This is a genomic window from Sphingomonas sediminicola, assembly GCF_014489515.1.
Lineage (GTDB): Bacteria > Pseudomonadota > Alphaproteobacteria > Sphingomonadales > Sphingomonadaceae > Sphingomicrobium > Sphingomicrobium sediminicola.
Genome location: NZ_CP060782.1, coordinates 1,733,376 through 1,786,821, shown reverse-complemented (window position 1 = coordinate 1,786,821; position 53,446 = coordinate 1,733,376). Strand labels below are relative to the sequence as shown.

Genomic DNA, 53,446 nt, shown 5'->3' with positions numbered 1-53,446 from the left:
GGGCGACAATCAGAAGACCTGGACGATCAAGAACGACAGCACGCTGCGCATGGATAAGCACACGCTGAAGTTCGGTGGTCAGGTGGTCAAACTGGATCTCAGCCGAACGGTCATCAACGGCTTCCTTGGGCGCTACTATTTTGCAAATCCGTGCACTGGGAATCCGGTTGGCACGCCGTGCACGGCGAGCTTCGATTTCAATACCGCACAGCCGATCCAGGCAAAGATCAACACTCAGCCAGACGCGACGCTTGACGCGAAGGACACGCAGGTCGGTCTGTACGTCCAGGACGAGTGGAAGCCTGACAACCATTGGACCATCAACGCCGGTCTCCGCTGGGACTATGAGTCCAACGCGAACAACAACAAGTATGTCACCCCGACAGCAGTCGCGAATGCGCTGCGCAACTATCCAGGTTGGGCGGCGCGCGGAATCGATCCTGAAGACTTCATCTCGGACGGCAGCAATCGCAAACCGTTCTACGGTGCTTTCCAGCCGAGACTCGGGGTTTCCTACGATCTTCACGGCGATCGCGACCTCGTCTTCTTCGGAGGCGCTGGCCGTTATTACGATCGCCAGCTCTTCATCCAGGGCGCGATCGAAGCACTGACGAATCAGTTCCAGGAAGTTCCGCTGTTCTTCTGCCCTGGAGGCGGCGCGGCCCTCGGAACTGGAACAGGCGAGAACTCAGCAAACTGTGCGCAATGGACGGAGGCCCTGCGTGACCCCGACAACTTGCGGGCGTTCGCGGTGCAGTCGGCGGCCGCACGCGGGCTGTCCGGTGGCTCGGTTTGGGTTCTGAACAACAAGTCGAAGATGCCTTTTTCGGACCAGTTCACGCTGGGTCTCCGCAAGCGCTTCGGTGGCATACAGACCTCGCTCGCCTTCTCGCATATCCGGTCGCACAATATTCAGATGTTCGCCCGCGCGAACTTCTATTCGAATGGCTGGTTCACGGTAGCGCTGCAGCGTGACGGGACCGGTGCCGTGATTGGGTGCTCCAACGGCGGCGATCAGTGGATCATCGACAATACGCCAAATGGCCCATTCCCGAACTGCCCGGCAACGAACGGACAGCTCACGGGCTTCGCCGGAAAACTCAACCGCGGCCTCAGCAACGGTAAGGCGAATTACAACGCGGTCTACTTCACCGCCGAAAAGCCGTTCACCGATCAGTCGGTTTGGGGTTTCACCACGGCACTGACCATCCAGAGTGCAAGGTCCAACGTTGCTCAGGAACTCAACAGTGACGAGTTCTTCAACGGTCCGGCCCTCAACACTTACGGCTGGAACAAGGTGAATGGCGTCCACAAGTGGATGTGGGTCTCGTCGGTCAACTATCGTGCGCCCTTCGGCATTATCCTCTCGGGTCAGCTCGACCTGAAGTCCGGTCCGGCGTTCGGCAATATCATCGCCCCGTGGAACGGCCTGACTGGGACGGTGCCGGAAGGTGCCTGCTGCTTCGCCAACATGGGTGGCCGGTTCTTCCCGAAGAAGGATATCGGCTACAAGCGGCTCGACGTTCGCGTTGCCAAGACGTTCAAGATGCCGTGGGGCGGCGGCCATGAGCTGACGGCGGACTTCCAGGTCTTCAACGTCTTTAACTGGCTTAACCGCAGCTACTCGACGTGGGGCGCAGGTGGCGGCGATCCGGCACCGCGGATCGAGAACAGCCAGATTGCCGGCGATCAGCGCTCGTTCCAGGCTGGTCTTCGCTACAAGTTCTAAGGGAAGAGGGGCGGTGGGCCTTCGGGCCCGCCGGTTTCGTTTAACGCGGGGGTGGAGAGGTTTCGGTGAAACCCCAACTGCGCCGCGTGGGCTCGATGCAGAGCCCGGTTGTGGTGATCGACAACTTCTGCGGCTCTTGCGATCAGGCTTTTGCCGCCGCGGAGGCGTTCGCGCCCTTTCCGCCCATCAATCGCGACAGCTACTATCCCGGCCTGCGCCGAGTGATCGATCGGGCTGACGAGCCGGCGAACGCCTATGTCGAAGATCTCTGCCAACGCTCCGCGCAGTTCATTGCAGGGGCGTTCGACGTTGAGGGATTCGATTTGCTCGAGGCGAGCTTTTCGATGGTCACCGCGAAACCGTCGGAGCTTCGTGAAGCCCAACGCGCGCCGCACTTCGATTCAACTGATCAGAAGTATTTTGCGCTGCTCCATTATCTTCGAATTCCTGATGGCACGGGCACGGCATTCTACCGCCAGCGCTCGACCGGAATTGAGCGTGTCACTGAAGCCAATATCGCGCGCTTCGTCACGACCGCCGAGAAAGAAGCTGCAATGCTTCCGAAGGACTCCGGATACATTCACGGGTCGAACCAGTTTTATGAGCAGATCGGCGCGGTTGAAGGCGTCGTGGACCGGCTCGTCATCTACCAGGGCAGCCTGCTCCATTCGGGCATCATCCCCCCGGCATGAGCTTCAGCGGAGACCCTCGCGAGGGGCGGCTGACGGCGAACATCTTTGTGCGTGGACATTGAGGAATTTCTGAAATGCGTGGGTTTGGGTTGTGGATTGGCTGTTGCGTTGCAGTGCTTGGAACTTCCGCCGCGGCGGAGAAGAGGACCTACATCAACCCCGTCGACGTCGACTACCGCTATAATTGGGAGCAGACGAACAACGGCGTCAGCTACCGCACCGGGGCCGACCCCTCGATCGTTCGCCATAAGGGTGCCTACTACCTCTTCCAGACTTTGGCCGACGGTTACTGGCGTTCGACCAACCTCATCGACTGGACCTTCATCACGCCTTCACGCTGGCCATTCGGCGGCATTGTGGCGCCCTCGGTGGCCTCGGATGGGGATCGGCTCATCATCTGGCCGTCGATGTCTTTTACGCGGCCCGGATCGATCCTCGTTACGACTGCCCGGAAACCGGAAAGCTGGACTTTCTTGTCCGATCCATGCCCGATTTGCCGGGCGCGGTGGACGACAAATATCCCGAGAAGATGAAGCCGGGCGAGATTCCGCCGGGGCCTTGGGATCCGGGCCTGTTGAAGGACGATGACGGCCGCTGGTACCTCTATTGGAACAGCAGCAACGTCTTTCCGATCTACGGCATCGAAATCGAGTTCAAGGATGGGAAGCTCATCTACAAGGGCAAGGCGACCACCCTCTTCAATCTCCATCCCGAAGAGCATGGCTGGGAGCGGTTCGGGCAGGATCACAACGAGTTGCTCGCCAACGGACAGAAGACGAGGCCCTATGTCGAAGGCGCCTGGGTCACCAAGCACGGCGGCAAATATTATTTGCAGTACGGAGCGCCCGGCACCGAGTTCAACGCCTACGCCAACGGCACCTACGTGTCGGACAAGCCCCTCGGGCCGTTCACCTACGCTGAGTACAACCCGATCGCGTACAAGCCGGGCGGCTTCGTGCAGGGCGCGGGCCACGGATCGACGTTTCAGGATAACTACGGGAACTGGTGGAACACCGGCACGCCGTGGATCGGCTACAACTGGACGTTCGAGCGACGGATCAACATGTTTCCGACCAAGTTCGAGGCCAACGGCCAGATGTGGGCCTCGTCGCGCTTTCAGGACTTCCCGCAATACGTACCTACGAGGAAGGTCAGCGACCCCAACAGCCTGTTCACGGGCTGGATGTTGCTGTCCTACCGCAAGCCGGTCACGGCCTCCTCGACGAAGGGCGGGTTTGCCGCGGACCGCGTGACGGACGAGAACCCGCGAACCTTTTGGGTCGCATCGCAGAACAAGCCCGGAGAGAGTCTGACGGTTGACCTCGGGGCGGTGAATACCGTGCGCGCGGTGCAGGTGAACTATGCCGACTACAAGTCGGGCCGCTTCGCCGACGCTCCAGACATCTACACGGATTTCGAACTCCAGCAGTCGGTCGACGGGAGGAATTGGCAACCAGTGGCGAAACCCGACGGCCCGCGTCGTGACAGGCCCAACGCCTATATCGAGCTGCCGCAGCCGGTGCGCACCCGCTTCATCCGCTGGGTGAACGGCCATGTCGGCGCGGCGAACCTCGCCGTCAGCGACATCCGCGTGTTCGGCAATGCCGATGGCCGCGCACCGTCGACGCCGGAAGCGGTCGTCGGCCAGCGCCATCGAGACCAGCGCGATGCGACAATCCGCTGGGCGAAGGTTCCGGGGGTGGTTGGCTACAATATCCGGTTCGGCACTCGCGCGGATCGGCTGACGCAGACCTACCAGCTTTGGGCGGACGAACTCGGCAATGCCGCGACGTTGCAGAAGGATCTGCGATCGCTGAATAAGGGCGTGCCCTATTGGGTCGCCATCGAAGCGTTCAACGAGAGCGGCGTGTCAAAGCTCAGCCGGATCGTGAAGATGCGTTGATCAGCCGAGCCAGCCGCCGGTGAATCCCGCCCGCTTCAGTCCCAGCCGGATCGCGGGCACCCGCCGAGTGTACCGCCAGACGAAGTCGTTCCGGTGATTGGCAGCCTGTAGCAGGATCGGTCCCTGGTCGATGCCAATATAGTCAGTCGCGACCCAGCCACTCTGCGGATCGACCGAGCCGGTCTCGAGCTTATGCACGTCATATTTGAAGCTAGGGTTGAATGCGTCGCGGAAGCCGTAGCGATCGTAGAGCCCTGGCCACTTCCTCATTTCCTCCGCCACCGGGATGACGATCTCCGGAGCGAAAGGCAGCGACCCGAGCGCTGCCGACGGTGTGAGAGTCCCGTCATCGCGTCCATCCGGCTCGCCGACCGGTCCGCGGGCGCTATAGCCGTAGAACTGACGCGTCTCGCTACCGTAGGGAAGGCGGAAGTTCCCCGGTCCGTCGCACGCGGCCAGTCCCCACAAGCGCCCTGAATAAGCCTGCCATCCCATCGGATTGGCAACGCAATAAGCCCGGTTGGCGTAGGTCTCGCGGCGGCTGTTTTCGAAATAGTCGAATCCGGCCTCGCGCATCACGGCGTCCCGGATGCCGCGAAAGTCGATGAAGATCTGGCTGTACTGACCGGGCATCAGCGGCGCGAATGCGACCCTCCGCGTCGGCCCTCTCCACGCCAGAAGTTCGGATATGGCGCGGTCCACTGCTCCCAGAGGTTGTCGGGCCTGGAAGAGTTGGAGAACCGAGCGCCAGGATGTTGACGAACATCCCTTCGTTGAACCCGGTCCAGTTGGCCGGAATTAGGCCCCGCCCGGATGCCAGCCCATCGAGATCGCGGCACGCCCGTCGCTGCGGAAGAAATTCCAGTCGGCTCGCGCGTAGATCTTCTGCGCGAGGTCGCGGATTTCGCGCTCGGCCGCATCGGCGCGGTCATAATATTGGCTCGCAAAAAGGACCCCCATCATGAGGATGGTCGTGTCCACGCTAGACAGCTCGACATCCCGATGCCGGAGGCCGGTCTCCATGTTGAGGAAGTGGTAGAAGAAGCCCTTGTAGCCAGCAGTGCCCGAGCTTTCCGGCCCCTGCGGCGCGTTCCAGAAGAAGCGCAGCGTCGTCAGCGTCAGGTCGCGCGCTTCTGCACGGGTGCACCATCCACGCTCGATACCGATCGCGTACGCCGGAAGTGCAAATCCAACCGCCGCGATGCTGGAGAAAGAGGGTGTTGGCCAGCGATCGGGACCAGCCCGTTCTTCCGGTTCACCGTATCCCAGTAGAATCGGAACGTCCGCTGCTCGATGTCCTCGTAGAAAGCGGGAAGAGTGCGTTCGGGCGAAGAGTAGGTGATGGACGTGCACGCCGGAAGCGCAGTTCCAGCGATCAGCAGCGATGAACCTTGTAGAAGCTTGCGACGGTCGAGGGATATCAACGTGATCTGGCTTTCGGGTCGGTAGTTGAACGAATGACGAGCTCAGGCTTGTGGAGTTCCTGCCCGCCGGAATCTTCCTCGCCCGCGAGAATCGCGAGAAGCCGGTCCAGTGCCCGCTCGCCGAGTTCGGCGATGTGAACTTGCACCGTGGTGAGACCGATGTGACGGGCCAGCGGAATGTCGTCGAATCCGACAACCGCAACCTCATCGGGCACGCGAACGCCGGCGCGGTTGAGCGCTTGCAGTGCACCACTCGCCATCATGTCGTTGCCGGCGAACACGGCGTCGAATTTGCGGCCGGATTTCAGCAGTGCGTCGATCGCCGCTTCGCCGGATTCCTCGGTAAAATCGCCTTGCACGATCTCAACCGCAACGCCGCGCTTTTCCAGCGCAGCCTTGAACGCATCGGCGCGCTCGATCGCATCAATATTTCCGGCGGCGCCGGCAATGTGGATGATCCGCTTGCGCCCGAGCGAGACGAGGTGGTCGGCAACGGCCTCTACACCCGCGGCATTGTCGAGCCGCACTCCCGGGTGTCCGCCGGCAACGCCGCGCGTGTTGATCAGCACGGCCGGAGTTCGTGCAGGAACCGCGTCGGCGAGTTCTTCCTCCGTCAGGTGAGGGGCGAGGATCACCAGGCCGTCGACGCGGCCGCGCATCGCGCGCATCGCGTTCGCCGATTGCTCGCTTCCGGCGTGAACGTTGGACAGCAGCAGCATGTAGCCGTGGCGGCTCGCCTCGCGGTCCATTCCGCGCACGATCTCCGAAAAGAACTCGCCGTGGAAATCCGGGAGAACGACGCCGATCGCATTCGTCTTTGCAAGGCTCAGGCTGCGGGCGCCGGCATGCGGAACGTAACCCAGCTCGCGCACGGCGTCGGTAACCCGGTTGCGGGTTTCCTCGCTGACATTCTCCAGCCGGTTGAGGACGCGCGAGACCGACGCGACCGAAACCTGGGCGCGGCGTGCCACATCGCGGATCGTCGCGTCTGCCATGCCTTCCTTATGAGCGGCGGTTGGGGCAAATGTCACCGGCTGACCGATTGCATTTACCTGTTCGCTGGGTCATGTAACCGGTTACAAACCAGGTCAAGGACTCTGATCCGGCGATTGCTCGGAGCGCCAAGCAGAGCGCAAGAGAAGGGGAGAGAGAATGCTCGATACGCGCATTTCGCGCAGGGCCACGCTTATGGGCGCGGGCGCCGTTGCCGCTTGGTTGGCGAGTCCGGCAAGGGCGCTTCTGCAGACAGCGGGCCGGCTGGAAGTTCCGGCGTTCGTGGACAGCCTGATCGCGCGGATGACGCTCGAGGAAAAAGCGGGCCAGTTAAGCCTGATGGCGTCTGCCTGGGGCGGCGGCATCGCGGCGGCGCTCAATCCTCCGAGCAACAGCAATTTCCCGCAGCAGGTGGACGAGGCTCGCAAGGGTCAGCTCACCGGCGTGTTCAACGGTAATGGCGCGCGCATGGCGCGGATCATGCAGAACGCAGCGATGAAGGAATCGCGGATGAAGATCCCGTTGATCTTCGCCGCCGACATCATTCACGGCCACCGCACCATCTTCCCTGTGCCGCTGGCCGAAGTCGCGAGCTTCGAGCCCGAGCTCGCGCGCCGTACCGCAGAGGTCGCAGCGTTCGAAGCGTCGGGTGCGGGCATCGACTGGAACTTCTCACCGATGGTCGACGTGGCCCGCGATCAGCGCTGGGGCCGCGGCGTCGAAGGCGGCGGCGAGGACCCGTTGCTTGGCAGCCTTTTCGCCGCTGCGCGCGTGCAGGGCTTCCAGGGCGCGAACTTCAAGTCGAACGAGCACTTCCTCGCCTGCGTGAAGCACTTCGCTGCCTATGGCGCGGCGGAATCCGGCATGGACTACAATACGGTCGACCTGTCGGAGCGTACGCTGCGCGAGGTCTACCTCAAGCCCTACAAGGCGGGCTTTGACGCAGGCGCCTTGTCGGCGATGGCGTCGTTCAACGAGCTCTCGGGCATTCCCGCGACCGGCAACCACTGGCTGATGACCGAGGTTCTGCGCGGCGAGTGGGGTTTCCAGGGCTTCGTCGTGTCGGACTACACGGGCGACGAAGAGATGATCAAACATGGCTATGCCAAGGACGGGCGCGACGCTGCGAAGCTCGCCTTCCTCGCAGGCGTCGACATGAGCATGCAGAGCGGCCTCTATCGCCAGCATCTGCCCGACCTGGTGAGAAGCGGCGAAGTGCCGCAGCAATTGCTCGATACCTCTGTCCGTCGAGTGCTGGCGATGAAGGCGATGCTCGGACTGTTCGAAGATCCGTTCCGCCGCATTGACGAAAAGCGTGAGGCGTCGCGCTCCATGCTTCCGCGCAGCCGGGCCATCGCCCGCGAGTCCGGCCGCAAGTCGATCGTCATGCTGAAAAATGACGGCGACCTCCTGCCGCTGCCGCGCTCTGGCAAGAAGATCGCGCTGATCGGCCCGTTCGCGAGCGGACAGCATGACCTCGTCGGCCCGTGGGTCGTCTATGGAACGGACGAGAAGGCGGTCGATCTCGCCACCGGAGTCCGCGGCGCGATCGCCGACAAGAATTCGCTGATCATCGCCGAAGGCTCGAAGGTCGATCAGCCCATTCCGGGGGCATCGATCAGGCCGTCGCGGCGGCGCAGCAGGCGGACATCGTCGTGCTCGCCATTGGTGAGTCGCAGGGCATGTCGGGCGAGGCCCAGTCGCGCGCCGACATCGTCGTTCCAAAGCCGCAGCAGGAGTTGGCGGAGGCGGTCGCCAAGGTCGGCAAGCCCGTCGTCGTCGTTCTCAAGAACGGCCGCGCTCTGGCACTCGAAGGTGCGGTCGCGAATGCGCCGGCGATCCTCGTCACCTGGTTCCTCGGTACCGAGACCGGCAACTCGATCGCCGACGTCTTGTTCGGCGCATACGGCCCGTCGGGACGCCTCCCGTCGAGCTTCCCGCGCCTCGCCGGCCAGCAGCCTTATTATTACGCGCACAAGCCGACGGGCCGTCCAAACCCGGACCCGAAGCTGGAGGATTACAAGGCGCGCTTTCGCGGCATCACCAACACCTCGCTCTATCCGTTCGGGCACGGCCTGACCTACGGCAAGATCGAGTACAGCGGTTTCACGATCAGCTCGCCGAGCATCGGCATGAACGGCGAGATCGAGGTGACTGCCACGATCGCGAACCGTGGCCAGCGCGCGGCGGAGGAGGTCGTCCAGCTCTACATCCATGATCGGGTGGCGAGCATTACGCGCCCGGTCCGCGAGATGAAGGGCTTCAAGAAGATCAAGCTCGAGCCCGGCCAGTCTGAGGTCGTGCGCTTCACGCTGCGACCGGCCGACCTGCAATTCTACGGCGTCGCCAACAAGCCGGTCGTCGAGCCCGGCACGTTCGATGTCTGGATCGCTCCGTCTGCCGAGGCGGAGGGCGTGCACGGCACGTTCGACCTGACCGCTTAGGCGGGCTCGGCTTCGAGTTTGGGTGCACTTTCCCGGCCCAGCGGGTTGAGCAGCATTGCGACGCAGGACAGCGCAAGGAAGACCAAAGGCACGACCACGACCGTGGTGCGCATGCCGCTCAATGTCGCGCTGCTCTGCTCGACATTAGGCACGAAGCCGACCGACCAGAAGCTCCAGCCGAGAATCGCGGTCGCAAGGCCTATGGCAATGCGCTGCAGAAGGGCAGCGACGCCGAATACGGTCCCTTCGACGTGGAAGCCGGTCGCCTGCTCGCCATATTCGATGGTGTTCGGAAGCATTGCCCAGAACACGAAGTTCAGGCCGACAATCATAACCTGCATGCCGATCAGGAAGATCTGCATCAGGCCGGTCCGGTGAACGTCGACCGCGCCGAACAGCAGCAGCCCGATCATCCCGAGGCCCGCCGCGATCAGCCACAAGGCTCGCATCCCGATCACTCGGCCGAGCAGCATCCAGAGCGGGATCGCGATACCGCTGACGATGCCCATCGACGCCAGCGCAAGCTGCCCCGCCTCTGGGTCGTTGAGCAGATATTTGAAGTAGTAGAGAACCGATTTGTTGAGCACCGTTATCGCCACGATCATCGCCATCATGGCGGCGCTGAGCGTGACGTAGGCGCGATTGCCTGCGAGGCTGACGAGTGCTGCCTTGACGCTTCGCGGTATCGGCCGCTCGATGAGCGTGCACTCGCGATAAGTGAGGCCGACGATCATGAGGATGATGGCCCCAACGGTTGCGAACAGGATCGCCGCGCCGAAGTAGGCCTGGGATGCGGTCGAGCCCGTCAACCAACGGCCAACCGGGACCGTGCATAGGGCGACAAGCACCGCGGCGGCTGTCCCGAACAGCATGCGCATACCGGCAACAAAGGCACGGTCGCCCGGGTCGGCGCTGATCCGTGCGGTCATCGCGAGATAGGGGACGTTCACGGCGGCGTAGGCAGTGCGGAACAGCAAATGCGCTCCAAGGACGCTTGCCACGAGAAGGGCGCCGCTTCCGATCGGGGCATGTAGATGAGGCCGAAGCAAAGGCCGAACGGCACGGCGCCGGCAACGAGGATCGCGCCAAATCTCAGCGAGCTATGGCGGCGGTCGACGAGAACGCCTGCTGCAAAGTTTGCGATTCCGTCCCACACCGATGCGACCAGGTAGGTCGTGGCCGCGACGCCGATCGGGATGTCCAAGGCGTCGGTGTAGTAGAAGAGCAGGAAGAGCATCACGCTCTGCCAGAAAAGGTTGAACGCGAAGTCCCCGAACGCGAAAAGCAATAATCGCGCTTTGGAGGGGCGGTTCGCGTCCATCAAAAGCGCGACAGCACGAAGTCGGATGCGCGCTTTTGGTCGGGGATGACGAAGCGGACCGTGCGCCGCTCAGCGTCCGTTTCGACGCCGGCGACGCCGCGCACCTTAGCCGGTCCGGTCCACCCGTGGACGGTGACCGCGATCTGCTTCCACCACGGCCTGAAGCTCCCTTCGCGCTTGTCGAAGTGGAGCATGATTCCGTCCTTGCCGAGCGTGCAGCGGACCGTCTGGCGAAGGCTATCGCCGCGGATGCTGACGCCGTCATCCCAATAAAGCTGGCCGCTGCAATCCTGTCCCGGATAGACGTGCAATTCGAGCGGCCCGTTGGGCATCACCGATGTGGTCTGCGTCAAAGGCTGGCGCGGGACGATCGCGCCGCCACGGACAAACACCGGCAGGCGGTCGAGCGTGGGTGTTTCCCTCACCACCTCAAACGGCGCGTCCGGCTTGCGCTCGCCTAATACAGGCAGGCCGCTCCAATAATCGAACCAGCCCGGTCCGGGCATGCAGACATTGTAGGCATAGGTCGATTCCGGCTTCGGGGACGGAGCGACCAGAAGGTCACGTCCGAGCGTGAAGGCCATCGATTGGTCGCACGGCGCCTTCGCCAGCTCGGGATAGTCGTAGAAGGTCGGGCGCATGAAAGGGTCGCCCGTACGCGCATTCTGCTCCGCGACCGCGTAGAGGTACGGCATCAGCCGGTACCGCTCCCCGATGTAGCGGCGGCGGATTGCGAGGTGCTCCGGACCGTCGATCCACGGCTCGGCCCTAGGCGCGTCATTGGCCGCGTGACCGCGATAGATCGGAGTGAATGCCGCAATCTCATACCAGCGTGTCGCCAGCTCCGGGCTCGCCCCGCCAATGAAACCTGGAATGTCCGCACCCGACCAGGCAACGCCTGAAAGGCCGAGGTTCAGCATCTGCTGGACGGCCAGCTTCAAATGATCCCAAGTTGAGTTGTTGTCGCCGGTCCATGTGACTGCAAACTTTTGCCCGCCAGCAAACATTGCTCGTGTCATAACAAAGGGGCGAACGTTGGGCCGGAGCTTCAAAAGCCCTTCGTAGGTCGCCCGGCCGTTCTCCATGCCGTAAACGTTATGCACTTCGGAATGGTTCGCGGTGCGCGGGGCGAAGCCGTCGTCATCGATGCGGTGGACTGTCTCCAACGGCATGGTCTTGGTCGGTGTTTCGAAGATCGCCGGTTCGTTCATGTCGTTCCAGAAGCCGGCGATGCCATCATCGACGAATGGCTTGTACAGCCCACCCACCAGTCGCGGCTGGCCTTGCGAGTGAAGTCGGGGAAGACCGATGGCCCTGGCCAGACCGGCGCGACGTACAGGCTGCCGTCCGGGTTCTTCAGGAAGTGATCGCCGGCGATGCCGCTGTCGTACGGCGCGTATCCTTCGTTCGGCGCGTGCGCGATGTGGAGATCGGTGATTGCCACCAGCTTGAAGCCATCCTTTCCGACATCGCGGGCAAGTTCCTTGAGGTCCGGAAAAGTCTTGGTGTTCGTCGAGAACGGCCGGTTCCGGTCCTGGAAGTCGATGTCGAGCCAGATGACGTCCGTGGGAATTCGGTCGGCGCGCAATCGGTTCGCGATCTCGCGGACTTCGGTCGCGTTCATGTAGCTGTAGCGTGACTGCTGGTAACCGAGACCCCAGCGCGGCGGCAGCGGCGCCTTGCCGGTCAGGTCGGTGTAGCGGCGGACAACGTCGGCGACCGTCGGTCCCGCAACGACGTAATAATCGATCGGGCCGCCATCAGCCGAAATCTCGAGCACATTCTGGTCGCGATGGCCGAAGTCGAACGCACTTCGCCACGTATTGTCCAGGAACAGGCCGTAGGCGCCGCCGGGACCGCCGGTCGCGATGTAGAATGGAATTGATTTGTAGATGGGGTCGGTGGCGCGATCGAAGCCCCAGGCATCCGTAGTCCAGTTCACGTAGCTTGCGCCGCGGCGGTTGAACGGCCCGGTCTTATCGCCGAGCCCGTAATATTGCTCGCCGGTCGGCATTGCCTTGCGCAAAGTGAAGCGGCTGCCCTCGAAGCTCATGGATCCGGACACGTCGTCGACGATGGTACGACCCTCGAGGTCGGCCACGGTGAGCCGTAAGGTCGCCGGATCGATCCGCACAGAAAGTGATCCGGTTTGGAAGCCGCCGGGCACGCGCCGGACTTTCACGCTTTTGCCGCGAACCGCGGATGAAACGGCCCAGCTCGCATCCTCGGGAGCCTCGGAACCGGTCTTCACCACCCGAACTCGCAAAATCGAATCCGTCAGCGCGGAGACGCTTACCGATGCCGTGTCGTTGCTTGTGATGGTTCCGTTGGGTGGACTGTTTTGCGCCGGTGCAGGGGAGGCGAGCGCCGCTAGGCAGGCGGCCATGATCAATGCTGTGCGGGTCATAGGGTGCTTGCGACCCTAGCTCAGCAATCAGCGTCTGCAACGCTTTACGCAGATCAGTTGCCGACAGTAACTCTGGGGACTAAGGGGACGCCGTCCGTTCAGGTTCGTAGGGGCCGATGAAGGGGGTCTTCGTGAACTCAGCCGGGTGGTGCGAAGGGTGACGCGAGGGCAGGATACGCCCTGCGATTCGTCGCGTGTTTCGCGCTCATCGTGCTGCTCGCCGCCTGTAACCGGGGCATCCTCGACCCGGTCGGTCCGGTCGGTCAGGCCGAGAAGACGATCCTCATCAATTCGACCGCGATCATGCTGGCGATCATCATCCCGACGATGATTGCCACGGTCGCCTTCGCCTGGTGGTTCCGGCGTGGGAATACGAAGGCCACCTACCGTCCCGACTGGGAATATTCCGGCGCGATCGAGCTGGTCGTGTGGTCGATCCCCGCCATGACTATCATGCTGCTTGGCGGCATCGCCTGGATCGGAAGCCACGAGCTCGAACCGAGCAAGCCGCTTGCGTCGACGACCCCGCCGCTGAAGGTTGAAGTGGTGTCGCTCGATTGGAAGTGGCTGTTCATTTACCCGGACCAGGGCATCGCGACCGTCAACCAATTGGTCGTCCCGGCGGGAACACCCGTCAGCTACCGGCTGACCTCCGCAACGGTCTGGAACGTCTTCTTCGTCCCGCAATTCGGAACGATGATCTACACAATGCCGCGGATGACGACCCGCCTGAACCTACAGGCGGACCGGCCGGGGCCTATGACGGGCTCTCCGCGCATTTCAGCGGCGACGGCTTCCCCGGAATGGGCTTCAAGGCGCAGGTTCTCCCGCCGGACCAGTTTGCCCTTTGGGCCCAAGGCGCGCGCGGCACCGGGCAGGCTCTCGACGGACGCGCTTTTGCCGAGCTTTCGAAGCCGACCAGCTATGTGAAACCGATGACCTATGGCGCGGTCGCGCCGGGCCTGTTCGATGCGATCGTCGCCAATCGCGCTCCGCCGCCACAGATAATGCCGCACAATCCGCCGACTAGCGAACAAGGGGCCGGGCAGCATGCTAGGTAAGCTCAGCTGGGACGCGATCCCTTTCCATGAGCCGATCCCCTTCTGACGTCCGTGGTCGTCATCCTGGCGGTGCTCGGAACCGCTTTCTGGGTCTGGCGCAACGGCTGGTGGCCGTATCTGCGGGACGAGTACATCACGTCCACCGACCACAAGCGCATCGGCATCATGTACATCGTGCTTGCGCTGCTGATGCTGGTTCGCGGGTTCGCCGACGCAATCATGATGCGCCTCCAGCAGTCGCTCGCGATCGGCGCCTCGCAAGGATATTTGCCGCCGGAGCATTACAACCAGATCTTCTCCGCACACGGAACGATCATGATCTTCTTCGTGGCGATGCCGTTCGTTATCGGCTTCATGAACTTCGTTGTTCCGCTGCAGCTCGGCGTGCGCGACGTCGCCTTTCCGACGATGAACAATGTCAGCTTCTGGCTGACTGCTTCGGGCGCGCTCCTCGTCAACCTAAGCCTATTCATCGGTGAGTTCTCGCGAACCGGCTGGCTGGGCTTTCCGCCGCTCAGCGAAAAGGCATTTTCGCCCGGAGTCGGGGTCGATTACTATCTTGTCGCGTTGCAGATATCCGGTGTTGGGACAGTCTTAACGGCCGTCAATTTCGTCACGACCATCCTCAAGATTCGGGCTCCGGGCATGAGCTACCTACGCATGCCCGTCTTCTGCTGGACGTCGCTTGCGTCCAACCTGTTGATCCTTGCCGCTTTTCCGGTGCTGACGGTCAGCTTGGCCCTGCTGATGCTCGACCGCTACCTCGACTTCCACTTCTTCACGAATGACGGCGGCGGCAACTCGATGCTCTACATGAACCTCATCTGGGTTTGGGGGCATCCGGAGGTCTACATCCTCATCCTGCCGGCGTTCGGCATCTATTCCGAAGTCGCCGCGACTTTCTCAGGCAAGCCTTTGTTCGGTTACCGCTCGATGGTCTTCGCAACGCTCGCGATCTGCATTATCTCGTTCATGGTCTGGCTCCACCACTTCTTCACCATGGGAGCGGGCGCGGACATCAACGCCGTTTTCGGCATCGCCAGCATGATCATCGGCATCCCGACTGGGGTGAAGATCTATAACTGGCTGTTCACGATGTACGGCGGCCGGGTGCGCTTCACCGTGCCGATGTACTATTTGATCGGCTTCATGCTCACCTTCGTGATCGGAGGACTTACGGGCGTCCTTCTGGCCATCCCGCCGGTCGATTTCATCGTGCACAACAGCTTGTTCCTGGTCGCGCACTTCCACCAGGTAATCATCGGCGGCGTCGTGTTCGCGATCATGGCGGGCTACACCTACTGGTTCCCGAAAGCGTTCGGCTTCACCCTCGACGAACGGCTCGGGAAAGCGATCTTCTGGTGCTGGTTCATCGGCTTCCATCTCGCCTTCATGCCGCTCTACGTGCTCGGCTTCTGGGGTGCGACGCGGCGCATGCAGCACATCCCCGATCCTACCTGGGCACCATGGCTGAACGTGGCGCTGGTCGGAGCGGTGATCATCGGCGTCGGGATCGTGCTGACGGTCGTCCAGCTGCTCTATTCGATCAAGACGCGCGACCAGCGGATGGATGTTACCGGCGATCCATGGGACGGGCGCACGCTCGAATGGCTGACGCTATCGCCCCCGCCGCACTATAATTTCGCGGTTCTTCCCGACGTCCACGGCGAAGAAGCCTATTGGACGCGCAAGCAGACGGCGATCAAGCAGGACGCGTTGATCAAGGAGCCGGACTACAAACCGATCGAAATGCCGCTGGGCACACCGGTCGGCGTGATCTGCGCCTTCTTCGCCTCGGTCTGCGGCTTTGCGATCATCTGGCACATCTGGTGGTTGGCCATCCTCGGCCTCATCGGCTCTTTCGCGGTCTTCGTCTGGTACGCGTGGCAAGACGAGCATGAGCACATCATCCCGGTCGAGGAGGTCAGGGCAAACGCTCGCGAGCGCCGCCGCATCCGCATGGAGCACCTCCACACGTTGAGCCAATCCACATGACGGCGAGCGAAGCACCAACGGTCGGTCTTACCCACGGCGCCTCGGAAGATACTGGCCTCGGTCATCGAGGGCCGGAATCGAAGAGCATCGTCGTACCTTACGGCTTCTGGCTGTTCGTCCTGTCGGACATGGTCCTCTTCTCGGCCTTGTTCGCGACCTATGCATCGCTTGTAACTGCGACGGACGGGGGCCGACCACCAAACAGCTGTTCGACCGAAACCTGGTGGCGGTCGAGACCGTGGCGCTGCTGCTGTCGAGCTTCACCTGCGGCCTCGCAATGATCGCCGCCAAGCGCAAGAGCATGACATGGACCCAGGGCTGGTTGCTCGTGACCGGCCTGCTCGGGGCTGTCTTCCTGTCCATCGAGCTCTACGAGTTCGCCCACATGGTCGCTGAAGGCGCTCCGCCACAGCGCAGCGCTTTCCTCTCTTCATTCTTCACGCTTGTCGGCTGCCACGGCGCGCACGTCACTGCCGGCCTGCTGTGGATCGGAACGATGATGGCTCAAATCTGGGCCAAGGGGTTCAAGGAGCACATCGTCCGGCGGCTGCTCTGCCTCAGCATTTTCTGGCACGCCCTCGACATCATCTGGGTGGCCATCTTCACCATCGTCTATCTGATCGGGACGCTGCCATGAGCGAGAACGAAAACAACCTGCTCGACGTCGCTCCGGGAGCACCGCACAGCAACATCCTCAGCGAGACGATCGCCTATGTGATCGGCCTGGCTCTGGCGCTCATCCTGACCGGCGTATCGTTCTGGGTCGCGTCGACCGGCGTTTTGTGGGGCCCCGGAGTGGCCGCCGGGCTGGTCGTCCTGGCAATCGCGCAGATGGGCGTTCACCTGGTTTTCTTCCTTCACATCACCAGCGGACCGGACAACACGAACAACGTCCTGGCGCTCGCGTTTGGAGTACTGATCGTCTTCCTGGTGATGATCGGGACCATCTGGATCATGTCCCACATGAACGCGAACATGATGCCCGGCCCGGAGATGACGAACCTGCAGATGCAGCACTGAAACCAATAAAGACCTTGTCTGCGGTGTGCGTTGAGTCCAAGCGTGCGGGCTCATGAAGTCCAACGACATCACGGCAATCCTCGACGAGCTCTGTTCCATCTATGACCAGTCGGTCGCCAACCTTCGCGAGGCGCTTGCCGATTATTGCGAGGCGGGGAAGCATCCGGACCCAAAACTGAGGGAGGAAGGCTGCTTCGCCTACCCTGAGCTTCGTGTCTCCTACAGCGGGGATCGCACATCCGGGCGACTGACCCGCGCCTTCGCCCGCCTGACCTCGCCCGGCACCTACGCCTGCAGCGTCGCGCGACCGGCGCTGTTCCGCGATTATCTGCGGACGCAGCTAGAGCATCTGGTCAAGGATTATGGGGTCGAGGTCTCGGTCGGCAAAAGCCGCAGCGAAATCCCCTATGCTTATGTTCTCGACGGAAGCGGCATCAATCTCGACGAGGTGACGGCCGCCGATCTGTCGCGCTGGTTCCCGTCCAACGAGCTGTCGCACATCGGTGACGAGATTGCCGACGGCGTTTGGGACTATTCGGTTCGCGACGCGCGGCCGCTGGCCCTGTTCGACGGCCCGCGCACCGACTTCAGCCTTGCGCGGCTGAAGCATTACACGGGCACCGACACCGACCATTTCCAGCACTTCATCCTGTTCACGAACTACGTCCGCTACGTCGACGAGTTCGTACGCTTCGCCATCGACGAGCTGCGCCGGGCAGACAGCCCGTACACGGCGCTGTCCGTTCCAGGCGGCTATTACGACCGCGAGCATTTGACGGACGCCGAGGCGCAAATCGCAGCAGGCACGTGGCGGCGTCACCAGATGCCGGCCTATCACCTGATTGCCGACGGGCACGTAGGAATCACCTTGGTGAACATCGGCGTTGGCCCGTCGAACGCGAAGACGATCTGCGATCACATCGCGGTGCTCAGGCCCGAGGTATGGCTGATGATCGGGCATTGCGGCGGCCTCCGCCCGACCCAGCGCATCGGCGATTACGTGCTCGCCCACGCCTACCTTCGCGACGACCATGTCCTTGACGATGTCCTGCCGGTCGAAATTCCGCTGCCGGCCATTGCCGAAGTTCAGAGGGCCTGTTCGAAGCCGCGGTGCTGGTTACCGGCGGCGACGAGGACAGCGTGAAGACGCGCCTGCGCACCGGAACGGTGGTGACTACTGACGACCGCAACTGGGAGCTTCGCTTCACCCAGTCGGCCAAGCGCTTCAACCAGAGCCGGGCGGTTGCCATCGACATGGAATCGGCGACTGTCGCCGCGCAGGGTTTCCGCTTCCGCGTCCCGTACGGAACCTTGCTCTGCGTGTCGGACAAGCCAATGCACGGTGAGCTCAAGCTGCCCGGGCAGGCCAACGACTTCTACGAGCGCGCAATCGGCCAGCATCTCCGGATCGGCATCGAGACGCTCGCCCTGCTTCGCAGCGAAGGCGAGGGCCTGCACTCGCGCAAGTTGCGGAGCTTCGACGAGCCGCCGTTGCGCTAGCGGGCGAAGCGGACCCGGCCCGGCTTCGGGGTATCCGGCCGGGCGCGATCCAGGCAACCAGCGCGTCAAGATCGATGATACCCTTGTCGGTGATGTCCGTGCCTTGCGTGAAGGCGCTGAGGCCGTCACCGCCCGACGCGAGATAATTGTTGAGTGCGACGCGGTAGCGGCCTTCCGCCGACACCGGCTTGCCGTTCAGCCGCACGTCGGAAACTCGGCTGCCTTCAGGCTTCGTCATGTCGACGGCGTAGGTGAACCCGTCCGAAGGGGCGAGTGCCGCCGGTCTGCTCCTGCCCGGCTTGATCGGGATTGCATATTGCTGCTCGATCGCGGCCTTCAGCTGCTTCCCGGTCAGCGTCATCACCAACAGGTTGTTCCCGAACGGCATCATCGCGAAAGCGTCCTTGTAAAGAACGTCGCCCGAAGGAAGCGCGACGCGAACGCCTGTGGCGTTGACGAGCGCGATCTGGGCGCCGCCATTCTCCGCCGCACGCGTTGCGGCCAGCATCGAGTCCGCGATCAGGTCGGCTGCGGCGCTTTCGCCGTCGTCCGTGTCCGTGGTCGCTTTCTCGGTCAGACGGCCGACGACGCGGTTCGCGATCGGCGCGACTGCCGCGGCGTAGCGCGAGACCAGTGCCTGTTCCGGAGCGTCCACTCCGCGCTCGCCGTTGCCGACGACGACATTGGTCGCGCTCTGCTCGAGCAGACGCTTCGTCGAAGGATCGAAACGAAGGCGCAGGTCGCTGACGAAGTAACCGTATTTGCCCGCGCTGGTCATCAACCGACCCGCGCCGGTCTCGACGGTTCCGTTGCAGACATAGGCCCAGTGCGTGTGGCCTGACACGACGGTCGTGATGGCTGGATCGAGCTTCGGCAGGATCGGCAAGATGTCGCCGTAGAGCCCGTCGCACGCGTTGCCGGTGGTGAACTGCGGCAGCTTTCCGCCCTGGTGGATCAGCAGGACGATGGCGTCGGCGCCTTCTGCCTTGAGCTTGGGCACGAGCGCGTTGGCGGTCGTGGCTTCGTCGGCGAAGCTCAGTCCCTTCACGCCCGACGGTGTCACCAGGCTCGCGGTGCCCTTGAGCGTCATTCCGATGAAGCCGACCGTGATCGGCCCGAACCTCTTGATGCCGGTAGCGGGAAAGACGGTCGTCCCATCTGTCTGAACGACATTGGCGGCGAGGTAGCGAAAGCGGGCTCCTCCGAACTGCTCGACCGCGCAGGGGTGCGGCGCGTGAACTTGACGCAGCCGCCGGACTGCATCCGCTTGAGCTCGTCCGACCCGCGATCGAATTCGTGATTGCCGACCGAATTGAACTCGAGGCCGAGCAAATTCATCGCTGCGATGGTCGGCTCGTCGAGATAATTGGCCGAGATCAGTGGCGACGCGCCGATCGTGTCGCCTGCCGAAACCGTGACCGTGTTCTCATGTCCCGCGCGCAATTGCGTCAGGGCGCCTGCTAGGTTTGCGACACCGCCGGTCTGGAACCTGCGCTTGCCTCCATCGGCCTCAGTCACATCGACGGGCGAGGGCTGTTCGAGATTTCCGTGGAAGTCGTTGAACGCCAGGATCTGAACTTCTACCGGCGGTGCAGGAGCAGCCGGGACGACCGGCCTGGTCGTGCAACCGGCCAGCGCCAGGAGCGCCGCGATGACGGATTTGCGAAGCATCAGAGCGCGTGCTCGGCGGGAAGCGGCTGCGGCTCTGCGAAGACAGCGTTGAGGTATGCGGCGAGGCGCACTCCGGCCTGCTTGAGCCTTTGCTCCATGACCGGCGTGAACTTGTAGACGTAGGCATAGGAGAGTTCGGGAACCGCCGGCTCACCCTTTTTGACCTTGGCGCTCTTGGGCGGCGTTGCCGGATAGAGTGTCTCGCGAATCTGTGCGCTCTCGCTGATCCAATCGCGAGGATTGATGTCCCACCAGGCGATGATCTCGTCACTGCTCGTGTGCCGCTGGAGCTTCGCGCTCATCTCGGTGAACGAAAGCTGCTCCTCGTCGACCAGCGCCGAGTCCCACACGGAGTGGAGGTTGAGATCGCGGCCGAACCACTTCACCTTCACCTCATTGCCGCCCTTGTCGCAGCATTTGCCGACGTGAAGCGGCTGGTGAAGGTCGCCGACGAGGTGGACCACGAACCGCAAGGCAAGCTGCTTGTCGGCAAGGCTCGCCTTCGGGTCGCGCAGCGTCGCCGTGTAGCGTTGCAGCGCCTCGAGCGCGTCGCCCTCCGAAGGCGCATGGTCGTAGAGCACGCCGTTCAACGTCACGTAATGCCAGGGCGTCGCCGTCTTCTGCCAGAATTGAGTTGGCGCCGACCGCATCTCGTCCGGCCAGTTCGCCGCCTCGTCCAGGCTTTCGGCGGATCCGAGGATCTCTTTGATATGCGCCCGAGCCAGCCCGCTCAGCTGCGCGTCGGCGATCGCCGCGACGACGCGGTGGCCGGTTTTCCCCCACGCCAAGGCGGGGAGGGAATGAGCGCAATTGCGGCGGCCGCGGCGGTAACGAACAACCGTGCTTTCATCGTAGTCGGACTCGCAGATTCGGAAGACTAGCGCATGCCCCGTGCACGGCCTTAAGGACAAGAGCATGACTGAAGATGAACTGGTAGCACTGGCGCGTTCCGCCGCGCTCAAGGCGTATGCGCCCTATTCGCGATTCCACGTTGGTTGTGCGATCGAGTCCGTCGATGGCGAGGTCGTCACCGGCGCGAACATGGAAAACGCGTGCTACCGCCTCGGCATCTGCGCGGAGCAGAGCGCCCTGACCGCAGCGCAGCACAAATTCGGGCTCGCCAAGGTCGCGCGCCTCGTGGTGGCGGGAGGCGGGATCGACGGCGACGCGCTCACCGGTGATCTAACCTGCACGCCATGCGGTGGGTGCCGGCAGGCGATATTCGAAGCCTCATGCCTGTCAGGCTGCGACATCGAAGTGCTGAGCGCGAACGGCGAAGGGTCAAAGGTCGACCGTCACACGATCGGCTCGCTTATCCCACACGGCTTCGGCCCGGCGAACTTGAACGATGCGTCGTGATCGGGCGGGTGCGTCCCGCTACGAGGGGCTGTAATTGGAAGAATGGTAGAGCGCCCGCGCCCGGTTCAGGATAATCGGCCGAAAGGGCAGAAGAAGCTTGCCCATCTCAATGCCTTGCGGGCTTTCGAGGCGGTCGTCCGGAACATGAGCTTCGCCAAGGCTTCCGAGGAGCTTAACGTAACGCCGGGCGCGATCAGCCAGCAGATCAAGCTGCTCGAGGATTATTACGGCATTCGGCTGTTCCGGCGCGAGGGGCGCCGGATCGCACTGACCGAGGATGCGTCGAAGATCGCTCCGACGTTGACGGCCGGCTTCGATCTGCTCGCACGCGCAACCGCCGTGCTTCAGGCCAACAGGGGCGGCGGAGTGGTGCGGGTAACCTGCCCGCCGACATTTGCCGTGAAGTGGCTGGCCCCACGCCTTGGCGAGTTCGCGATCGACCATCCGGGCATCCAGGTCAGTGTCGAGTCCGATGGCAGGCTGGTCGACTTGCGGCGGGAGGAGCCGGACGTCGGTATTCGCTACGGTGGAGGCTCATGGCGCGGCCTTACGGCTGAGCGGCTGTTCGACGAGAAGCTCACTCCCGTCTGCTCGCCGTCCTACCTTGCCGCATGTCCCATCGGTTCGGTCGAGGACCTGACGAAAGCGCGCCTGATCCACGATCTCACGATGGATTCGACGGGACTCGACTATCCCGACTGGAGCACCTGGTTCGAAATGCAGGAGCTGCTGGTACCGCAGGATGGAGCGTTGCGCTTTTCCTCCTCGCTCGCGGCGATCCAGGCAGCAGTGGACGGTCACGGGGTGATCCTTGGCAGGAGCACGCTGGTAGAGTCCGAGCTGAAGGAAGGACGGCTAATCGCTGCCGCGGGTCCGACGATCGCGAGCGGCTATTCCTATTATCTCGTGACGCCGGACGACGGCTCCCTGTCGAGCGCGGTCCGGACCTTCAGGAATTGGCTGCTCGAGGAAGCGGCCAAATTTCAGCGCGAGGCTGGGCTCGATTGAGCCGGCCTTACGGCGAACGTGACAACGAGCTCGATGGAGGCATCGCCAGGCAGCCCGGGCGAGGAAATCGCCGAGCGTGCATGTGCGCCGTACATGGGTCCGAACAGCTCGACGAATAGGTCCGATGCGGCATCGAGCACCTTCGCGTGCGATGTGAATCCCGTTGGAACCGCGATGATGCCGTCGACGCGGCACAGGCCGTCGAAGCGCTCCCACGATCCGAGCGCCCGTTCGATCTGGGCCACGACATTGAAGGCCGCGAGGCGCGCGGCCGCTTTCAGCGCCTCGACGTTCGGTTGGGTGGCGGTGCCGAGCATTACGCCAGCCGTCAGGGGAATTGGCCGGAGACGAAGCCGAGGCCGCCGCGAATGACCACGGCGCTGTAGGCGCCGACTGGATCGGGAGGAGGTGGCAGGCTCGCCTTGGCCGGCCACGAAACGGCAATTTCAGAGCCTTGCATCGCGAAGTCTCCACTGATCGAGCGGCTCACGCCTAGACGCTGCGGGAGGAGGCGACCAACCAGATTTGTCCTGCGACAATTTAGTTTCTCTAACGAGACAAGGGCCTACGCATATCTTTAGCTAAACTAAACTCTGCCGCAGGGATGATCGTTTGTCGCCGAACCGCGACTGGGCCACCTTTGAATGACGGCAGCGCGTGTCGCGCTCCACATTGAAAGGAACTTCGCATGCTTCGCTTGGGTATCATCGGCACGGGCAGGATGGCCGTTCGGCTGGCCCACCTAGCGCAGAAGGGCGGCCACAGCGTCGTCTTCGGCTCGCGGGACGTCGGGCGCGCAAAAGCCATCGCAGCCCGCCTCGGATCCAACGTGACGGGCGGAAGCTACGAAGATGCTGCCGGGCAGGACATCGTGCTGCCGTCGATCTTCATCCGCGACGGAGCATTCGACGACCTCAAGCCCTTTGCTGACGCGGTGGACGGCAAGATCGTCGTCGACATCCTCAATCCGTATAACGACCACTACGACGATTTCCTGCTTCCGTGGGACACTAGTGCCGCCGAAGAGTTGCAGAAACTTTGGCCCGGCGCCCGGATCGTCAGCACCTTCAAATGGCCGTTCTGGGAAGCCTTCGAGAATCCCGATTTCGACGGCGGGCCGATGGACATCGTGATGACCGGCGACGACGACGAGGCAAAGGCGGTCGTGCTCGACCTGTTCCGCGCGAGCCCCTGGCGCTTCCTCGACGGCGGCGGATTGGCGCAGGCTCGTTTCACCGAGCGCATGACTTTGTTCGCCGGCCAGCTCGCGGCGAAGTACGGTTATCTTCCGCGCGTAGGCTGGCGGCTCCTCGGGGAGCCCTGGGAAGCCGGAGTGAATGACGCCTACGGCGACATCATCCAGCGCTGGGACGCTCCGCCGGCTCGCGCCGCCAACGATGCCGCTTTGATGGTTCCGCAGGACTGACTTCGAACGCCGCGAGTTGCTGCGGCAAGAGCCTGTCCGTCACACCTCCGGACGGGCAGGCTCGACCGCACGCTTCCATCTTTTGCTTCCGCGGCGGTTTGCGTAGAGCGGTTGGCGCATGCTGAGTATTCCGAACCTCCTGACGCTCTCGCGAATCCTGGCGGTTCCGATCCTGGTATTCTTGCTTTGGCAGCCCACGCCGGTCGATTACGCAATTACCTTCGTTCTTTACTGCCTTGTCGGGATCACCGATTATTTCGACGGCTATGTTGCGCGGGCTCAGGGGCGGATCTCGAAACTGGGCCAGTTCCTCGATCCGATCGCGGACAAGATCATGGTCGGCGCGGTGCTGATCATGCTGATTTCCAGCCGCAAGGCGAACCCGATCCCGGAAATCGCGGGGCTGCACATCATCGCCGCGCTGATCATCCTCCTGCGTGAGATCATCGTGTCAGGCCTGCGCGAGTTCCTGGCCGAACTTAAGGTCGAGCTGAAGGTCAGCCGGCTGGCGAAGTGGAAGACGACGTTTCAACTCGTGGCTCTCGGCGCATTGATACTGGGCGGGGCGTTGCCGGCGCAGGTCTGGGTGCATACGACGGGGATCATCAGCCTGTGGGCAGCGGCCGCACTGACCCTGATCACCGGCTGGGATTATCTGCGGGTCGGCCTGAAGCACATGGACTGAGCTTCGCCGACTAATCGATTTTCCCGTACTTACTGACAAAGATTCATCGTTTCCGTCGCTAAGCGCCGAAGCCTAGCGTGCTCCCGTTTTCCGCCAGGGAGAGAGGCAAGAATCATGGACGCAAAGACGGGAGAAATGGGCGGTTGCCCGATGGGTCATGGTGACGGTGGCGTGCGCGCGCTTCTTGGGCGGCAAAATCGAGACTGGTGGCCGGACGCTCTGGCCGTCGACATTCTGGCCCGAATGGTGCCGCGAATCCGTTGGGCGACGACTTCAGCTATGCCGACGCGTTCGGGAAGCTCGACTATGAGGCTCTAAAGTCGGACCTGACGGCGCTGATGACCGACAGCCAACCCTGGTGGCCGGCCGACTATGGGCATTACGGCCCGTTCTTCATCCGGATGGCCTGGCACGCGGCGGGCACCTATCGCACCGGCGATGGACGCGGTGGCGCCAACAGCGGGCAGCAGCGTTTCGCCCCGCTCGACAGCTGGCCGGACAACGGCAACCTCGACAAGGCGCGGCGACTGCTTTGGCCGATCAAGCAGAAGTACGGAAACAATATCAGCTGGGCTGACCTGTTCATTCTGGCCGGCAATGTCGCGATCGAGTCCATGGGCGGACCGGTGTTCGGGTTCGGCGGCGGGCGTGCCGACGTCTTCGAGCCGGAAAAGGACATCTACTGGGGCGATGAGGACAAGTGGGTTAACGAAGGCGTTCCTACCCGCATCGATCCCGACCGCGGGCTTGCCGATCTCGACGGTCCGCTGGCCGCCATCCAGATGGGTTTGATCTACGTGAACCCCGAGGGCCCGGGGGTAACCCCGATCCCCTGCTATCCGCGCGCGACATCAAGGCGACGTTCGAGCGCATGGCGATGAACCATGAGGAGACGGTCGCGCTCACGGCCGGCGGGCACACCTTCGGCAAGGCGCATGGCAACGGCGATCCGTCGACGCTCGGTAAGGCGCCGGCGGGTGGCGATCTCGCTGCGCAAGGCTTCGGGTGGGTTAGCAATCAGGAGCATGGCGGTATCGGCGAGCACACCGTGACCAGCGGCCTAGAGGGTTCGTGGGTCAACACCCCGACGCGATGGTCGGAAAACTACTTCCGCCTGCTGCTCGATTATGACTACGAGCTCGTTCACTCGCCTGCAGGCGCGCAGCAGTGGCAGCCGGTAAACCAGAAAGAAGAGGACATGGCCCCGGCGGCCTGGGACCCCTCCAAGAAGGTCCGACGATGATGACAACCGCCGACATGGCGCTCAAGATGGATCCCGAATTCCGCAAGATTTCGGAGAAGTTCCGCAGCGACCATGAGGCGTTCAAGGACGCCTTCGCACGTGCCTGGTTCAAGCTGACGCACCGCGACATGGGTCCGAAGGCGCGCTATCTCGGTCCCGAAGTCCCGGACGAGGACCTCATCTGGCAGGATCCAATTCCGGCAGGGCGCGATCCCTCGGATGCTGAAATCGCAGACGTAAAGGCCAGGATCGCCGGCAGTGGGCTGACGGTTCAGCAATTGGTGAAGACGGCATGGGCCTCGGCGTCGACCTACCGGAAGTCCGATCACCGTGGCGGCGCCAATGGCGCCCGTATTCGTTTGGTCCCGCAAAGGGACTGGGAGGTCAACGAGCCTGCCGAGCTGGCCAAGGTGCTGCAGACGCTCGATGGCCTGCGCGGCAATCTTTCGATGGCTGACGCTATCGTCCTCGGTGGAGTGGTCGGCGTCGAAAAGGCGCTGAAGGAAGCCGGGCAGACCGTCGAGGTACCGTTCCTAGGCGGCCGCGGCGATGCGACGCAGGAGCAGACCGATGTCGAAAGCTTCGCGGTGCTCGAACCGCAAGCGGACGGCTTCCGCAACTATCTGCCGAAGAAGCTTCGCGTGAAGACGGAAGAGATGATGCTCGACCGCGCCGCTCTGCTTGGCCTGTCGGTGCCGGAGATGGCGGTCCTCGTGGGCGGCCTGCGGGTGCTCGGCGCCAATTATGGCGGCAGCCGGCATGGTCACTTCACCAAGCGCACCGGCGCTCTCACCAACGACTATTTCGTCAACCTGCTGGATATGACGAACGTCTGGAAGACGGTCGATGGGTCGGGCGACGAGGAATATGTAGCCACCGACCGCAAGAGCGGCGGCGAGACCTGGCGCGCAACACGTGCAGACCTCGTGTTCGGATCCAACGCCGAGCTGCGAAGCGTGGCTGAGGTTTACGCGCAGAAGGGCTGCGAGGCGAAGTTCGCTCGCGACTTCGTCAAGGCCTGGACCAAGGTGATGAACGCCGACCGTTTCGATCTTCCGCAGAAGGCGAAGCTCAAGGAGCCGATCGGCATCGCGGAGCCTGTTCCGGCGAAGTAAGCGGGACATGCGGCGGGTTCACAGCGGGCCCGCCGCAGTCCATCATCGGCGTTGTTGGGAGGGAGAGCCCAATGCACCGTTCGGAGATCCATCGGCTTGACCCGGGCCGCGAATATTGGGTGCCAGCAGTCGTCGCTCCGCATCGCGATTGGGCTGGAGCTCCGGGCTGCCGGACCGGCGCTCGCTATCTCGTCGACCGTCAGACCTTCAAGGCAAATCGCGACCAGTTCCCGGCGTTCGACAGCCAGCTGGAATGCCTGCGCTGGATCATGAAGAACCGCGCCTATCTCAACCGGACGCTTCCGCAGGCTCGGGTACGCGCGGTCGCGCTCGATCGTTGGCTGCTAGGCCTGGAATGATGTCCCGGGTGATCTGGCGCAGAGTCTCCGCCAGCAGTTGAAACTCTTCCTCGCGCGGGCTTGATCGGCGCCAGACGAGGGCGATGCTGCGGAAGCCATGGTCGGATTTTAGCGGCCGGGCGTCGACGCGAGTGCCTTCTAGAATGCCGGCTTCGATCGCCATTCCCGGCACGAAGGTCACGCCAAGCCCGTTATCGACCATCTGAACGAGCGTGTGCAGCGAAGTTCCCATCATCGTCGCTTCGGCCCGCATCTCCGGCCGGTTGCAGGCGGCGAGGGCGTGGTCCTTCAGGCAATGGCCGTCCTCCAGCATGAGCAGGCGGTTCTCGTCGATCGCTCCGGGCTCGATGATCGAATCCGCTGGCGCTTCCCCTCGCGGGTAGGCGACGAACAGGCGGTCGTCGAACAAGGCGGCCTTTTCGACATCGCCGCAGCTGTAGGGCATCGCGAGAAGTACGCAGTCGAGTTGCCCGCGATTGAGGGCGTCGCATGCCGCCTGGCTCGTCTCTTCGCGAAGGAAGAGCTTCAGGTTCGGCCATTGCTCGCGCAGGCGGGGAAGCATCGCAGGAAGCAGGAAGGGCGCGATGGTGGGGATGACACCCATGCGGAGTTCGCCGTGGAGCGGCTTGCCTTCTGCGCGCGCCATGTCCGTCAGCTCTTCGCTCTCGCGCAGAACGCGGAGCGCTTTCTCGGCAATCTTCAGGCCGAGCGGCGTGAAGCGAACGACGCGGCGGGTGCGCTCGACGAGGACTACGCCGAGCAAATTCTCAAGCTCGCGGAGGCCGGCCGACAGGGTCGACTGGGTGACGAAGCAGGCCTCGGCCGCCTTGCCGAAGTGACCATGCTGGCGAAGCGCCACAAGGTATTGGAGCTGTTTGATCGTGGGCAGATGGACAATCATCGATAATTCCAATCAGTTCCATCGATATAATCGACTTGAACGATTGAAACCAGCGCCCTAGATGCTGCGTTGCAACATAAGACTGGCTGCAATGCAGCGAAACGAGGAGATTTGAATGCTGACCGTTGGTGACAAGCTTCCCGCCCTCAAGGTTCCCGTCCAGCAGGGCACCGCGGCGCTACCTGCCGGCGAGACGCTCGACCTCGGCCAGACCAATGGCCGCTGGAAGATCATCTTCTATTGGCCGAAGGACTTCACCTTCGTCTGTCCGACCGAGATCGAGGGTTATGCGCAGCTGAAGGGCGACTTCGCCGACCGCGATGCCGACCTGATCGGCGCGTCGACCGACACCGACTTCGTCCACTTCGCGTGGCGCAAGTCGGACGAGCGTTTGGAGAAGGCTGACTTCCCGTGGATCGCCGACAACAAGAAGGAACTGGCCGAGGCGCTGGGCATCATCGCCAAGGACGAAGGCGTCGCTTTCCGCGCGACCTTCATCGTTGATCCCGACAACATCATCCAGCACGTGACGGTCAACGGCCTGAACGTCGGCCGCAACCCGCAGGAGACGCTTCGAATCCTCGACGCGCTCCAGACGGATGAGCTCTGCCCGTGCAACTGGACGCAGGGTGAAGAGGTGCTGCGCCCGGCGGCTTAAGCCCCTTACCGCGGCACGTGACACCTCTCGGGGCGCGGGGACTCGCCGTTTCCGCGCCCCTTTCTGCACCCTCAGGAGCTCAATTCATGCCTCTCAAGACTTTCGCCGACGCCCTCCCGGATTACGCGAAGGACCTTCGGCTGAACCTGTCGTCGATCCTCAACGACCAACTGCTCGGCGAGGAGCGCAAGCTGGGCCTGTTGCTCACCTGCGCCCATGGGTCGGGCTACAAGCCGCTGGTCGACGCCGCCGAGGCCGAGGCCGATGGGAAGCTGTCGGAACAGATCGCCAATGCTGCGCGGGGAGCCGCAGCGCTGATGGCGATGAACAACGTCTACTACCGGTTCGTCCACCTGGTCGCGAACCCGGAATATGGGACGATGCCGGCCAAGCTCCGGATGAACCTGATCGGGTCGCACGGGATCGCGAAGGAAGACTTCGAGCTGTTCAGCATTGCGGTGTCGGCGATGAACGGTTGCGGCATGTGCATGGAAAGCCACGAACGGGTGCTTCTCCAGCACGGAGTGAAACCCGAGACGATTCAGTCGGCGGTCCGCATCGGTGCGGTGTTGAAGGCGATCGCGACGGTCCACGCGACGCTTTAGACTAGGCTGTCGGTCTCACCGGGCGTCATGCAGGTGCAAGAACCGATCGTCGAAACCGGCAATTTCCTCGAGCACATCCCAACTGGGGACGGTGATGAATCGGCCATTGCGGCTGATGGCCCCTTCGCCAGTCAATTGTCGCAGCACGCGATTGACGTGCACCGGGGTCAGGCCGGTTGCGTCCGCCAACTGCTCCTGCGTGAATGGGAGCTCGAAGACATCTGTCTCGATCTGCTGAGCCTTTGCTCGAACGAGAACCTCGCACAGTAGATGGGCCAACCTCTGGCGGGCATCCCGGCGTCCCGTATTGACCACCCACTCGCGAGATACTGCCGCATCAGCCAGCAGTGCCGTGGTGATGACCCGGCCCACCTCCGGCTGCTTGTCCAGCAAGGCGTTGACGGCCTCCGTACGAACGCAGGCGATGGTTCCGTTCGTCGACATTTGAACGCTGAAGTCGGCCTCGTTTAGAAACAGGCAGTCGAAATCGAGCGGATCGCCGGGAAAACTGAATGACACGATCTGCCGCGTTCCATCGCTCGTGTGCTTTTGCCGTTGGGCGAAGCCGGCGACGAGTATCGAGACTTCCTGGGGTATGTCCCCTTCGCGGAGAACATAGGACAGCTTGGTGCGTTTAATCAGCCGCCAGGGAAGCGCACGAATGGCTTCGATGCTTTGGGGGCTGAGCCTGCCGTGGAGCTGCAGCCTCCCGATAAAGCGTGAGATTCCGTTTTGAGGCATCAATGTCAGTCTGGAGCGACAGATCCCTGCGAATGGAAACTTGACGTCTCTTTATCACGGAACGACACCTTCGATGCATACAAGGTTATGCATGTCATAACCAACTTATGTTGTGAACTTTTCGGCCCTAGCGCGCCTGTGGCGTAGCCAGCGAGGCAACAGGATGCCTTTGTATTATTTCCACCTGAAGGACGGAGTAGACACGTTGATTGACGCTGAAGGCGTTGAACTTGACGATGTCGAGGCGGCGCGGACTTCCGCCCTTCTCCAGGCGAGGGATATCATCAGCCACGAAGCGATTCAGGGCGCGATCAATCTCGCCCAGAGGATCGACGTCTTCGATCAAGCAGACAGGTTGGTTTGCTCGCTCAAATTCGAGGATGCGGTCGAAATCCTCCGGTGATCGCGGTCACATGGTGAGGACTCGGAAGAGCGCGTAGCCGCTCGTCAGGGTCAGCAGGCCCCCGACCATCGCAAGGAGGCGATCCGGGTTCACGCGCTTGGCGATCATCGCTCCAAAGGGCGCCGCTAGGACGCCGCCGAGCACCAGCCCGATCATCGCCCTCAGAACCAGCTCCTGCTCTTCCTGAGAGCCAGTCAGGGTCAATGTCGCGAGGAAGGTCGCGGAGATTGTGACTGTGAGGAAGAACTCCGCCGTGTTCACGGTTCCGATGGTCTTCCTGGGATTGCCGCCCTGCACGAGCAGGTGAGAGGTCACGATCGCTCCCCAGCCGCCGCCGCCGGCCGCATCGAGGAAGCCGCCGGCAAGACCAAGAGGCGAGACCACCCTGGGCCGGCGTTCTGTGTGGCGGTGCATCACTCCCCGATAGAAGAGGTAGATGCCGAGCGCGGTGAGGTAGGTCAGAACGACCGGTTTCGCCGTTGCGGCACTGATCTGCGTCAGGACATAGGCACCCAGCACCCCACCGATCACGCCTGGGATGACGACCCTGAAGAACAGCCGCCAGTCGACGTTCTTGTGCGCGACATGGCTGATGCCGGAGACCGCAGTGGTGAACGTCTCGGCTGTATGGACGCCGGCGGAGGCGACCGCCGGCGGCACGCCGATGCTGATCAGGATGGTGCTCGAGATCTGGCCGAACGCCATTCCCAGTGCACCATCGATCAGCTGTGCCGCGAAACCGATCAGTGCGAAGATAAGGAGCGCTGACGGGTCGGCAAGAATCTGTTCGAGAATCGATGCCTCCGCGCAGTTTAACCGGCGTTTGCCCCAACACCCGACCAAGCCGCAAGTTGCTGTGGCGGAACAGCAACTCGTTCCGGCTTTTATTCGGAGCGCGTCGCACTTAAATTGGGGCCGTGGTGGAAGAGACGGAACAATCGGGTTCAGGCTTCACGGCCTACCTTGAATCGGTGAAGGCGCGGGATCCCGCCGCGCGTTCGAAATGGGAAGTCCTGCTGTATCCCGGCGTCATCGCGCTCGGATTTCATCGGATCGGCCATTGGCTGTGGGAGGGGCAACTCTATTTTCCGGCGCGGCTCGTGAACCACATCGCCCGCTTCCTGACAGCGATCGACATTCACCCCGGCGCGAAAATCGGCCGCAACTTCTTCATCGATCACGGCTTCACGGTCATCGGAGAGACTGCCGAGATCGGCGACGACGTCACGATCTATCAAAGCGTGACGCTTGGCGGGACCAATCCTTCGACGGGCCTGGGCGGCAAGCGCCATCCGACGATCCGCGACGGCGTCGTGATCGGATCGGGCGCGCAGGTGCTTGGACCCATCGAAGTTGGACCGGGCGCCAAAATCGGTGCCAATTCCGTGGTCACCAAGGACGTATCGGCCGGGGCGACGGTCGTCGGAATTCCCGCCAGGCCGGTGCCCGTCGACACGGTTCACTACAGCCCGGGCTTCGTGGCCTACGGCACGCCGTGCGGCGAGGATTGCGATCCGGGCCGCGCGCGTCTTAACGAGCTCGAGGAAGAGATCGCGGAGCTCCGCAAGGAGGTCGCCGCGCTCAAGGCTGCGAGGCAGCCCGCTCCCAAGGTGAAAAGCGCTTGAGCGTCATCGCGCCGTTCCCGCACCCTCGGGACCGGCGCCCAATTGCCACGTTCGACCGCTTCGAGATCAAGCGCATCCTCGACCTTTACGGCAGGATGGTCGCAGCAGGGTATTGGCGCGATTACGCGATCCACATGGGCGTCGACGTGGCAATCTTCGCCGCATACCGGCGCACGTCCGAGCGGCCGGAGATCCGGATAGAGAAACGCCCCTCGCTCCGGCTGAAGCAAGGGGCGTTCGCACTCGTCAGCGAGCACGGGCTGGTGCTCAAGCGAGGCCAGGAGCTTCACGGCATCCTGGCCCCGATCGAGCGTCGGCTCATGCGGCTGGTTGAGGAGTAGGCGCAGCCCTATCCACCAGAGGTAGCCGATCGCGGAGCTCCCTCGGCAGCGGACGGACGACCATTCCGCGGGCCTGGTGCCAGAATGCCGACAGCATCAGCAGAGCCGAGCCGATGATCAGCGCGGTCAGCGCCACGTTGAGCTCGACGGCTCCAAACTGCTCGAACAGCTGGTTGAGCGCGTAGAGCACGTAGGCGAGCGCCGAGACGAGCAGCGCCCGGCGGTCGATGGCCAGCGCCGTAACGCCGATCACCACGTAGAGCAGTATGACAACCAGCCCTTCGCCGATGGTGGCCGTGCCGTCGTTGAGACCCAGCAGCGTGAACACCGGGTGCACGATCATGGGTGCCGCCAACAGGTGAAGCCAGAAGGCGACGTCCGCGCGACGCGTCAGGCGGGCACGGTCAGAGCTATCCCACCACATGGCGAACAGGAAGGTGCCGACTCCAAGCAGGAGGATGAGGCCGAGGATCAGGTTGCGCGCCTGCTCCACGCCCTCGCCGAGCGCGGCAACGACCAGGCCGACGACGATGGCCGCAACTGCTGCCGCTCCCGCCGCGACGGTGATCGGAACACGGAACTTCTTCCAGTGCAGCCATGCCGCGCCGGCCGCGATCGCCGCGGACACGGAACCGAGGATGCCCGCCAGCTGCGGATTATTGTCGACGGCATCCGGTCCGACGCCGACGACGAGCGCGAACGCGGCCGTCGCGAACACTCCGCCCACGAACGTCAGCAGCAGCAGGATCGATGGAAGGGCCATGCGGCGCTTCGCCGTGAAGAAGAGCGCGAGCATCCAGCTCGTGCCGGCGACGAGTAGCGGGCCGAGGTACGAGGGACCGTCGCCCTCGATGGCCGATCCAGTCCGCTGTCCGACCCACTGGCCGATGAAGCCGACCGCGAACAGAAGAATGGCGGCGGCAATCGATACGAAAATGTCGTTGAATCCGGTAATCAGGCGGAATTGCTCTTCGTCCTGCGTCGGCAGCGCACGCTGGCTTTCAACGTGGGCACGAAGCGCATTCGCGGCATCGGCGCTGATTGCACCGGCGGCGATCGCGTCGTCGATCTCATTCTGGCTGTACATTCTAGTCCTCCCTGTAGCGGAGGAAATACAGCTAGTGTATTACTGTGTCAATACAGTGGGTGGCCGGCACCCGGGGGATGCTCCTTGCGGAACGGGCGCCGGCCTGGGAACCCGATTAGCGGCAGCGAACCCGGCTGCGGTCGATGCTGCGGCCTAGAAGAGCGCCGGCCGCGGCGCCAAGGATCGTACCCGTCGCACGCTCGCCGTGCGTGTCGATTGCGCGTCCGACGAGCGCACCGCCCGCGGCACCGACGATCAGGCCGGTCGTGCCGTTCGAACGCTTGCAGCGGTAGCGGCCCTCCGAATCCCGCCAGACCTTGCCTTTGTAGTAGCTGCCGCTGTGCGCGACAGCCGGTGCCGGGATGATAGGAACGGCCATCGAGGCCGCTGCCGCGGCGAGAAATATCTTACGCATGAGAACACCCTCCGTTTTGTTCTGATTCCCCGTTGTGGGGAGACGTTGCTGAATGCAGCGCAACTCGCGAGACTATGTTCAATCTAGCGGCCGCTGTTAACGACGAGCCGTTGCGAGAGGCCGACACGGTGCTGAAACATTATGTGTAACCTTTACACGATGACCGCCACGGTGGACGAAATGCGGCGCATGTTCGGCCCGTTCGAGGGCGACACTACCAACCTGCCGCCGTTCGACGAGATTTTTCCCGGCTACATGGCGCCGGTCCTTCGCCGCAAGGATGACGGCGGACTGAAGCTCGAGCGGATGAAGTGGGGATTTCCGGGGCCACCGGCGGCCGGATCGCGAGCGGTCACCAACGTTCGCAATCTTGCGAGCCCGTTCTGGCGCAATGCACTGCAACAGCCGTCGCGGCGGTGCATCGTGCCCGTCACCACCTTCTGCGAATGGACCGGGGAAGTCGGCCGCAAGCAGAAGGTCTGGTTCGGCCTGACGCCAGAGCATGAATCGCCGTTGTTCGCCTTCGCGGGCTCTGGCGGCCGGGCGAGGGGGGCCGTTCATGGCCTTCCTGACTTGCGCGGCGAACAGGACCGTCGGCGAGGTGCATCCCAAGGCGATGCCGGTGATGCTTCGGCCGAGCGATGCGGCGAGATGGCTCGACAGTCCACGCGAGGATGCCTGCCGGCTTGCGCAGCCGTTCGAGGATACTTTGATGCAGCGTGTGGGTTGAGGCGACCAAAGGAGATTCATTCCATGGCGAAGAAGGCGACTGCGAAAGCCGCGAGCGGTGCAGGGAAGAAGGTAGCGAAGAAGTCGGGCAGTTCGGGCGGAGGCCGCTCGAAAAGTAGCTCGCGCTCCTCGTCGAGCCAGCACGATCCGGTCGATGCCCTGATCAAGCTGCTCCAGAGTCCGTTGGTCATCGACCTCCTCGCGGTCGGAGCGACGGCCGCGCTCGCTGCGATTACCGAGACACGGTCGAGCCGGGCCCAGGGAGCGGTCGGCAATAACAAGAAGACGATCAAGGCTGCCGGCAAAGCCGCGGCCTCGGCGGTCGGAAGGCGGCTGGCGACGGAACTCGACGAAATCCGGGCGGCGTCAAAGAAGGCCAGTGAAACGCGAAAGACTAAGGCCGGCGCAAAAGCGTAATTCGCGCGCGTCCGATTTCGCGCTCGACGTCTATCTCATAGTCGCCCGCATCGACCGGTTCGCGCCGGTCGGTCTCGACTGCCATCCAGCCGCCCGGCGCGAGCCAGTCGGCATCACTCACCGATTTGACGACAGCCGAGCCTGAACCCGGCGCATAGGGCGGGTCCGCAAAGATCAGGTCAAAGCCATCCGAGCGTGGCAGGGATAGCGCCGACCCGCCGACGATCCGAACCTGCTCGGCAATTTCGAGCTTTGCGGCATTGGACTTGATCGCCGCCTGCGCCTTTGGGTCCTTCTCAACGAACGTCGCATGCGCCGCACCACGGGAGATCGCTTCGAGCCCTAGCGCGCCGCTGCCCGCGTAGAGGTCCGCGACGCGAAGGCCTTCGAATGAGCCGAGGCGGCTTGCCAGCATCGAGAACAGCGCCTCACGGACGCGGTCCGCGGTCGGCCGGGTTGCCTGCCCGGCCGGCGCCTGAAGCGGTCGGCCGCGAAACCGGCCGGCGATGATCCTCACTTCAGAGCGGCCCGGAAGGCGTCGAGCTCTGCCTGCAGGACTTCATCCGCATCGCCCGGTTCGAGACCTTCAAGTGTGATCGGGCCGTAGGCGGTCCGGATCAGTCGCGAGACTTGCAGGCCCAAATGAGCGAGCACGCGGCGAACTTCGCGGTTCTTGCCTTCGGTGAGGCTCAGCTCGATCCAGAAATTGCGGCTGGTTCGCCGTTCGAGGTTGGCGATGATCGAGCCGTAATGGATGCCCTCGATCGTTATGCCCTCGGCCAGGCGGTCGAGCTGGTCCTGAGTCACGTGGCCGAAGGCGCGCGCGCGATATTGCCGGACGACGGCCGTGCGCGGCAGCTCGAGCCTGCGCTTCAATTCGCCGTCGTTGGTGAGCAGCAACAGGCCCTCGGTCATGAAGTCGAGGCGCCCGACCGGCATCACGCGCGGGAGGCCCGGCGGAAGTTTGTCGTAGATCGTCGCCCGGCCCTTTGGGTCGCGCGCTGCAGTGAGGGTCCCCTGCGGCTTGTAGAATCGGAACAGGCGGGTGGCGGCCGCCGGCCGGACTGGCTTTCCGTCGACCGTCACGCCGGAAAGATCGGTCAGCAGCGTCGCCGGAGTCGTCAGCTTTTCGCCGTTGAGGGCGATGCGACCCTCGGCGATCATCCGCTCGATATCGCGGCGGGATGCAACACCAGCGCGCGCCAAAAGCTTGGCGATGCGCTGCGGTCCGTCCTCCCTAGGAGGCGGTGTGCGCGAAAAACCACTGTTGCGGGGGCGATGCCGCGGCACAGGTTTCCGTTTCGTTCGTTGCGGGGGCGAAGCCATGGTACTGGAGTGGGGATGCTGTTCGGGAAGCGCAAACGTATCGTCAATCGAATTCTCATCGTCGAGGACGAGCCATTACTCGCGTTCGACAATGAGGTGATGCTTGGCGACCTCGGATATGAGGTCGTCGCGACGCTCGACAGTTTCGAGGACGCCATCGAGCTTCTGGATCGGGAAGAGATCGATCTGATCTTGAGCGACTACCGGTTGTCCGGTGAGCGCACGGGCCTGGATTTAGCCCGCGCGGCGAAGAATCGCGGGATACCGATCGTCTTTTCGACCGGTCACGCCTTGCCGACGGAATCCACTCACCTCGCGCTTGGATGCATCAACAAGCCGTACAGCGAACGGACGCTCAAGCTCGCTTTGAATGCCGTCGACCGGCGCCTCGCCGGCAAGGCGGCAAAGCCACCGAAGGGAGTCGAGTTGTTTGTTCCCGACGAGGGCTAGAGGAGATTGTCGAGCCGTTGGTGAAAAGCGGCGATTCCGTTTTCTAATCCGCCAATGGTGATCGTCTTCACCATGCCAGACTCGATTCCGCGCTGACACAGGGCTGCCGCGCGGAAATCTTCGGCCGCGAAGGTGCCGCCGTCGAGAAGCTCCCAGCTCCTTTCCCAATGCGCTTCCGCCTGTGGCGTATCGGGAGGCTCGCCGATCAGCATGAAGTCCTCGACCAGGCAGGTGCCACGGTTTGCGGCATCACGACCAGCAAATTGATGTAGTCCGGGCTGACGATCAGGATCGAAGTCGGGAAGAATGCGTAAGTGTAGGTCAACACACGCCGCAACGCCGCCCAGTCGTCGCGGTCGATCTCTGACAGATAATCGGCTCGGCCGACCACTGCGCGCTGGTGTGGGCCGATGAAGTCCGCAGCCGCGATTCCGTCGGTGAAGAAGGGCGCGATCGTCTCCGCGTGTAGGCGCTGGACGTGATAGCTTTCGAGGAAAGCGTCCATCACCTGCTTCCAGTTGGACGTGACGTGGTGCGTGCGGCGGCGGTACAGGTGCAGGTTCGACATGGCGAACGCGTCCATGTCTTCCTCCAGCGCGGTCACGCCGCTGAAATCCGCCTCCTCGTCGTGCGCGAACCAGATGAAGCCGCCGCTCTCGACGGACGGGAAGCGCATTAGCGGGCGGTCCGCCTTGTCGACGCCCGGGAAGCAGTCGGCACGGGGGATGGCCATCAGCGCTCCGTCGGAGCCGTAGGTCCAGGCGTGATAGGGGCAGATGATACGCTTGGCCGGGACGACTTCAGTGCTCTCGATCAGCCTCGTACCGCGATGACGGCAGACATTGGCCATGACGTGGATCCGGCCGTCGCCGTTCCGCGAGATGATCAGCGGGACGCCATAGCCGTCGTGTGTGATCGCCGTATTGTTGTCCGGAAGAAGCGCCGAAGGCGCGAGGAGGAGCGGCATCTTCCCGAATATGGCGCGTCGCTCACGCTCGAACCGAAGCGGGTCGATGTAGACGGAGGCGCGCAGCTCCACGACCTCGTGGGCTGGCGGCTGCTCTCCGCGGATCAGGCGCTCCGCTAGCGCGCGCTGCCCGTCGCTTGGACGCGAGGCTTTGGCAGGCATGTCCATGCGGCGAGAAGTGCGCTCAGCAGGACGCTCGCGCAAGCCTAATTGCTCACCCCTGTTCAGCCGCTCGCCGGCTGCTTAAGCATGGAATTCGAGCTGGAGGGAATGATGGCGACTGTAACCGAGGCAGACCGCGGCTGGCGTTCGGCATTGCCCGCAAGCGTTCGTCCTTACACCGAGGCGGCGCCTTTCGCGGCCTTCTTCCTCGGTATTTCGTCGGGCTTCCCGTACGCGATGATCGGCGCGACGTTGACCACGCGCCTGAAGCAGGATGGGATCGACAAGTCGACGATTACTGCTTTCACGCTCGTCTTCCTCGCGTACAATTTCAAATTCCTCTGGGCATGGATCGTGGACGGCGTCCGGCTGCCGATCCTCGGCAGGCTGGGACAGCGCGTGTCTTGGATGCTGGTGACGGGCGCTGCGGTGATTGCCGCCGTCGTCAATCTCGCACTGGCGGATCCAGCGAATGGAATCGGCAGCGTCGTCACCGCCGCGATTCTGGTCGGCATCGCGGGCGCCAGCTTCGACATCGTCATCGATGCCTATCGCATCGAGACATTGGAGCCGCGCCAGCTCGGTGTCGGCTCGGGCATGTCGCAATACGGGTGGCGCATCGGCTCGGCCGGAGCGGGCGCGATCGCGCTTGTGGTCGCTGCACGGGCGGATTGGGCGACGGCCTATCTCGCCTGCGCGGCGCTTGCACTTCCGGCCATGCTGACCGCTCTCCTGCTGGGCGAGCCGAAGCGCCATCGCGAGCCTGCCGAGAAGAAGGGGATTGCACGCACAATCGAATCCGTCTGGAAGCCGTTTGTCGAGTTTTTCGCCCGCAAGGGAGCGCTTCTCGTCCTCCTGTTCATCCTGCTCCACAAGATCGGCGACACGCTGGCCAATCTGACCTTCCGCCTGCTGTTCGACGACCTCGGTTTCACCAACGACGAGATCGCCATTTACGATGTGGGCGTAGGGTTCTGGGCCTATTTGATCGGCATCTTCATCGGCGGCGTTCTCTATAGCCGCCTCGGCCTGAAGCGGTCCGTTTTGATAAGCCTGATCCTGATGGCGGTATCGAATTTCAGCTTCGCAATCCTTGCAGGCGTGGGGCACTCCAATCTCGGCATGGCTGGAGCGATCGGCTTCGAGAATACCGCCAGCGGAATCGGCGGCGTCTGTGTCGTCGCTTACTTCTCGGCCCTCTGCGACTTGCGATTTACCGCAGCCCAGTACGCACTGATCTCCGCTGCTGCGAGCATCGTCGGTCGGTTCCTGACCGGCACGACGGCTGGCGCCCTCATCGACGCCATGGGTTATGCGAACTTCTACCTGCTAACCACCGCAGCTGCAGTGCCCGGGATTATCCTGTTCTGGATCATGATGCGGTATGGATTGGTCGATCAGTCGATCGGGACTGCCGGGATTGAAGGGCCCGGAGATGCGCGCGCATCACATCCGGACGAGGAGTTACCGGAAAACCGCTAGTCTGGAATTTGGTCGTTGAGTCTGAGCGCTTCACCCGCGAGGTAGAGCGATCCTGCGATCAGGCGGGGGCCCGCAGGCCGTCCAGCGCCTGTCCCAGCGAGTTTGCGCAGCGGCCGCCGAAGCGGGCCGCAAGTTTGGCCGGGTCGTGATGCGCGTGATCGGCGACCGGCAGGAAGGTGAAGGAAAGCGCGTGAGGCGCGAGCTCGGCGACGATCGCGTCCGCATCTTTGTTGGCGAGAACACCGAGGACGATGTGCTTCGAGCCGTGATCGGCGAGTAAAGCCGAAAGTGCCCGGGCCGCTTCGACATTATGAGCTCCGTCGAGCCAGGTTTCGATGCCCTTGGTGAGCGGACCGTCGGCCAGTTGCTGGAACCGCGCGGGCCATCGCGCAGACGTGAGCCCGCTGAGGAACGAGGCGCGCCCGACCGTCAGGTGCTCCTGCGCCTGGAGCATCTGCCACGCGAGGTTCGCGTTTCGGACCTGATGCTCCCCGAGAAGCGAAGAGCGGAGCGTCGGATCGATCGCCCAGTCGCGGCCTTCCAGAAGGACGGGGACGCCGCGCTCTTCGGCCACCTTCTGGATTGCATCCTCGGCTTCCGGTGCTTGCGCGAGCACGATCAGGGGAGCGCCGGACTTGGCGATTCCGGCCTTCTCGCCGGCGATCTCGACCAGGCTCTTGCCGAGAAACTGCTGGTGGTCGATCCCGAGCGCAGCAATTCCGCATGCGAGCGGTCGTTCGATGACGTTGGTGGCGTCCAGGCGACCGCCGAGCCCCACTTCGATCACCGCCGTATCCGCGGGTGCTCGGGCGAAGGCGAGGAATGCAACGGCGGTCGTGACTTCGAAGAAGCTCGGCTCGATGTTGCCGCTAGCATCGAGGACTTCGGCAAGCAGGTCCGCCAGCGCCTCATCTTCGATCAGATTCCCGGCGATGCGGATGCGTTCGTTGAACCGGACGAGGTGGGGACTGGTGAACGCATGGACGGTCCGCCCGCTTGCCTCCAGCGCTGCGCGCAGGAACGCGCAGGTCGAGCCTTTTCCATTGGTCCCGGCGACGTGGAACGCGGGCGGCAGTGCATCCTGCGGGCGACCGAGGCGGTCTAGCAGGCGGGTGATGCGGTCGAGGCCGAGCCGGTCGCCTCCCGGCGACAGCAAAGTCAACCGATCGAGCTGCGTCTGAACGGCCGGATCGTCCGACCGTGCGAAGTCCGGCATCAGGCCGCCTTCTTCTTCCTCTCCGGCGTCAGGTAGCCGAGCAGTTTCGCGAGCGTCTCCTTGAGCTCCTGCCGCGGGACGACCATGTCGACCATTCCGTGATCGAGCAGATATTCGGCGCGCTGGAAGCCCTCGGGCAGTTTCTCACGGATCGTCTGCTCGATGACCCGCTGGCCGGCGAAGCCGATGAGCGCTCCGGGCTCGGCAAGCTGGACGTCGCCGAGCATGGCGTAAGAGGCCGTCACGCCGCCCGTCGTTGGGTCGGTCAGCACCACGATGTAGGGCAGGCCTGCATCCTTGAGCTCGGCGAGGGCAACGGTCGTCTTGGGCATCTGCATGAGGGAGAGGATGCCCTCCTGCATGCGCGCGCCGCCGGCGGCGGTGAAGATGACGTACGGGCACTGATCCTTGATCGCCCTGCGCACGCCCGCGACAAAGGCCGCTCCGACCGCGACGCCCATCGATCCGCCCATGAAGGCGAAATCCTGGACGCCTACGACTGCGGGCTTGCCTTCGATCTTGCCCTTCGCATTGGTCAGGGCATCCCGCATGTCGGTCGTCGAGCGCGCCGTCTTGATGCGGTCGGTGTAGCGCTTGCTGTCGCGGAAGCGCAGCGGGTCCTCGCGCACTTCGGGTGTCGGCAGGACCTCGAACTCGCCCTTGTCGAACAATTGCTCGTAGCGCGTGCTCCAGCCGATGCGATCGTGATATTCACAGCGCGGGCAGACGTTGAGATTGTCCTCCCATTCCTTGACGAAGACCATCGTCCCGCACTTCTTGCACTTGTGCCAGAGGTTCTCCGACGACTGCCTTTTCGGCAGGAAGGGGATGCCGCTGCGGACCCTGCTCAACCAGCTCATTGCTGCCTCATTTCCATGCGGCGGGCGGCTAGGCCTGTCCCGCGCTCTTTGTCTAGTCCCGGATCGACGCCGCGATGTCGCTCAGCGCGGCCGCGGGATCCTCGGCTGCCGTGATCGGGCGTCCAATGACCAAGATCGATGCGCCATCGTCCAACGCCTGGCGCGGAGTAACGACGCGCTTCTGGTCAGACAGGTCGCCACCCGGCGGGCGAACGCCCGGGACGACGAAGAAGCCGTCCGGCCATGTCGCTTTCGCTGCCGCCACTTCTGCGCCGGAACAGACAATTCCATCGAGACCCGCAGACCGAGCAAGCGCGGCGAGGCGCTCGACCTGTTCGCGCGGTTCCGAATCAATGCCGATCGAGCGAAGATCGCCCCCGTCGAGGCTGGTAAGCACCGTCACCGCGACGACCCTTGTTTCGGGCGAAGCTGCGGCTTTCGCTGCCTCGAGCATCGCGCGTCCACCCGCTGCGTGAACGGTGAGTACGGCGGGCTTCAGCGGCGCCAACGCTTCGACCGCCTTCGCGACCGTGTTGGGGATATCGTGAAGCTTCACGTCCAGGAAGACGGGAAGCCCCAGTGCGGCAATCGAAGCCACGCCTTCTGGCCCGTTGGCCGAAAAGAACTCCAGCCCAAGCTTCACGCCGCCTGCAGCCTCTCGCACCTGCGCGGCCAGAAACCGGGCGCGCTCCATGCTCGGCGTGTCGATGGCGACGAAAATCGGGTTCATTCGGCGGGCGCGTCCTCGGCCGGAGCCGGGGTGCGCAGCAAAGCCTGTTGGCGCTCAGCGTTGATGAGGCGCTGCCGCTGACGCCAGAGCTGGGCGCGGTAGATCCCGTAGGTCGGCAGCCAACCGATGAGGAACATGGCGCCGATCAGGACCGGCACCTTGATGTCGAGCTGGATGTCGCCCCACAGGTTCAGCGTAACATCGTGCCAGTTTCGACTGGCCAGGATCGCCAGGAAAACTGCGATCACGACCCAGAACAAGGTCTTCAGGAACTGCATCGGCGGGGTGTTTAAGCGACGAGGCCGCCAATGACCAGTATGGCGTTCGTCGCGGTGCGCGGTCGCTTCGCCGCAGCATGCCCGAGCAGGCGTTGAGCAGATTGGGCGCGACAGTCACAGCTGCGTTGGGGTGGGGAGAGGCGCGTTGGAAAAGCCGCATATTCTAGGACTTTGTGCGTTTGCGCTGCTTGCGGCGTCGGTTCTGGCCATGCGCGGTCCCGAGCCGAAGCAGCCTGCGCCGACGATTCCGAAGTCGCACATCCGGCTCGCCGCACTGTCCAACTCTGCGCGCGAGGACGTCGATTACACGTCGATCGACCGTCGCCTTCAGCGGCTGGCGGAGCAGCGATCGATGGTCGGAATGGCCGTCGGAATCGTCGAGAACGGCCGCATCACCTTCCTCAAGGGTTATGGCGAGACCGAAGCCAATGGCGGCGAGCCGGTCACGCCCGACACGGTCTTCCGCTGGGCGTCCGTTTCGAAAGGTGTCGCCGCGACGATGGTCGCGAAATTGGCCGAGCAGGGCAAGGTCAACCTCAACGGGCCGGTCGCGACCTACGTCCCGACGTTAAAGCTTCCGGCGGGCGCGGAATATCGCGCGACCGTCGGCGACATGCTGAGCCACCGGCTCGGCCTTTACCGCAACGCCTACGACAATAAGCTGGAGGAAGGTCAGAACACGAAGATCCTCCGCCAGAGCCTCGCGCAGCTCAACCTGATTTGCCCGCCGGGAACCTGCTGGAGCTATCAAAACGTCGCCTATGACGGCGCGTCAGAGCTCGTGGAGAACATCACTCACCAGGCCTACGAGCGTGCGATCCAGCAGAACCTGTTCAACCCGATTGGAATGACCAACGCGAGCGTGTCGATGGGCGGCCTGACCGGCTCGAAGAGCTGGGCCCGGCCGCACGACGCGGCGGGTCGCGAAATCGCTCTCAACGACAATTATTACCGCGTTCCGGCCGCCGGCGGCGTCAACAGCAACATCAAGGACATGTCGCTGTGGATGCTCGCGCAGATGGGGGAGATGCCGGACGTCCTTTCGCCCAAGGTGCTGAACACGATTCACGCGCCGCTGGTGAAAACCCCGGGGGAGCGCGGGCGTCTCCGCAAGTTCCTCGAGCGCCTGGGCGAGGCGGACTACGGCTACGGCTGGCGCAGCTACGATTATGCGGGCCACCGGATCGTCGGCCATCGCGGCGGCGTCGCCGGCTACCGTTCGTTGATCATGTTCGATCCGCAGAAGAAGAGCGGCGTCGTCGCCCTTTGGAACAGCAACACGAACCAGCCGGGCGGGCTGGAGTTCGAGGTGATGGACATGATCTATCACCTGCCGTTCCGCGATTGGATGGAGCTCGACAAGGGCGGGAAAGCGGAGACGCGATCCATCGCGCGCGCTGAGAACGAGGAGGACATCTCCAGCGGTGACGGCAATGCGGTCCGTGACAGGAGACGCTCCCGCGGTTGACGCCTAGCTGCTGCGGGCTTCAGCCTTGGTCTTCTTGATTTCGGCCTGCTGCTTTCGATGAGCAAGATAACGGAAGCCCATTCCGAGGATTGATGCCGCCATTCCGGCGATCAGGACCGGAAGGTGCCATTCCGGATCCTCGGGCTTCGGCCAGGCGATGGCGCCGAGGAAGAAAACGCTGACGATGGAAACAAGGTAGCCGATCCCTTTCCAGTTGGGACCTTGGTCGGTCGGAATTGGCAGGCTGTCGGGCTTCATCGAAATCAGGAACATCCAACGCACCGTGGTGGTTTCATTACTGAAATCAGGAGGAATCCCCATGGTCACCACGAAGTCGCAGGACGCAATCGCCCTTCTCAAAGAAGATCATCGCAAGGTCGAAGACCTGTTCGAACAGTTCGAGAAGGCGAAGGGCGATGGTCGCAAACAGAAGCTGGCTCTCGAGATCTGCACGGAGCTGACGATCCACACGGTCCTCGAGGAGGAAATCTTCTATCCGGCTCTCGAGGGAAAGATTGACGAGGACCTGCTCAAGGAAAGCTTCGTTGAGCATGACGCCGCCAAAGTCATGATCGCCGAGATCGAGGCGGGCGAGCCCTCCGACGAATTCTACGACGCCAAGGTGAAGGTGCTCAGCGAAGAGATCGAGCATCACGTGGAGGAAGAAGAGAAGCCCAAGGAGGGCTTTTCGCCCAGGCCCGGGCTGCCGACGTGGATCTCGACGCGCTTGGAGAGCAGATGGCGATGCGCAAGGAGCAGCTCCAGAGCGAGATCAAATCTGGCGGTTTGCCGGCTCCGGAAACCACGACTCTCGAAGAAGTCGAGGTTTAGCCACAAACGTAATTCGGCCGCTCGGACGAGCTTTCTGCATCGGGAAATTGGCGTCCGCATCGCAAATCGCGTTGCGATCCACCGACTTATGCACAGAAGAGTCCGACTCCCGTAAAATTCATGCTAATCTCCCGTTTTGGTACGCGCGACTCGGGGCGTTTAAAGGGTCGGCCTGTCGTAGGTGGGGGAGATTTTCGGATTGAACCTGTCTGCGTGCGCCGGTTTCAAAGCGTTCCGCGCTTACCTTGCGTGACGGTTCTTTCGAGAGCCGTCATGCAGGCATCGGAAGGTGATGGGGCGAGGGCCTGACACCCCACCCTCCACCCGGACGGCTTTTGTCTCGTCACCTTCCGAATCCAATTCAGGGCCGCCACCCGCGGCCCTTTTCATTTTTTCTGATCTGAGAAGTATCGCTGCCCGCGAGCTTTCATCGCGCCGATTGTTAACCGGTCCGACGTTTCCTCGGCAGCATCGGGCGTGAGACGCACATTGACGTCGTCCGGTCCCTTCTGGACCACGACACCTTCTTCCGCGTCTACGTCGCTCGGTTCGTCATGGACGGTTCTGTTGTTCATCTTCCCACTCGTCTGGTTTTGGTGGACTGTCCTTCACTCACCGGAACCTTCGTGATCGGCTGGTCCCGGTGAAGGGGATACCGGGACCAGCCGCGCCGGAAGATCGTCAGGCGCCGATCAGAACAGGCGTTCCGACGCCCGTGACCTGGTAGAGCTTCGAGGCAAACTTGGCTGGAAGCCGGATGCATCCGTGCGATGCTGGCTCGCCCGGATTGTAGCCCGCGTGCATCGCGATCCCGTAGTCGTCGATGCGCTGCATGAACGGCATCGGCGCGTTGTCATACTTCTTCGACCGGTACATCGGCCGCTTCTCGAGTATGGTGAAGATACCCGTCGGGGTGATCTTAGGCGCCTTCGCCGTCGAGATGGAGGCAGCCGCGACGAGAGTGTTGCCACGGTACAGATAGGCCAGCTGGTCCGAGAGGCTGATCACCACCCGCTCTTCGCCGGCATCCCTTGGCACGTCGCGCCATAGATACTGACCGGGCTTGATCGTGTCCTCGCCGAATGCGTCGAACATGTCCTGACGGGCAATCGATGCGGCGCTGGCTGCCGTCATCTGGGCTTCGATCGTCTCGACCGCGGCGAGGGCCGGGGTCGCGGGACGCTGAGGCTACAAACTGCCGTAGCCGCAAGCGCGAGCGCTAGCTTCCTCATTTCTTGTCTCTTTTTAAATCTTGACTTTGGTTGATTTAATGCGCGCGGCCCGAGTCGGGTTCCTTCAATGTTCGCTTCCTGATCCAGAAACGACCCGCCCGCTGGACTTCATCCCGGCTTGTGCGACTTGTTATTCCCGCTCCGTCGCCTCTGCGGGCGCTGCGGCAATCAGCAGGCAGCCGGTCGCTACAAAGCTGATCGCAAGGACCCAGGCGAAGGTAGCGATGATCTCGCTGGGCTGGCCGAAGAGGCCCGCGGCGACCAGCGCGATCGGAAGTCCTGCGAGCAGCAGGATCGCGAGCAGGAAGTCGGTCGCCGCGGAGAAGGCAAACCAGTTGCGGAGCGGCGGGTGGCAGCGGCTGGCCGCGAAGGCGAGGGCGGCCGCGCGCACGATGAGCCATAGGATAACCATATTGAGGACGGGAAAGAAGCTGGCCTCGGGATCGAGCAGCAGCCTTAGTCCCGCAAGAACGGTGGCCGTGCCCGCAACCGCCGCGCTTGGCCGATGGATGCGGCGGGCCATGGCAGCCAAAAGCTCGATAATGCCGGCGGCCAGGAGCAGATACCCGACGACCAGCCGCCCTGGCAGCCCGCGCTCCATCGGCAGAAGCGCCGATCCTGCCGCCAGGATGACGATCAGGATTCCTGCCATTCGAATGATGTTCTTCCGAGCCGTGTCGGACAATTCAGCCCTCCGTCGCGTCCAGCGGAAACCGCGTTGTTACGGCGCCGGTTCCATCCCGCTCCGGATACACGGCGCCGCTAAAGAGCGTCGCTGTGCTCCGGCTCGCGGTCAAACCGGTCGTGCCGGCCGTCCACGTAGTGAACGCTCGTCGCGAGCGCGTCCGGGTCGGCGCCCTCAAGCGTCGCGACCTGGACGGCCACCATATGCTGGCCCTTCGGGTCCATGCCTCCTGCGTGGGTGCGAACGCCGCAGGTCGAGCAGGTGTAATAGGTCAGATTGGGTTGCGGTCGATTCGGTGGGGTCCACCGATACCGTGTGAGACTATCGTCCCCGCTCTTCAGCTGGAACTTGTCGGCCGGCGTGAATGCGAACCAGGCGCGCGACTTGCTGCAGAGCGAGCAGTTGCAGCGGATCGTGCCCTTCTCGAGGTCGAGGTCGACTTCGTATTGAACCGCGCCGCAGTGGCAGCCACCTTCGTAATGCTGTTCCATCGCGGTTCTCCCGCTCGAATTTTTTCCATCCGCCCGTAAGCGAACGACGTTCGTGCCGGTTCCGGATCAATCGAGGCCGAACTTCTTTTGCCAGGTCGGATCGAGCAGGTCCTGAACCTCGGCATGCTTCTGCATGTAGGCAGCGAAGAAGGGGCAAATCGGAATGACCTTCAGCCCACGCTCACGAGCCGCGTCGAGGGCGAACCGGATGAGGGTCGTGCCGATGCCCTTGCCTTCATGCGCTTCCGGAACCCCGGTGTGGATGAACATGATCTTGTCCGCTGCGAGGGTGTATTCGACGATCGCGAAAGACCCGTCGCCGAGATCGATTTCGAAACGATGTCGTTCGGGATTGTCGCGGACGAGGAGCGGTTCGGTAGCCATTCAGTTGGCTTAGCGCGCCCGCGGCGTCTCGTGCTAGGGACATTGCGTGAGGCGCGCATCGGTCGTCAGGGCTTTCGCTGGAATTGCCGCTTTGACCGGCTGGGCCGGTCTCGGGCTGCAGCTCGTGCTGATCGTCGGCAATTTGGGACCGGCGGTTGGTACGTGGCGCTTCGTCGGCTTCTTCACCATCCTGACCAACATCGGGGCAGCCGCTTCGGCGACAGCACTTGCTCTTGGCGGGACCGCCGGACTGGCCGGACCCCGGGCGCGGTTGATGGTCGCAACTTCGATTCTGATGGTCGGGCTGGTCTACTCCATCGCGCTCCGCTCGCTGTGGAACCCGACGGGACTGCAGAAAGTCGCCGACATCGCGCTCCACGACGGCGCGCCGTTGCTCTGGCTGATCCTCTGGATCGTCGCGCCGCACCCGCGCCTCGGGTGGCGTGAGATCGGGTGGGCGCTTCTGCCGCCCGCGCTCTACATCGTCTATGCGATCGGTCGCGGATTGATGGACGGCTGGTACGCCTACTGGTTCCTCAATCCAACGACCCAATCGCCGGCTGACCTCCAGATCAGTATTGCCGTCCTGATTTGCGGCTTCGCTATCATGGCGTTGGCGCTGATTGGATTGGACCGGCGCCTAGGTCGCCAGAACTAGGCCTGCATTTCGACCATTATCTATGTTAAGGTCGTGCCGAGTGGGGAGCAGGCCGATGGCTCGAACACCCGGAATCATAAAGCGTGCGCCGAGAGTGGATGTTCGGCGCCAGGTGATGCTGGTCAATTCCGATGGTGTGGAATCGCCTGCTACGATTCTCGATATCTCGAGCGGGGGCTTCCGCCTCGAGATTTCAGAGACGCCCCGTATCGGGGAGCATGTGACACTGCGCGTCGAGCGCGGCGAACAATTTCCGGCGCAGATCCGCTGGGCGCTCGGCAACGAGGCGGGGGTGTCTTCCTTGCGCCAATCAATTGGGACCAATGGTCCTAACAGGGTAGGATTTCTGGCGATGGCCGATCAGGACACCGAGAATGGGGACCGCCGTCAAAACCCGGAACGCCGGGACGGCGAGGAACGCAGGTCCGGGATCAAGCGCCGGCAGGGCGGGCGCACCGATGATCGACGTGAGGGAGAACGGCGGGAGGGTGAACGCCGAGCTGACTAGGCCGGATTCTGCACGATTCGGACAAGCGATCCGTCCGGATCGACAAGATAGGCAATCGTAAGACCGCTGGGCTCTTTCCGAGGCAGCTGGAGCCTGGGCTGGCCTCCGCTGGTTTCCGGCACCCCGGCATCCCGGCAGGTTCGATAGAAGGACTCAAGGTCGTCGAGCCTGAGGCAGCAGCCGAACGAGCTCTCGAGCGGATCGAGATCGGGATAAGGAAAGAATTCCAGCGCCGCGCCGTCGCGCTTCAGGATCATCCAGCCGCGGTCTCGCCAGCTCTCGCTGAATCCAAGCTTTCCGTAGAATTGCGACGTCGCCTCGAAATCGCGCGAGGGAAGATTTGGTGTCGCGTGGTCCATTTGTTGGATTCCTACTGCTGCGGCTGGCCGCGCAAGAAGAACATCACGTAGATCAGGCGGCCGTTTTCGAGGCTGTCGCCGAACCCCGGGCCCGCCGTGTGCCAATAATGCGGTTGCAGCAAGACCAGCCGGTTGAAGCGCATCGGCACGGTCATGGTGTGCTCCCACTTCGAGCGGTCGAGCGCATCCTTGTCGAGAATGTCCTTCTGGAGTTCCTCGTAGGTCGAATAGCCGATCGCCTTCAGGCTCTCCTCGTCCATCGGCACGCGGTCGGTTCCGGTCCTCTTGTGCCGGAAGAATTCGGTCCCGCCCTGGCAATCTTCGGGCCGGCTCAGGTAGAGGATTCCGGACCAATGGCTCTGGTCGATGTGAATGCGCGCGATCTGCTCGTCAGAGGCCAGTGCGACGCGACAGTGACCATGCGAGAAATCCTCGGTCCATGGCGCGCGCACCTGCTCGTGCACGAGTGTCGAGACGACTTGGTCGAGCCCTTCGATTCGAAGCTTCTCGATGGAGTTGAGGCCGGGGTAGCGGCCGCCCACGGCATAGCTTAGGCCGAGTGCCTGGCGGCGGACCTCTTCGGCATTGCGGAGAAAATCGTCGATGACGAACACGGCAGGAACCATCACGCGCCCCCGTTTGCGGTCCTTCGTCGCGAGGCTAGCGGTTTCACATCTCTAAGCAATCTGGCGGGGTCAAATTACGCGGGATCCATAATTCACCAACCGTTCACGCTTCGGCGGTGAGCCGAGGTTTCTCCGAGACGGATGCAGCACCCTTCGGCCCGCTGCCGTTCGTTTAATCGGTCGAAGGCTCCTGTAATCTGAAAGGAGACGAGCCATGACCATGTTTACAAAGATTTTCGCCAGTGCGGCAGGTATCGCTGCGCTCGCAACGGCCGCTCCTGCAGCGGCTCAATATTATAGCTACGCGCCCCGCTATGCGTCGCCATATGGCGCCCCTTACGGCAATGCCTACGGTTACAATGCCAATGTGACCAACATGGCGGCTCAGCAGTGCGCCGCGGCCGTCCAGAGCCGTCTCAATCGTAGCGTCGGCATGACCGGAATTCTCGGTGCAGTGCTTGGCGCCAGGCAGCCGAGTGGACGCGTTCTCCAGGTTACGCAGGTCAGTCCTAACCGCAGGTCGATGACTGTTCGCGGCCTCGCTACCAGCGGCCGGGCGTATGCCTATAGTCCATACGGCTACGGCGCTTACGGCGCGACCGGCTACAGCTATCAGCCTGACCTGTCGTTCAGGTGCAGCGTGGACTACCGCGGCTACATCCGTGACGTCGACGTCTACCGCCGCTAATCGCGGTTGAAACGAAGCAAGAGGAGCGCCGGCCCAACGCCGGCGCTCCTTCTTTCTTTCATTCCTTCTTTGGGTCAGAGAATCCCCACGCTCCAGAGAATCAGAGCCCAAAGCAGCAGCGAAGCTCCGACGATGATCGAGGCGCTTGTTGCAATCGGCAGCGCGTCCCGACCGCGTTCTTGTTCCGGAACCTCGCACAGCGCGCCAAGCTTCTCCCACGCGCGTTCCTCGCTGATCTCTTTCGCACGCGCGATTGGATTGCGGAGGAGCGCCGCGCTGACGGCCCCTTGCGAAACCGGGCTTGCGAACCTGCAGCCGACGAACCGGCTGCTCCGCCAGACCACATTGGCCTGGACGATCCCGACTTCGGGAAGTTCGACGTCCAAGGCCTGCCGTTCGGTCAGAAGCGCAGTCGTTTCGAGCAGCAACCCGGTGTGTGAGATGTCATGGATGATAACCTCCTCGCCGCCGTCGGCGAGCGTCGACTGGAGATGAAGGGTGCGTCGCGGAGAGGAGCGGCGGTTACCGGCCTTTGACGCGGCCAAACGTGCTTGAAGTGCCATCCCGCCTTCGGTGCATGGGCAATCGTAAACGAGAGGTTTTGAACGCGTTCAATTCAGCGCATTTGCGAAGATCGGTGCGTGCTATCAACGCAACACGTGGGCAGATTCCTAATGTTCTGAGTGAATTAATCGCTCTCCCTCGGGTCGAGCCGATGATATAGTCCGCAGCGGGCGAGCGTTTTCGCCCATGGGTGGGGGAAATTCGATGGAATTCGAAGCCAACCGTTCGCGACAGCTTTGGTCGCTTCTCTTCACGGTCGCAGTCGTCGGTGGAGCAATGATCTACGCGTTCACTGCTGCGTAGCTTCCGCTTGTTGCGCGACTAGAAGATCTGGCTGGCGGTTCGCCAGAGCATGTAGGCCGCGACAACGAAGATCAGCACCGCAAAGACGAGCGTGAGTGAGTCGCGCTTCGTCGAAAGATGGCGCGCCGCCTGCGTACCCAGGACACCGCCTCCAATGCCGCCGGCTATGAACACGGCGGCAAGCGGCCAGTCGACCAGGCCGGAAAGCGCATAATTGGTCGCGGTCGTTAGCCCGAACGAGGTCACGCCCACGAGCGATGAGCCCACGGCGTTGATCATCGGCATGGCGGTTGCCGCAATCAGCCCCGGCACGATGAGGAACCCGCCCCCAATACCGAAGAAGCCCGAGAATAAGCCTGAACCGAACCCGTAGGCGACGAGCTTCCCCGCATTCTCCCGCCCCAGCTTTACTTCCGGATTGCCGACGCTTCCGCGCCGCCGGAGCATCAGGATTCCGACCGCGATCATGACCAGCGCGAAAAGGAACAGCAGACTTTGCCCGTCGAAGCTCTTGCCGAGCGTCGAGCCGATGGCCGCGCCAGCGATGCCCGACACCGCAAAGACAAGAGCGCACCGCCACTTCACATGTCCGTGACGGGCGTGGCTGGCGAGACCTGTGGCGGCATTTGCTGCCACTGCGAACGCGCTCGTTCCGATCGCCACGTGCGGACTGGATACGCCCACGACGTAAACCATCAGCGGCACCGCAAGGATCGAGCCGCCGCCGCCAACCAGGCCGAGAACGAAGCCGACCAGGCCGCCGGACATGGCTCCGAGGACGTATTGGATGGGCTCGAGGGTCATGCGTCCGCCTTGGCGGCACGGTCACTTGTGCGCTGCGTGGAAATTACCCTCTGCAGCGCCATCCCTGCGACCATCGCCGCGACGAAAAGCCAGGGCTGCCACATCCCGTAGATCAGCCCCGTGATGGCCGGGCCGGGGCAGAAGCCGACAAGGCCCCAGCCGATGCCGAACAAGGCGGCGCCGCCGATGATCTGGCTATCGAGACGGCGGTTCTCCGGAATGAAAAAGCTCTTTCCGAACACGGGCGCACGCAGGCGCCTCGAGAAGGCATAGCCGATGGCAGAAGCCACGACCGCCGCGCCCATCACGAACGCAAGCGTGGGGTCCCATGCGCCGGCAATGTCGAGAAAGCCGAGAACTCGCGCCGGATTGACCATGTCGGACATCGCAAGGCCGGCTCCGAAGATGACGCCTGCAACGGAGGCTGGGATGATTGCGCGCATGTCAGGCTCCCAGGACGTGACGGGTGATGAAGACGGTCGCGATCGCGGCCGCCATGAACGTCAGGGTTGCCGCGATCGACCGCGGTGAAAGCCGGCCTATGCCGCACACGCCATGGCCGCTGGTGCATCCATTGCCGAGCCTCGTTCCGAAGCCGACCAGCAGGCCTGCGGCAATCAGCAGGGGCATCGAGGATTTCACTTCGATGTCCGGCCTGCGGACCAGGAGCGACGTGATCGCGGCGCCAATTGGCAAGCCCAGTATGAACGCTGTCGCCAGTTTCCACGGTGGCCCTGCGTCAGCGATACGCATGACCGTCGCGAACATGCCGCTCACACCAGCGATGCGGCCGGTCAGCATGAGCAAAAGGGCTGCCGCGCCACCGATCAGCAATCCGCCGCCGATCGCGAAGACTGGGGAGAGGGGTTCGAGCATTATGAGCGAGCCCTCACAGGAGATTGAGAGGCAGTTTGAGGTAGCGCGTGCCGTTCTCTTCCGGCTCCGGAAGATGACCGGCGCGCATGTTTATCTGGATCGACGGAAGGATCAGGCGCGGCATGTCGAGGGTCGCGTCGCGCTGCGTACGCATGCTCACGAACTCGTCTTCGGTTACGTCTCTGTGGACGTGTACATTGCCGACACGCTCGGCCTCGATC

Annotated in this window: 62 protein-coding genes and 6 pseudogenes (2 of these 68 only partly in view); 30 read left to right on the top strand and 38 right to left on the bottom strand. The window is 63.0% G+C overall.

All coding sequences use genetic code 11. The features are described 5' to 3' along the window. The 4 genes from H9L14_RS09660 to H9L14_RS09650 all read left to right on the top strand — a co-directional run. Positions 1-1,729, top strand: partial view of a TonB-dependent receptor gene (locus H9L14_RS09660; RefSeq protein WP_187707931.1) — the 3' portion only. Its footprint begins 1,349 nt before the window's first position; only the last 1,729 of its 3,078 coding nucleotides appear in the window; its start codon lies off the left edge, out of view; the stop codon is at positions 1,727-1,729. Positions 1,730-1,794: 65 nt separating this feature from the next. Then, positions 1,795-2,421, top strand: a complete 627-nt coding sequence (locus tag H9L14_RS09655) for a DUF6445 family protein (RefSeq protein WP_246444071.1) — start codon at positions 1,795-1,797, stop codon at positions 2,419-2,421. A gap of 74 nt (positions 2,422-2,495) precedes the next feature. Continuing rightward, entirely contained in the window at positions 2,496-2,954 is a 459-nt protein-coding gene (locus H9L14_RS15930; protein WP_246444070.1) for a glycoside hydrolase family protein, read from the top strand. Beyond that, entirely contained in the window at positions 2,906-4,324 is a 1,419-nt protein-coding gene (locus tag H9L14_RS09650) for a family 43 glycosylhydrolase (protein WP_246444069.1), read from the top strand. Before H9L14_RS15930 ends, H9L14_RS09650 begins: the two co-directional genes overlap by 49 nt. Here H9L14_RS09650 and H9L14_RS15925 read toward each other — a convergent pair whose 3' ends face one another. The 3 genes from H9L14_RS15925 to H9L14_RS09640 form a co-directional block, all read right to left on the bottom strand. Further along, positions 4,325-4,957 (bottom strand): glucoamylase family protein, encoded by a 633-nt coding sequence (locus tag H9L14_RS15925; RefSeq protein WP_246444066.1) that lies wholly within the window; start codon positions 4,955-4,957, stop codon positions 4,325-4,327. 165 nt (positions 4,958-5,122) lie between these two features. Next, the gene (locus H9L14_RS15920) at positions 5,123-5,677 is read right to left on the bottom strand and encodes a hypothetical protein (RefSeq protein WP_246444063.1); all 555 of its coding nucleotides are present in this window, start codon (positions 5,675-5,677) and stop codon (positions 5,123-5,125) included. A 67-nt stretch (positions 5,678-5,744) separates the two neighbouring features. After that, positions 5,745-6,743, bottom strand: a complete 999-nt coding sequence (locus H9L14_RS09640; protein ID WP_187707930.1) for a LacI family DNA-binding transcriptional regulator — start codon at positions 6,741-6,743, stop codon at positions 5,745-5,747. A 157-nt stretch (positions 6,744-6,900) separates the two neighbouring features. Here H9L14_RS09640 and H9L14_RS17045 point away from each other — a divergent pair. Together H9L14_RS17045 and H9L14_RS17035 are read left to right on the top strand one after the other, a co-directional pair. Beyond that, a pseudogene (locus H9L14_RS17045) lies at positions 6,901-8,765 on the top strand (glycoside hydrolase family 3 N-terminal domain-containing protein); the annotation flags it as partial. A gap of 108 nt (positions 8,766-8,873) precedes the next feature. Next, a complete protein-coding gene (locus tag H9L14_RS17035; RefSeq protein WP_343070257.1) occupies positions 8,874-9,185 on the top strand; it encodes a fibronectin type III-like domain-contianing protein in 312 nt (103 codons plus the stop codon). Here H9L14_RS17035 and H9L14_RS09630 read toward each other — a convergent pair. The 4 genes and pseudogenes from H9L14_RS09630 to H9L14_RS09625 all read right to left on the bottom strand — a co-directional run. Continuing rightward, complete coding sequence (locus tag H9L14_RS09630) at positions 9,182-10,186, bottom strand: MFS transporter (RefSeq protein ID WP_281389374.1); 1,005 nt, start codon at positions 10,184-10,186, stop codon at positions 9,182-9,184. The two genes, H9L14_RS17035 and H9L14_RS09630, sit on opposite strands and share 4 nt — an antisense overlap. Beyond that, a complete protein-coding gene (locus H9L14_RS16660) occupies positions 10,132-10,506 on the bottom strand; it encodes an MFS transporter (protein WP_281389373.1) in 375 nt (124 codons plus the stop codon). The genes H9L14_RS09630 and H9L14_RS16660 overlap by 55 nt, the downstream gene beginning before the upstream one ends. After that, positions 10,506-10,838: a DUF5110 domain-containing protein gene (locus tag H9L14_RS15915; RefSeq protein WP_246444605.1), complete on the bottom strand. Its 333-nt coding sequence runs from the start codon at positions 10,836-10,838 to the stop codon at positions 10,506-10,508. The genes H9L14_RS16660 and H9L14_RS15915 overlap by 1 nt, the downstream gene beginning before the upstream one ends. A gap of 93 nt (positions 10,839-10,931) precedes the next feature. Further along, positions 10,932-12,892: pseudogene (locus H9L14_RS09625) on the bottom strand (TIM-barrel domain-containing protein); the annotation flags it as partial. Between the two features lie 824 nt (positions 12,893-13,716). Between H9L14_RS09625 and H9L14_RS15910 the strand changes: the two are divergent. The 5 genes and pseudogenes from H9L14_RS15910 (at position 13,717) to H9L14_RS09600 (ending at position 18,489) form a co-directional block, all read left to right on the top strand. After that, positions 13,717-13,974, top strand: coding sequence for a COX aromatic rich motif-containing protein (locus H9L14_RS15910; RefSeq protein ID WP_246444060.1), 258 nt, complete (start codon positions 13,717-13,719; stop codon positions 13,972-13,974). Positions 13,975-14,025: 51 nt separating this feature from the next. Further along, complete coding sequence (locus H9L14_RS09615) at positions 14,026-15,969, top strand: cbb3-type cytochrome c oxidase subunit I (protein ID WP_425506881.1); 1,944 nt, start codon at positions 14,026-14,028, stop codon at positions 15,967-15,969. A gap of 223 nt (positions 15,970-16,192) precedes the next feature. Continuing rightward, entirely contained in the window at positions 16,193-16,606 is a 414-nt protein-coding gene (locus tag H9L14_RS15905) for a cytochrome c oxidase subunit 3 (RefSeq protein ID WP_246444058.1), read from the top strand. Next, positions 16,603-16,989, top strand: a complete 387-nt coding sequence (gene cyoD / locus H9L14_RS09605; RefSeq protein ID WP_187707929.1) for a cytochrome o ubiquinol oxidase subunit IV — start codon at positions 16,603-16,605, stop codon at positions 16,987-16,989. The genes H9L14_RS15905 and cyoD overlap by 4 nt, the downstream gene beginning before the upstream one ends. 52 nt (positions 16,990-17,041) lie before the next feature. After that, positions 17,042-18,489, top strand: a pseudogene (locus tag H9L14_RS09600) (AMP nucleosidase). A 118-nt stretch (positions 18,490-18,607) separates the two neighbouring features. On the opposite strand, the pseudogene H9L14_RS15900 reads toward H9L14_RS09600, so the two are convergent. The 3 genes and pseudogenes from H9L14_RS15900 to H9L14_RS09590 form a co-directional block, all read right to left on the bottom strand. Beyond that, positions 18,608-19,267: pseudogene (locus tag H9L14_RS15900) on the bottom strand (bifunctional metallophosphatase/5'-nucleotidase); the annotation flags it as partial. Between the two features lie 308 nt (positions 19,268-19,575). Continuing rightward, positions 19,576-20,160: a metallophosphoesterase family protein gene (locus H9L14_RS09595; protein ID WP_187707928.1), complete on the bottom strand. Its 585-nt coding sequence runs from the start codon at positions 20,158-20,160 to the stop codon at positions 19,576-19,578. Next, a complete protein-coding gene (locus H9L14_RS09590; protein WP_246444056.1) occupies positions 20,160-20,948 on the bottom strand; it encodes a S1/P1 nuclease in 789 nt (262 codons plus the stop codon). The genes H9L14_RS09595 and H9L14_RS09590 overlap by 1 nt, the downstream gene beginning before the upstream one ends. Positions 20,949-21,075: 127 nt before the next feature. On the opposite strand from H9L14_RS09590, the gene H9L14_RS09585 reads away from it, so the two are divergent. Then, complete coding sequence (locus tag H9L14_RS09585) at positions 21,076-21,519, top strand: cytidine deaminase (RefSeq protein ID WP_187707926.1); 444 nt, start codon at positions 21,076-21,078, stop codon at positions 21,517-21,519. Between the two features lie 42 nt (positions 21,520-21,561). After that, a complete protein-coding gene (gene gcvA, locus H9L14_RS09580; protein WP_187707925.1) occupies positions 21,562-22,527 on the top strand; it encodes a transcriptional regulator GcvA in 966 nt (321 codons plus the stop codon). Here gcvA and H9L14_RS09575 read toward each other — a convergent pair. After that, positions 22,503-22,844: a RidA family protein gene (locus H9L14_RS09575; protein ID WP_187707924.1), complete on the bottom strand. Its 342-nt coding sequence runs from the start codon at positions 22,842-22,844 to the stop codon at positions 22,503-22,505. The genes gcvA and H9L14_RS09575 overlap by 25 nt on opposite strands. Before the next feature lie 11 nt (positions 22,845-22,855). Further along, complete coding sequence (locus H9L14_RS16655; protein WP_281389372.1) at positions 22,856-22,987, bottom strand: RidA family protein; 132 nt, start codon at positions 22,985-22,987, stop codon at positions 22,856-22,858. Positions 22,988-23,215: 228 nt separating this feature from the next. On the opposite strand from H9L14_RS16655, the gene H9L14_RS09570 reads away from it, so the two are divergent. From H9L14_RS09570 to H9L14_RS09555, 4 genes and pseudogenes are all read left to right on the top strand, one after another. Further along, the gene (locus H9L14_RS09570; protein WP_187707923.1) at positions 23,216-23,953 is read left to right on the top strand and encodes an NADPH-dependent F420 reductase; all 738 of its coding nucleotides are present in this window, start codon (positions 23,216-23,218) and stop codon (positions 23,951-23,953) included. A 118-nt stretch (positions 23,954-24,071) separates the two neighbouring features. Beyond that, on the top strand, positions 24,072-24,638 hold the full coding sequence (gene pgsA, locus H9L14_RS09565) for a CDP-diacylglycerol--glycerol-3-phosphate 3-phosphatidyltransferase (RefSeq protein WP_187707922.1): 567 nt from the start codon (positions 24,072-24,074) through the stop codon (positions 24,636-24,638). A 114-nt stretch (positions 24,639-24,752) separates the two neighbouring features. Beyond that, a pseudogene (gene katG, locus H9L14_RS09560) lies at positions 24,753-26,996 on the top strand (catalase/peroxidase HPI). A gap of 71 nt (positions 26,997-27,067) precedes the next feature. Beyond that, positions 27,068-27,355 carry a hypothetical protein gene (locus H9L14_RS09555; RefSeq protein ID WP_187707921.1) on the top strand — a complete coding sequence of 96 codons (288 nt, stop codon included), beginning with the start codon at positions 27,068-27,070 and terminating at the stop codon, positions 27,353-27,355. On the opposite strand, the gene H9L14_RS09550 is transcribed toward H9L14_RS09555, so the two are convergent. Continuing rightward, positions 27,285-28,256: a LysR substrate-binding domain-containing protein gene (locus H9L14_RS09550; RefSeq protein WP_187707920.1), complete on the bottom strand. Its 972-nt coding sequence runs from the start codon at positions 28,254-28,256 to the stop codon at positions 27,285-27,287. The two genes, H9L14_RS09555 and H9L14_RS09550, sit on opposite strands and share 71 nt — an antisense overlap. Before the next feature lie 115 nt (positions 28,257-28,371). Here H9L14_RS09550 and H9L14_RS09545 point away from each other — a divergent pair, with 115 nt between their 5' ends. Further along, on the top strand, positions 28,372-28,914 hold the full coding sequence (locus tag H9L14_RS09545; protein WP_187707919.1) for a peroxiredoxin: 543 nt from the start codon (positions 28,372-28,374) through the stop codon (positions 28,912-28,914). An 86-nt stretch (positions 28,915-29,000) separates the two neighbouring features. Further along, the gene (locus H9L14_RS09540; RefSeq protein ID WP_187707918.1) at positions 29,001-29,519 is read left to right on the top strand and encodes a carboxymuconolactone decarboxylase family protein; all 519 of its coding nucleotides are present in this window, start codon (positions 29,001-29,003) and stop codon (positions 29,517-29,519) included. A 15-nt stretch (positions 29,520-29,534) separates the two neighbouring features. Here the strand turns inward: H9L14_RS09540 and H9L14_RS09535 are convergent, their stop codons facing one another. After that, positions 29,535-30,260: a Crp/Fnr family transcriptional regulator gene (locus H9L14_RS09535; protein ID WP_246444603.1), complete on the bottom strand. Its 726-nt coding sequence runs from the start codon at positions 30,258-30,260 to the stop codon at positions 29,535-29,537. A gap of 163 nt (positions 30,261-30,423) precedes the next feature. Between H9L14_RS09535 and H9L14_RS17440 the strand changes: the two genes are divergently transcribed. After that, positions 30,424-30,663, top strand: coding sequence for a DUF6894 family protein (locus H9L14_RS17440; RefSeq protein WP_425506880.1), 240 nt, complete (start codon positions 30,424-30,426; stop codon positions 30,661-30,663). A gap of 6 nt (positions 30,664-30,669) precedes the next feature. Here H9L14_RS17440 and H9L14_RS09525 read toward each other — a convergent pair whose 3' ends face one another. Further along, the gene (locus H9L14_RS09525; protein ID WP_187709942.1) at positions 30,670-31,458 is read right to left on the bottom strand and encodes a sulfite exporter TauE/SafE family protein; all 789 of its coding nucleotides are present in this window, start codon (positions 31,456-31,458) and stop codon (positions 30,670-30,672) included. 125 nt (positions 31,459-31,583) lie between these two features. On the opposite strand from H9L14_RS09525, the gene cysE reads away from it, so the two are divergent. Further along, positions 31,584-32,288, top strand: a complete 705-nt coding sequence (cysE, locus tag H9L14_RS09520) for a serine O-acetyltransferase (RefSeq protein ID WP_187707915.1) — start codon at positions 31,584-31,586, stop codon at positions 32,286-32,288. Further along, positions 32,285-32,629 carry a DUF2794 domain-containing protein gene (locus H9L14_RS09515; protein ID WP_187707914.1) on the top strand — a complete coding sequence of 115 codons (345 nt, stop codon included), beginning with the start codon at positions 32,285-32,287 and terminating at the stop codon, positions 32,627-32,629. The genes cysE and H9L14_RS09515 overlap by 4 nt, the downstream gene beginning before the upstream one ends. Here H9L14_RS09515 and H9L14_RS09510 read toward each other — a convergent pair. Together H9L14_RS09510 and H9L14_RS09505 are read right to left on the bottom strand one after the other, a co-directional pair. Next, positions 32,607-33,716: a hypothetical protein gene (locus tag H9L14_RS09510; protein ID WP_187707913.1), complete on the bottom strand. Its 1,110-nt coding sequence runs from the start codon at positions 33,714-33,716 to the stop codon at positions 32,607-32,609. The genes H9L14_RS09515 and H9L14_RS09510 overlap by 23 nt on opposite strands. Before the next feature lie 115 nt (positions 33,717-33,831). Then, complete coding sequence (locus H9L14_RS09505) at positions 33,832-34,131, bottom strand: glycine zipper 2TM domain-containing protein (RefSeq protein ID WP_187707912.1); 300 nt, start codon at positions 34,129-34,131, stop codon at positions 33,832-33,834. Positions 34,132-34,290: 159 nt separating this feature from the next. Here H9L14_RS09505 and H9L14_RS15085 point away from each other — a divergent pair, with 159 nt between their 5' ends. Further along, positions 34,291-35,277 (top strand): SOS response-associated peptidase family protein, encoded by a 987-nt coding sequence (locus H9L14_RS15085; protein ID WP_222949803.1) that lies wholly within the window; start codon positions 34,291-34,293, stop codon positions 35,275-35,277. Here H9L14_RS15085 and rsmD read toward each other — a convergent pair. Together rsmD and H9L14_RS09485 are read right to left on the bottom strand one after the other, a co-directional pair. Continuing rightward, positions 35,255-35,794, bottom strand: a complete 540-nt coding sequence (gene rsmD, locus H9L14_RS09490; RefSeq protein WP_187707910.1) for a 16S rRNA (guanine(966)-N(2))-methyltransferase RsmD — start codon at positions 35,792-35,794, stop codon at positions 35,255-35,257. The two genes, H9L14_RS15085 and rsmD, sit on opposite strands and share 23 nt — an antisense overlap. Continuing rightward, on the bottom strand, positions 35,791-36,603 hold the full coding sequence (locus tag H9L14_RS09485; RefSeq protein ID WP_187707909.1) for a pseudouridine synthase: 813 nt from the start codon (positions 36,601-36,603) through the stop codon (positions 35,791-35,793). Before H9L14_RS09485 ends, rsmD begins: the two co-directional genes overlap by 4 nt. Before the next feature lie 15 nt (positions 36,604-36,618). On the opposite strand from H9L14_RS09485, the gene H9L14_RS09480 reads away from it, so the two are divergent. Next, a complete protein-coding gene (locus H9L14_RS09480; RefSeq protein ID WP_187707908.1) occupies positions 36,619-37,053 on the top strand; it encodes a response regulator in 435 nt (144 codons plus the stop codon). Here H9L14_RS09480 and H9L14_RS16650 read toward each other — a convergent pair. Together H9L14_RS16650 and H9L14_RS09475 are read right to left on the bottom strand one after the other, a co-directional pair. Beyond that, positions 37,050-37,265 (bottom strand): SRPBCC family protein, encoded by a 216-nt coding sequence (locus tag H9L14_RS16650; protein WP_281389370.1) that lies wholly within the window; start codon positions 37,263-37,265, stop codon positions 37,050-37,052. The genes H9L14_RS09480 and H9L14_RS16650 overlap by 4 nt on opposite strands. Further along, complete coding sequence (locus tag H9L14_RS09475) at positions 37,259-38,188, bottom strand: aromatic ring-hydroxylating oxygenase subunit alpha (RefSeq protein WP_281389369.1); 930 nt, start codon at positions 38,186-38,188, stop codon at positions 37,259-37,261. The genes H9L14_RS16650 and H9L14_RS09475 overlap by 7 nt, the downstream gene beginning before the upstream one ends. 105 nt (positions 38,189-38,293) lie before the next feature. Between H9L14_RS09475 and H9L14_RS09470 the strand changes: the two genes are divergently transcribed. Next, the gene (locus tag H9L14_RS09470) at positions 38,294-39,664 is read left to right on the top strand and encodes an AmpG family muropeptide MFS transporter (protein ID WP_187709941.1); all 1,371 of its coding nucleotides are present in this window, start codon (positions 38,294-38,296) and stop codon (positions 39,662-39,664) included. 58 nt (positions 39,665-39,722) lie between these two features. On the opposite strand, the gene H9L14_RS09465 is transcribed toward H9L14_RS09470, so the two are convergent. Genes H9L14_RS09465 through H9L14_RS09450 form a run of 4 tightly spaced genes read right to left on the bottom strand, consistent with a single transcriptional unit; the run spans position 39,723 to position 42,748 of the window. After that, on the bottom strand, positions 39,723-40,880 hold the full coding sequence (locus tag H9L14_RS09465) for a bifunctional folylpolyglutamate synthase/dihydrofolate synthase (protein WP_343070178.1): 1,158 nt from the start codon (positions 40,878-40,880) through the stop codon (positions 39,723-39,725). Continuing rightward, positions 40,880-41,740: an acetyl-CoA carboxylase, carboxyltransferase subunit beta gene (gene accD / locus H9L14_RS09460; protein WP_187707907.1), complete on the bottom strand. Its 861-nt coding sequence runs from the start codon at positions 41,738-41,740 to the stop codon at positions 40,880-40,882. The genes H9L14_RS09465 and accD overlap by 1 nt, the downstream gene beginning before the upstream one ends. 52 nt (positions 41,741-41,792) lie before the next feature. Beyond that, positions 41,793-42,470 carry an orotidine-5'-phosphate decarboxylase gene (gene pyrF / locus H9L14_RS09455; protein ID WP_187707906.1) on the bottom strand — a complete coding sequence of 226 codons (678 nt, stop codon included), beginning with the start codon at positions 42,468-42,470 and terminating at the stop codon, positions 41,793-41,795. Then, entirely contained in the window at positions 42,467-42,748 is a 282-nt protein-coding gene (locus tag H9L14_RS09450; protein WP_187707905.1) for a hypothetical protein, read from the bottom strand. Before H9L14_RS09450 ends, pyrF begins: the two co-directional genes overlap by 4 nt. Positions 42,749-42,956: 208 nt before the next feature. On the opposite strand from H9L14_RS09450, the gene H9L14_RS09445 reads away from it, so the two are divergent. After that, positions 42,957-44,216 carry a serine hydrolase domain-containing protein gene (locus tag H9L14_RS09445; RefSeq protein ID WP_187707904.1) on the top strand — a complete coding sequence of 420 codons (1,260 nt, stop codon included), beginning with the start codon at positions 42,957-42,959 and terminating at the stop codon, positions 44,214-44,216. A gap of 3 nt (positions 44,217-44,219) precedes the next feature. Here the strand turns inward: H9L14_RS09445 and H9L14_RS09440 are convergent, their stop codons facing one another. Further along, complete coding sequence (locus tag H9L14_RS09440) at positions 44,220-44,498, bottom strand: hypothetical protein (RefSeq protein WP_187707903.1); 279 nt, start codon at positions 44,496-44,498, stop codon at positions 44,220-44,222. Between the two features lie 37 nt (positions 44,499-44,535). Here H9L14_RS09440 and H9L14_RS09435 point away from each other — a divergent pair, with 37 nt between their 5' ends. Continuing rightward, on the top strand, positions 44,536-45,162 hold the full coding sequence (locus H9L14_RS09435; RefSeq protein ID WP_425506879.1) for a hemerythrin domain-containing protein: 627 nt from the start codon (positions 44,536-44,538) through the stop codon (positions 45,160-45,162). Positions 45,163-45,433: 271 nt separating this feature from the next. On the opposite strand, the gene H9L14_RS09430 is transcribed toward H9L14_RS09435, so the two are convergent. From H9L14_RS09430 to H9L14_RS09410, 5 genes are all read right to left on the bottom strand, one after another. Beyond that, positions 45,434-45,622 (bottom strand): hypothetical protein, encoded by a 189-nt coding sequence (locus tag H9L14_RS09430; RefSeq protein ID WP_187707902.1) that lies wholly within the window; start codon positions 45,620-45,622, stop codon positions 45,434-45,436. 106 nt (positions 45,623-45,728) lie between these two features. Next, positions 45,729-46,193, bottom strand: a complete 465-nt coding sequence (locus H9L14_RS09425) for a L,D-transpeptidase family protein (protein WP_281389454.1) — start codon at positions 46,191-46,193, stop codon at positions 45,729-45,731. A 216-nt stretch (positions 46,194-46,409) separates the two neighbouring features. Next, positions 46,410-46,964 carry a hypothetical protein gene (locus H9L14_RS09420; protein WP_187707900.1) on the bottom strand — a complete coding sequence of 185 codons (555 nt, stop codon included), beginning with the start codon at positions 46,962-46,964 and terminating at the stop codon, positions 46,410-46,412. A 77-nt stretch (positions 46,965-47,041) separates the two neighbouring features. Next, complete coding sequence (locus H9L14_RS09415) at positions 47,042-47,455, bottom strand: GFA family protein (protein WP_187707899.1); 414 nt, start codon at positions 47,453-47,455, stop codon at positions 47,042-47,044. 66 nt (positions 47,456-47,521) lie between these two features. Then, the gene (locus tag H9L14_RS09410) at positions 47,522-47,839 is read right to left on the bottom strand and encodes a GNAT family N-acetyltransferase (RefSeq protein WP_187707898.1); all 318 of its coding nucleotides are present in this window, start codon (positions 47,837-47,839) and stop codon (positions 47,522-47,524) included. 46 nt (positions 47,840-47,885) lie between these two features. On the opposite strand from H9L14_RS09410, the gene H9L14_RS09405 reads away from it, so the two are divergent. Beyond that, a complete protein-coding gene (locus tag H9L14_RS09405) occupies positions 47,886-48,497 on the top strand; it encodes a Pr6Pr family membrane protein (RefSeq protein WP_187707897.1) in 612 nt (203 codons plus the stop codon). Between the two features lie 22 nt (positions 48,498-48,519). Beyond that, on the top strand, positions 48,520-49,005 hold the full coding sequence (locus tag H9L14_RS09400; protein ID WP_343070177.1) for a PilZ domain-containing protein: 486 nt from the start codon (positions 48,520-48,522) through the stop codon (positions 49,003-49,005). Here the strand turns inward: H9L14_RS09400 and H9L14_RS09395 are convergent. Both H9L14_RS09395 and H9L14_RS09390 read right to left on the bottom strand, forming a co-directional pair. Then, positions 49,002-49,364 carry a bleomycin resistance protein gene (locus tag H9L14_RS09395; protein WP_187707895.1) on the bottom strand — a complete coding sequence of 121 codons (363 nt, stop codon included), beginning with the start codon at positions 49,362-49,364 and terminating at the stop codon, positions 49,002-49,004. The genes H9L14_RS09400 and H9L14_RS09395 overlap by 4 nt on opposite strands. Before the next feature lie 11 nt (positions 49,365-49,375). Beyond that, positions 49,376-49,990: a DUF6445 family protein gene (locus tag H9L14_RS09390; RefSeq protein WP_187707894.1), complete on the bottom strand. Its 615-nt coding sequence runs from the start codon at positions 49,988-49,990 to the stop codon at positions 49,376-49,378. A 214-nt stretch (positions 49,991-50,204) separates the two neighbouring features. Between H9L14_RS09390 and H9L14_RS09385 the strand changes: the two genes are divergently transcribed. Next, positions 50,205-50,678 (top strand): hypothetical protein, encoded by a 474-nt coding sequence (locus tag H9L14_RS09385; protein ID WP_187707893.1) that lies wholly within the window; start codon positions 50,205-50,207, stop codon positions 50,676-50,678. Between the two features lie 74 nt (positions 50,679-50,752). Here the strand turns inward: H9L14_RS09385 and H9L14_RS09380 are convergent, their stop codons facing one another. The 5 genes and pseudogenes from H9L14_RS09380 to H9L14_RS09360 form a co-directional block, all read right to left on the bottom strand. Continuing rightward, positions 50,753-51,241 (bottom strand): PilZ domain-containing protein, encoded by a 489-nt coding sequence (locus H9L14_RS09380; RefSeq protein WP_187707892.1) that lies wholly within the window; start codon positions 51,239-51,241, stop codon positions 50,753-50,755. Positions 51,242-51,563: 322 nt separating this feature from the next. Beyond that, positions 51,564-52,349 (bottom strand): sulfite exporter TauE/SafE family protein, encoded by a 786-nt coding sequence (locus tag H9L14_RS09375; protein ID WP_187707891.1) that lies wholly within the window; start codon positions 52,347-52,349, stop codon positions 51,564-51,566. Further along, a complete protein-coding gene (locus tag H9L14_RS09370; RefSeq protein ID WP_187707890.1) occupies positions 52,346-52,792 on the bottom strand; it encodes a DUF6691 family protein in 447 nt (148 codons plus the stop codon). Before H9L14_RS09370 ends, H9L14_RS09375 begins: the two co-directional genes overlap by 4 nt. 1 nt (position 52,793) lies before the next feature. Further along, positions 52,794-53,225 (bottom strand): YeeE/YedE family protein, encoded by a 432-nt coding sequence (locus H9L14_RS09365; protein WP_187707889.1) that lies wholly within the window; start codon positions 53,223-53,225, stop codon positions 52,794-52,796. A 13-nt stretch (positions 53,226-53,238) separates the two neighbouring features. Continuing rightward, positions 53,239-53,446, bottom strand: a pseudogene (locus H9L14_RS09360) (MBL fold metallo-hydrolase) (it continues 720 nt past the right edge of the window).

Excerpts from the sequence above, each read along its gene's own strand:
- H9L14_RS09505 (WP_187707912.1), bottom strand. The coding sequence starts at position 34,131 with ATGCGTAAGATATTTCTCGCCGCGGCAGCGGCCTCGATGGCCGTTCCT.
- pgsA (WP_187707922.1), top strand. The coding sequence starts at position 24,072 with ATGCTGAGTATTCCGAACCTCCTGACGCTCTCGCGAATCCTGGCGGTT.
- H9L14_RS09480 (WP_187707908.1), top strand. The coding sequence starts at position 36,619 with ATGCTGTTCGGGAAGCGCAAACGTATCGTCAATCGAATTCTCATCGTC.
- H9L14_RS09570 (WP_187707923.1), top strand. The coding sequence starts at position 23,216 with ATGCTTCGCTTGGGTATCATCGGCACGGGCAGGATGGCCGTTCGGCTG.
- H9L14_RS09535 (WP_246444603.1), bottom strand. The coding sequence starts at position 30,260 with ATGCCTCAAAACGGAATCTCACGCTTTATCGGGAGGCTGCAGCTCCAC.
- H9L14_RS16660 (WP_281389373.1), bottom strand. The coding sequence starts at position 10,506 with ATGGACGCGAACCGCCCCTCCAAAGCGCGATTATTGCTTTTCGCGTTC.
- H9L14_RS09380 (WP_187707892.1), bottom strand. The coding sequence starts at position 51,241 with ATGGCACTTCAAGCACGTTTGGCCGCGTCAAAGGCCGGTAACCGCCGC.
- gcvA (WP_187707925.1), top strand. The coding sequence starts at position 21,562 with ATGGTAGAGCGCCCGCGCCCGGTTCAGGATAATCGGCCGAAAGGGCAG.
- cyoD (WP_187707929.1), top strand. The coding sequence starts at position 16,603 with ATGAGCGAGAACGAAAACAACCTGCTCGACGTCGCTCCGGGAGCACCG.
- H9L14_RS09555 (WP_187707921.1), top strand. The coding sequence starts at position 27,068 with ATGCACCGTTCGGAGATCCATCGGCTTGACCCGGGCCGCGAATATTGG.
- H9L14_RS17440 (WP_425506880.1), top strand. The coding sequence starts at position 30,424 with ATGCCTTTGTATTATTTCCACCTGAAGGACGGAGTAGACACGTTGATT.
- pyrF (WP_187707906.1), bottom strand. The coding sequence starts at position 42,470 with ATGAACCCGATTTTCGTCGCCATCGACACGCCGAGCATGGAGCGCGCC.
- H9L14_RS09540 (WP_187707918.1), top strand. The coding sequence starts at position 29,001 with ATGCCTCTCAAGACTTTCGCCGACGCCCTCCCGGATTACGCGAAGGAC.
- H9L14_RS09435 (WP_425506879.1), top strand. The coding sequence starts at position 44,536 with ATGGTCACCACGAAGTCGCAGGACGCAATCGCCCTTCTCAAAGAAGAT.
- H9L14_RS16650 (WP_281389370.1), bottom strand. The coding sequence starts at position 37,265 with ATGCTGATCGGCGAGCCTCCCGATACGCCACAGGCGGAAGCGCATTGG.
- H9L14_RS09430 (WP_187707902.1), bottom strand. The coding sequence starts at position 45,622 with ATGAACAACAGAACCGTCCATGACGAACCGAGCGACGTAGACGCGGAA.
- H9L14_RS09450 (WP_187707905.1), bottom strand. The coding sequence starts at position 42,748 with ATGCAGTTCCTGAAGACCTTGTTCTGGGTCGTGATCGCAGTTTTCCTG.
- H9L14_RS09550 (WP_187707920.1), bottom strand. The coding sequence starts at position 28,256 with ATGATTGTCCATCTGCCCACGATCAAACAGCTCCAATACCTTGTGGCG.
- H9L14_RS09650 (WP_246444069.1), top strand. The coding sequence starts at position 2,906 with ATGCCCGATTTGCCGGGCGCGGTGGACGACAAATATCCCGAGAAGATG.
- H9L14_RS09575 (WP_187707924.1), bottom strand. The coding sequence starts at position 22,844 with ATGCTCGGCACCGCCACCCAACCGAACGTCGAGGCGCTGAAAGCGGCC.
- H9L14_RS09585 (WP_187707926.1), top strand. The coding sequence starts at position 21,076 with ATGACTGAAGATGAACTGGTAGCACTGGCGCGTTCCGCCGCGCTCAAG.
- H9L14_RS09465 (WP_343070178.1), bottom strand. The coding sequence starts at position 40,880 with ATGCCGGACTTCGCACGGTCGGACGATCCGGCCGTTCAGACGCAGCTC.
- H9L14_RS16655 (WP_281389372.1), bottom strand. The coding sequence starts at position 22,987 with ATGCAAGGCTCTGAAATTGCCGTTTCGTGGCCGGCCAAGGCGAGCCTG.
- H9L14_RS17035 (WP_343070257.1), top strand. The coding sequence starts at position 8,874 with ATGAACGGCGAGATCGAGGTGACTGCCACGATCGCGAACCGTGGCCAG.
- H9L14_RS09545 (WP_187707919.1), top strand. The coding sequence starts at position 28,372 with ATGCTGACCGTTGGTGACAAGCTTCCCGCCCTCAAGGTTCCCGTCCAG.
- H9L14_RS09375 (WP_187707891.1), bottom strand. The coding sequence starts at position 52,349 with ATGACCCTCGAGCCCATCCAATACGTCCTCGGAGCCATGTCCGGCGGC.
- H9L14_RS09640 (WP_187707930.1), bottom strand. The coding sequence starts at position 6,743 with ATGGCAGACGCGACGATCCGCGATGTGGCACGCCGCGCCCAGGTTTCG.
- H9L14_RS09410 (WP_187707898.1), bottom strand. The coding sequence starts at position 47,839 with ATGGCTACCGAACCGCTCCTCGTCCGCGACAATCCCGAACGACATCGT.
- H9L14_RS09395 (WP_187707895.1), bottom strand. The coding sequence starts at position 49,364 with ATGGACCACGCGACACCAAATCTTCCCTCGCGCGATTTCGAGGCGACG.
- H9L14_RS09485 (WP_187707909.1), bottom strand. The coding sequence starts at position 36,603 with ATGGCTTCGCCCCCGCAACGAACGAAACGGAAACCTGTGCCGCGGCAT.
- H9L14_RS09390 (WP_187707894.1), bottom strand. The coding sequence starts at position 49,990 with ATGGTTCCTGCCGTGTTCGTCATCGACGATTTTCTCCGCAATGCCGAA.
- H9L14_RS09475 (WP_281389369.1), bottom strand. The coding sequence starts at position 38,188 with ATGGACATGCCTGCCAAAGCCTCGCGTCCAAGCGACGGGCAGCGCGCG.
- H9L14_RS09595 (WP_187707928.1), bottom strand. The coding sequence starts at position 20,160 with ATGCTTCGCAAATCCGTCATCGCGGCGCTCCTGGCGCTGGCCGGTTGC.
- H9L14_RS09365 (WP_187707889.1), bottom strand. The coding sequence starts at position 53,225 with ATGCTCGAACCCCTCTCCCCAGTCTTCGCGATCGGCGGCGGATTGCTG.
- H9L14_RS15930 (WP_246444070.1), top strand. The coding sequence starts at position 2,496 with ATGCGTGGGTTTGGGTTGTGGATTGGCTGTTGCGTTGCAGTGCTTGGA.
- H9L14_RS09445 (WP_187707904.1), top strand. The coding sequence starts at position 42,957 with ATGCGCGGTCCCGAGCCGAAGCAGCCTGCGCCGACGATTCCGAAGTCG.
- H9L14_RS15910 (WP_246444060.1), top strand. The coding sequence starts at position 13,717 with ATGGGCTTCAAGGCGCAGGTTCTCCCGCCGGACCAGTTTGCCCTTTGG.
- H9L14_RS09385 (WP_187707893.1), top strand. The coding sequence starts at position 50,205 with ATGACCATGTTTACAAAGATTTTCGCCAGTGCGGCAGGTATCGCTGCG.
- H9L14_RS09470 (WP_187709941.1), top strand. The coding sequence starts at position 38,294 with ATGGCGACTGTAACCGAGGCAGACCGCGGCTGGCGTTCGGCATTGCCC.
- H9L14_RS09415 (WP_187707899.1), bottom strand. The coding sequence starts at position 47,455 with ATGGAACAGCATTACGAAGGTGGCTGCCACTGCGGCGCGGTTCAATAC.
- H9L14_RS09510 (WP_187707913.1), bottom strand. The coding sequence starts at position 33,716 with ATGTACAGCCAGAATGAGATCGACGACGCGATCGCCGCCGGTGCAATC.
- H9L14_RS09400 (WP_343070177.1), top strand. The coding sequence starts at position 48,520 with ATGTTAAGGTCGTGCCGAGTGGGGAGCAGGCCGATGGCTCGAACACCC.
- accD (WP_187707907.1), bottom strand. The coding sequence starts at position 41,740 with ATGAGCTGGTTGAGCAGGGTCCGCAGCGGCATCCCCTTCCTGCCGAAA.
- H9L14_RS09370 (WP_187707890.1), bottom strand. The coding sequence starts at position 52,792 with ATGCGCGCAATCATCCCAGCCTCCGTTGCAGGCGTCATCTTCGGAGCC.
- H9L14_RS15915 (WP_246444605.1), bottom strand. The coding sequence starts at position 10,838 with ATGCCCAACGGGCCGCTCGAATTGCACGTCTATCCGGGACAGGATTGC.
- H9L14_RS15925 (WP_246444066.1), bottom strand. The coding sequence starts at position 4,957 with ATGCCCGGTCAGTACAGCCAGATCTTCATCGACTTTCGCGGCATCCGG.
- H9L14_RS15085 (WP_222949803.1), top strand. The coding sequence starts at position 34,291 with ATGACCGCCACGGTGGACGAAATGCGGCGCATGTTCGGCCCGTTCGAG.